59 protein-coding genes and 3 tRNA genes (1 of these 62 only partly in view) are annotated in these 57044 nt (G+C 53.7%); 31 read left to right on the top strand and 31 right to left on the bottom strand.

Going from position 1 to position 57044, the window contains the following annotated elements:
* Positions 1–392 carry the 3' end of an aminomethyl-transferring glycine dehydrogenase gene (gene gcvP / locus E8D52_06270; GenBank protein TKB68604.1) on the top strand. 2497 nt of this gene lie to the left of the window's left edge, so only the last 392 of its 2889 coding nucleotides appear in the window; its start codon lies off the left edge, out of view; the stop codon is at positions 390–392.
* A gap of 138 nt (positions 393–530) precedes the next feature.
* Positions 531–1841: an aminotransferase class V-fold PLP-dependent enzyme gene (locus E8D52_06265; GenBank protein ID TKB69424.1), complete on the top strand. Its 1311-nt coding sequence runs from the start codon at positions 531–533 to the stop codon at positions 1839–1841.
* A 62-nt stretch (positions 1842–1903) separates the two neighbouring features.
* On the opposite strand, the gene E8D52_06260 is transcribed toward E8D52_06265, so the two are convergent.
* The 3 genes from E8D52_06260 to E8D52_06250 form a co-directional block, all read right to left on the bottom strand.
* The gene (locus tag E8D52_06260; protein TKB68603.1) at positions 1904–2275 is read right to left on the bottom strand and encodes a PIN domain-containing protein; all 372 of its coding nucleotides are present in this window, start codon (positions 2273–2275) and stop codon (positions 1904–1906) included.
* A gap of 2 nt (positions 2276–2277) precedes the next feature.
* The gene (locus E8D52_06255; GenBank protein TKB68602.1) at positions 2278–2469 is read right to left on the bottom strand and encodes a type II toxin-antitoxin system VapB family antitoxin; all 192 of its coding nucleotides are present in this window, start codon (positions 2467–2469) and stop codon (positions 2278–2280) included.
* Positions 2470–2544: 75 nt separating this feature from the next.
* Positions 2545–3819, bottom strand: coding sequence for a TIR domain-containing protein (locus tag E8D52_06250; GenBank protein TKB68601.1), 1275 nt, complete (start codon positions 3817–3819; stop codon positions 2545–2547).
* 263 nt (positions 3820–4082) lie between these two features.
* On the opposite strand from E8D52_06250, the gene E8D52_06245 reads away from it, so the two are divergent.
* Positions 4083–4901 (top strand): GNAT family N-acetyltransferase, encoded by an 819-nt coding sequence (locus E8D52_06245; GenBank protein ID TKB68600.1) that lies wholly within the window; start codon positions 4083–4085, stop codon positions 4899–4901.
* Here E8D52_06245 and E8D52_06240 read toward each other — a convergent pair.
* On the bottom strand, positions 4793–5878 hold the full coding sequence (locus E8D52_06240; protein ID TKB68599.1) for an IS630 family transposase: 1086 nt from the start codon (positions 5876–5878) through the stop codon (positions 4793–4795). The two genes, E8D52_06245 and E8D52_06240, sit on opposite strands and share 109 nt — an antisense overlap.
* A 152-nt stretch (positions 5879–6030) precedes the next feature.
* Between E8D52_06240 and E8D52_06235 the strand changes: the two genes are divergently transcribed.
* A complete protein-coding gene (locus E8D52_06235; GenBank protein TKB68598.1) occupies positions 6031–6723 on the top strand; it encodes a GNAT family N-acetyltransferase in 693 nt (230 codons plus the stop codon).
* A gap of 210 nt (positions 6724–6933) precedes the next feature.
* Here the strand turns inward: E8D52_06235 and E8D52_06230 are convergent, their stop codons facing one another.
* Both E8D52_06230 and E8D52_06225 read right to left on the bottom strand, forming a co-directional pair.
* Complete coding sequence (locus E8D52_06230; GenBank protein TKB68597.1) at positions 6934–7611, bottom strand: sel1 repeat family protein; 678 nt, start codon at positions 7609–7611, stop codon at positions 6934–6936.
* Positions 7612–7816: 205 nt separating this feature from the next.
* Complete coding sequence (locus E8D52_06225; GenBank protein TKB68596.1) at positions 7817–8047, bottom strand: DUF1653 domain-containing protein; 231 nt, start codon at positions 8045–8047, stop codon at positions 7817–7819.
* 277 nt (positions 8048–8324) lie between these two features.
* Between E8D52_06225 and E8D52_06220 the strand changes: the two genes are divergently transcribed.
* Positions 8325–8492 carry a hypothetical protein gene (locus tag E8D52_06220; protein TKB68595.1) on the top strand — a complete coding sequence of 56 codons (168 nt, stop codon included), beginning with the start codon at positions 8325–8327 and terminating at the stop codon, positions 8490–8492.
* A 239-nt stretch (positions 8493–8731) separates the two neighbouring features.
* The gene (locus E8D52_06215; protein TKB68594.1) at positions 8732–10075 is read left to right on the top strand and encodes a Fic family protein; all 1344 of its coding nucleotides are present in this window, start codon (positions 8732–8734) and stop codon (positions 10073–10075) included.
* A gap of 122 nt (positions 10076–10197) precedes the next feature.
* Here the strand turns inward: E8D52_06215 and E8D52_06210 are convergent.
* Together E8D52_06210 and E8D52_06205 are read right to left on the bottom strand one after the other, a co-directional pair.
* Positions 10198–10284, bottom strand: a tRNA-Leu gene (locus E8D52_06210).
* A gap of 217 nt (positions 10285–10501) precedes the next feature.
* Positions 10502–11998 (bottom strand): hypothetical protein, encoded by a 1497-nt coding sequence (locus E8D52_06205; GenBank protein ID TKB68593.1) that lies wholly within the window; start codon positions 11996–11998, stop codon positions 10502–10504.
* Between the two features lie 242 nt (positions 11999–12240).
* Between E8D52_06205 and E8D52_06200 the strand changes: the two genes are divergently transcribed.
* Positions 12241–12510: a hypothetical protein gene (locus E8D52_06200; GenBank protein TKB68592.1), complete on the top strand. Its 270-nt coding sequence runs from the start codon at positions 12241–12243 to the stop codon at positions 12508–12510.
* 110 nt (positions 12511–12620) lie between these two features.
* On the opposite strand, the gene E8D52_06195 is transcribed toward E8D52_06200, so the two are convergent.
* The 3 genes from E8D52_06195 to E8D52_06185 form a co-directional block, all read right to left on the bottom strand.
* The gene (locus E8D52_06195) at positions 12621–13100 is read right to left on the bottom strand and encodes a hypothetical protein (protein ID TKB68591.1); all 480 of its coding nucleotides are present in this window, start codon (positions 13098–13100) and stop codon (positions 12621–12623) included.
* A gap of 221 nt (positions 13101–13321) precedes the next feature.
* Complete coding sequence (locus E8D52_06190; protein ID TKB68590.1) at positions 13322–14353, bottom strand: tetratricopeptide repeat protein; 1032 nt, start codon at positions 14351–14353, stop codon at positions 13322–13324.
* Between the two features lie 16 nt (positions 14354–14369).
* Positions 14370–15812, bottom strand: a complete 1443-nt coding sequence (locus E8D52_06185) for an alternative thymidylate synthase-like protein (protein TKB69423.1) — start codon at positions 15810–15812, stop codon at positions 14370–14372.
* A gap of 207 nt (positions 15813–16019) precedes the next feature.
* Here E8D52_06185 and E8D52_06180 point away from each other — a divergent pair, with 207 nt between their 5' ends.
* From E8D52_06180 to E8D52_06145, 8 genes are all read left to right on the top strand, one after another.
* Positions 16020–17282 carry a histidine--tRNA ligase gene (locus E8D52_06180; GenBank protein ID TKB68589.1) on the top strand — a complete coding sequence of 421 codons (1263 nt, stop codon included), beginning with the start codon at positions 16020–16022 and terminating at the stop codon, positions 17280–17282.
* A gap of 94 nt (positions 17283–17376) precedes the next feature.
* Complete coding sequence (locus E8D52_06175; protein ID TKB68588.1) at positions 17377–17697, top strand: hypothetical protein; 321 nt, start codon at positions 17377–17379, stop codon at positions 17695–17697.
* 11 nt (positions 17698–17708) lie between these two features.
* A complete protein-coding gene (locus tag E8D52_06170) occupies positions 17709–18050 on the top strand; it encodes a hypothetical protein (GenBank protein TKB68587.1) in 342 nt (113 codons plus the stop codon).
* A 568-nt stretch (positions 18051–18618) separates the two neighbouring features.
* A complete protein-coding gene (gene dnaA, locus E8D52_06165) occupies positions 18619–19962 on the top strand; it encodes a chromosomal replication initiator protein DnaA (protein ID TKB68586.1) in 1344 nt (447 codons plus the stop codon).
* A gap of 23 nt (positions 19963–19985) precedes the next feature.
* Positions 19986–21113, top strand: coding sequence for a DNA polymerase III subunit beta (gene dnaN / locus E8D52_06160; GenBank protein ID TKB68585.1), 1128 nt, complete (start codon positions 19986–19988; stop codon positions 21111–21113).
* 93 nt (positions 21114–21206) lie between these two features.
* Positions 21207–23675 (top strand): DNA topoisomerase (ATP-hydrolyzing) subunit B, encoded by a 2469-nt coding sequence (gene gyrB, locus E8D52_06155; GenBank protein TKB68584.1) that lies wholly within the window; start codon positions 21207–21209, stop codon positions 23673–23675.
* An 88-nt stretch (positions 23676–23763) separates the two neighbouring features.
* Positions 23764–26241, top strand: a complete 2478-nt coding sequence (gyrA, locus tag E8D52_06150; GenBank protein ID TKB68583.1) for a DNA gyrase subunit A — start codon at positions 23764–23766, stop codon at positions 26239–26241.
* Between the two features lie 49 nt (positions 26242–26290).
* Complete coding sequence (locus tag E8D52_06145) at positions 26291–26884, top strand: hypothetical protein (GenBank protein ID TKB68582.1); 594 nt, start codon at positions 26291–26293, stop codon at positions 26882–26884.
* Here the strand turns inward: E8D52_06145 and E8D52_06140 are convergent.
* Positions 26811–27314 carry a DUF721 domain-containing protein gene (locus E8D52_06140; GenBank protein TKB68581.1) on the bottom strand — a complete coding sequence of 168 codons (504 nt, stop codon included), beginning with the start codon at positions 27312–27314 and terminating at the stop codon, positions 26811–26813. The two genes, E8D52_06145 and E8D52_06140, sit on opposite strands and share 74 nt — an antisense overlap.
* A gap of 52 nt (positions 27315–27366) precedes the next feature.
* On the opposite strand from E8D52_06140, the gene smpB reads away from it, so the two are divergent.
* A complete protein-coding gene (gene smpB, locus E8D52_06135; protein TKB68580.1) occupies positions 27367–27840 on the top strand; it encodes an SsrA-binding protein SmpB in 474 nt (157 codons plus the stop codon).
* Between the two features lie 1107 nt (positions 27841–28947).
* Here smpB and E8D52_06130 read toward each other — a convergent pair.
* Positions 28948–30369 carry a HAMP domain-containing protein gene (locus E8D52_06130; GenBank protein ID TKB68579.1) on the bottom strand — a complete coding sequence of 474 codons (1422 nt, stop codon included), beginning with the start codon at positions 30367–30369 and terminating at the stop codon, positions 28948–28950.
* On the bottom strand, positions 30366–31049 hold the full coding sequence (locus E8D52_06125; GenBank protein TKB68578.1) for a response regulator transcription factor: 684 nt from the start codon (positions 31047–31049) through the stop codon (positions 30366–30368). The genes E8D52_06130 and E8D52_06125 overlap by 4 nt, the downstream gene beginning before the upstream one ends.
* A 562-nt stretch (positions 31050–31611) precedes the next feature.
* Here E8D52_06125 and E8D52_06120 point away from each other — a divergent pair.
* Positions 31612–32478: a site-specific DNA-methyltransferase gene (locus E8D52_06120; protein ID TKB68577.1), complete on the top strand. Its 867-nt coding sequence runs from the start codon at positions 31612–31614 to the stop codon at positions 32476–32478.
* Here E8D52_06120 and E8D52_06115 read toward each other — a convergent pair.
* From E8D52_06115 to E8D52_06105, 3 genes are all read right to left on the bottom strand, one after another.
* Positions 32460–33068: a hypothetical protein gene (locus tag E8D52_06115; GenBank protein TKB68576.1), complete on the bottom strand. Its 609-nt coding sequence runs from the start codon at positions 33066–33068 to the stop codon at positions 32460–32462. The genes E8D52_06120 and E8D52_06115 overlap by 19 nt on opposite strands.
* A 111-nt stretch (positions 33069–33179) precedes the next feature.
* Positions 33180–33731: a hypothetical protein gene (locus E8D52_06110; GenBank protein TKB68575.1), complete on the bottom strand. Its 552-nt coding sequence runs from the start codon at positions 33729–33731 to the stop codon at positions 33180–33182.
* A gap of 62 nt (positions 33732–33793) precedes the next feature.
* The gene (locus E8D52_06105; GenBank protein ID TKB68574.1) at positions 33794–34234 is read right to left on the bottom strand and encodes a ferredoxin:thioredoxin reductase; all 441 of its coding nucleotides are present in this window, start codon (positions 34232–34234) and stop codon (positions 33794–33796) included.
* On the opposite strand from E8D52_06105, the gene E8D52_06100 reads away from it, so the two are divergent.
* From E8D52_06100 to folE, 9 genes are all read left to right on the top strand, one after another.
* Positions 34151–37333: a VWA domain-containing protein gene (locus tag E8D52_06100; GenBank protein ID TKB68573.1), complete on the top strand. Its 3183-nt coding sequence runs from the start codon at positions 34151–34153 to the stop codon at positions 37331–37333. The two genes, E8D52_06105 and E8D52_06100, sit on opposite strands and share 84 nt — an antisense overlap.
* A 13-nt stretch (positions 37334–37346) precedes the next feature.
* Positions 37347–37751: a hypothetical protein gene (locus E8D52_06095; GenBank protein ID TKB68572.1), complete on the top strand. Its 405-nt coding sequence runs from the start codon at positions 37347–37349 to the stop codon at positions 37749–37751.
* Positions 37752–37846: 95 nt separating this feature from the next.
* The gene (mdh, locus tag E8D52_06090) at positions 37847–38785 is read left to right on the top strand and encodes a malate dehydrogenase (GenBank protein TKB69422.1); all 939 of its coding nucleotides are present in this window, start codon (positions 37847–37849) and stop codon (positions 38783–38785) included.
* A gap of 170 nt (positions 38786–38955) precedes the next feature.
* A complete protein-coding gene (locus E8D52_06085; protein TKB69421.1) occupies positions 38956–39513 on the top strand; it encodes a hypothetical protein in 558 nt (185 codons plus the stop codon).
* Between the two features lie 215 nt (positions 39514–39728).
* Complete coding sequence (gene nuoF, locus E8D52_06080) at positions 39729–41033, top strand: NADH-quinone oxidoreductase subunit NuoF (GenBank protein TKB68571.1); 1305 nt, start codon at positions 39729–39731, stop codon at positions 41031–41033.
* A gap of 8 nt (positions 41034–41041) precedes the next feature.
* Positions 41042–41377, top strand: coding sequence for a (2Fe-2S)-binding protein (locus E8D52_06075; GenBank protein ID TKB68570.1), 336 nt, complete (start codon positions 41042–41044; stop codon positions 41375–41377).
* A 76-nt stretch (positions 41378–41453) separates the two neighbouring features.
* The gene (gene erpA / locus E8D52_06070) at positions 41454–41774 is read left to right on the top strand and encodes an iron-sulfur cluster insertion protein ErpA (protein ID TKB68569.1); all 321 of its coding nucleotides are present in this window, start codon (positions 41454–41456) and stop codon (positions 41772–41774) included.
* A gap of 102 nt (positions 41775–41876) precedes the next feature.
* Positions 41877–42281: a 6-carboxytetrahydropterin synthase gene (locus E8D52_06065; GenBank protein TKB68568.1), complete on the top strand. Its 405-nt coding sequence runs from the start codon at positions 41877–41879 to the stop codon at positions 42279–42281.
* Positions 42282–42403: 122 nt separating this feature from the next.
* Positions 42404–42946, top strand: a complete 543-nt coding sequence (gene folE, locus E8D52_06060; protein TKB69420.1) for a GTP cyclohydrolase I FolE — start codon at positions 42404–42406, stop codon at positions 42944–42946.
* A gap of 36 nt (positions 42947–42982) precedes the next feature.
* On the opposite strand, the gene E8D52_06055 is transcribed toward folE, so the two are convergent.
* The gene (locus E8D52_06055) at positions 42983–43765 is read right to left on the bottom strand and encodes an alpha/beta fold hydrolase (GenBank protein TKB68567.1); all 783 of its coding nucleotides are present in this window, start codon (positions 43763–43765) and stop codon (positions 42983–42985) included.
* 80 nt (positions 43766–43845) lie between these two features.
* Here E8D52_06055 and E8D52_06050 point away from each other — a divergent pair, with 80 nt between their 5' ends.
* Entirely contained in the window at positions 43846–45141 is a 1296-nt protein-coding gene (locus tag E8D52_06050; GenBank protein ID TKB68566.1) for a replication-associated recombination protein A, read from the top strand.
* An 83-nt stretch (positions 45142–45224) separates the two neighbouring features.
* A complete protein-coding gene (locus E8D52_06045) occupies positions 45225–45584 on the top strand; it encodes a hypothetical protein (protein TKB68565.1) in 360 nt (119 codons plus the stop codon).
* 69 nt (positions 45585–45653) lie between these two features.
* Here E8D52_06045 and E8D52_06040 read toward each other — a convergent pair whose 3' ends face one another.
* Positions 45654–47495: an ATP-binding cassette domain-containing protein gene (locus E8D52_06040; protein TKB68564.1), complete on the bottom strand. Its 1842-nt coding sequence runs from the start codon at positions 47493–47495 to the stop codon at positions 45654–45656.
* A gap of 195 nt (positions 47496–47690) precedes the next feature.
* Positions 47691–47766 (bottom strand) — tRNA-Ala (locus E8D52_06035).
* 270 nt (positions 47767–48036) lie between these two features.
* On the opposite strand from E8D52_06035, the gene E8D52_06030 reads away from it, so the two are divergent.
* Together E8D52_06030 and E8D52_06025 are read left to right on the top strand one after the other, a co-directional pair.
* Positions 48037–49353: an adenylosuccinate synthase gene (locus E8D52_06030; GenBank protein ID TKB68563.1), complete on the top strand. Its 1317-nt coding sequence runs from the start codon at positions 48037–48039 to the stop codon at positions 49351–49353.
* Positions 49354–49470: 117 nt separating this feature from the next.
* Positions 49471–49546: transfer RNA gene (locus E8D52_06025), tRNA-Lys, on the top strand.
* A 70-nt stretch (positions 49547–49616) separates the two neighbouring features.
* Here E8D52_06025 and E8D52_06020 read toward each other — a convergent pair.
* The 9 genes from E8D52_06020 to E8D52_05980 all read right to left on the bottom strand — a co-directional run bounded on the left by E8D52_06020 (position 49617) and on the right by E8D52_05980 (position 54408).
* Positions 49617–50852: a site-specific integrase gene (locus tag E8D52_06020; GenBank protein TKB68562.1), complete on the bottom strand. Its 1236-nt coding sequence runs from the start codon at positions 50850–50852 to the stop codon at positions 49617–49619.
* 3 nt (positions 50853–50855) lie between these two features.
* The gene (locus tag E8D52_06015) at positions 50856–51038 is read right to left on the bottom strand and encodes a CopG family transcriptional regulator (GenBank protein TKB68561.1); all 183 of its coding nucleotides are present in this window, start codon (positions 51036–51038) and stop codon (positions 50856–50858) included.
* 42 nt (positions 51039–51080) lie between these two features.
* Positions 51081–51413, bottom strand: coding sequence for a hypothetical protein (locus tag E8D52_06010; GenBank protein ID TKB68560.1), 333 nt, complete (start codon positions 51411–51413; stop codon positions 51081–51083).
* Positions 51410–51595 carry a hypothetical protein gene (locus E8D52_06005; protein ID TKB68559.1) on the bottom strand — a complete coding sequence of 62 codons (186 nt, stop codon included), beginning with the start codon at positions 51593–51595 and terminating at the stop codon, positions 51410–51412. The genes E8D52_06010 and E8D52_06005 overlap by 4 nt, the downstream gene beginning before the upstream one ends.
* A complete protein-coding gene (locus E8D52_06000) occupies positions 51592–51984 on the bottom strand; it encodes a hypothetical protein (protein TKB68558.1) in 393 nt (130 codons plus the stop codon). The genes E8D52_06005 and E8D52_06000 overlap by 4 nt, the downstream gene beginning before the upstream one ends.
* Positions 51974–53200 carry a DUF3631 domain-containing protein gene (locus tag E8D52_05995; protein TKB69419.1) on the bottom strand — a complete coding sequence of 409 codons (1227 nt, stop codon included), beginning with the start codon at positions 53198–53200 and terminating at the stop codon, positions 51974–51976. Before E8D52_05995 ends, E8D52_06000 begins: the two co-directional genes overlap by 11 nt.
* Position 53201: 1 nt before the next feature.
* On the bottom strand, positions 53202–53726 hold the full coding sequence (locus E8D52_05990) for a hypothetical protein (GenBank protein ID TKB68557.1): 525 nt from the start codon (positions 53724–53726) through the stop codon (positions 53202–53204).
* The gene (locus E8D52_05985) at positions 53723–53905 is read right to left on the bottom strand and encodes a hypothetical protein (protein TKB68556.1); all 183 of its coding nucleotides are present in this window, start codon (positions 53903–53905) and stop codon (positions 53723–53725) included. The genes E8D52_05990 and E8D52_05985 overlap by 4 nt, the downstream gene beginning before the upstream one ends.
* A gap of 92 nt (positions 53906–53997) precedes the next feature.
* Entirely contained in the window at positions 53998–54408 is a 411-nt protein-coding gene (locus tag E8D52_05980) for a hypothetical protein (GenBank protein TKB68555.1), read from the bottom strand.
* Between the two features lie 349 nt (positions 54409–54757).
* On the opposite strand from E8D52_05980, the gene E8D52_05975 reads away from it, so the two are divergent.
* On the top strand, positions 54758–56086 hold the full coding sequence (locus E8D52_05975; GenBank protein TKB68554.1) for a pentapeptide repeat-containing protein: 1329 nt from the start codon (positions 54758–54760) through the stop codon (positions 56084–56086).
* 130 nt (positions 56087–56216) lie between these two features.
* Here E8D52_05975 and E8D52_05970 read toward each other — a convergent pair whose 3' ends face one another.
* Together E8D52_05970 and E8D52_05965 are read right to left on the bottom strand one after the other, a co-directional pair.
* Positions 56217–56435 (bottom strand): hypothetical protein, encoded by a 219-nt coding sequence (locus E8D52_05970; protein TKB69418.1) that lies wholly within the window; start codon positions 56433–56435, stop codon positions 56217–56219.
* A gap of 25 nt (positions 56436–56460) precedes the next feature.
* Positions 56461–57044 (bottom strand): plasmid pRiA4b ORF-3 family protein (locus E8D52_05965; protein TKB69417.1); only part of this gene is annotated, 584 nt, incomplete at its 5' end.

Below are 57044 nucleotides of genomic sequence, written 5' to 3'. Positions count from 1 at the left end.
ATGTCGCCAAGCGATTGATGGACTACGGCTTCCATGCCCCAACCGTGTCGTTCCCGGTGGCCGGTACCCTCATGATCGAACCGACAGAAAGCGAAGCCAAGAGCGAACTCGATCGGTTCTGCGAGGCGCTCATCCTGATCCGCGCCGAAATTCAGGAGATCGTCGACGGCCGCCAGCCGCGCACGAATAATGTGCTCAAGAACGCCCCTCATACCGCCGCGAGTGTGACGGCCACGGAATGGGATCGTCCCTATAGCCGGGAACAGGCGGCATTTCCCGCACCCTGGCTGAGAAGCAGCAAGTTCTGGCCGAGCGTGAGCCGTATCGACGAGGCCTATGGCGACCGCCATCTGGTGTGCAGCTGTCCGCCGATTGAGACGTATCAGAACTAGCAGGACCTCCTGTACCATGTCCGACTCCTGGCTGGCTCACCAGCCAGGGGCTTCGTTTCTACCTCTCCTTGCCTGATTTTCTCAATAAGCAGTACAGTACAGAGGATTCATCGCTGAGGAGGACATCCTATGAGCGACATCGGACGTCGAGGCTTTCTAGTCCGGACTGGCTTGACCTTGAGCGCAGCGGTACTGGCTGGTGCCCAACCTCGCGCTTCTGCTGAACAGGCAACGTCATCAAGTCGATTGAAGAGTTGGGAAGACCTGCGAGCACAGTTTCCCCTCTCTCCACAGCTTATCCACTTGGCTGCGTTCTTCCTCGCTTCTCATCCCACACCAGTACGCGAAGCCATCGAACGGCACCGAACCGGCTTGGACACAGACCCAATCGGCTATTGGTTTGAACATGAAGAGAAACAGGAGGCGCGAGTCCTCCAGGCGGCGGCTGAGTATCTGGGAGGCAATCCCACAGACATCGCCTTGACCGATAGCACAACGATGGGTCTCGGTCTGCTCTACGGGGGATTACAACTGCGTAGCGGGCAAGAAATCTTGACGACGACCCACGACCATTACTCCACAGAAACCGCCTTACGTCTCCGCGCCGAACGAACCGGCGCCACAGTCCGTCAAATACCCCTCTATCGCGCCCTGAAGACCGTCTCGCGCAACGAGATCGTCGAGTCCCTGCGCAAGGGCATCTCGCCTGCCACACGCATCGTGGCGGTCACCTGGGTCCATTCCAGCACGGGACTGAAACTGCCGATCCATGACATGGCACTCACGATCCAGGCCATCAATCGTTCACGTGATGAACAGGATCGGATCATCTTCTGCGTGGATGGGGTCCATGCCTTGGGAGTCGAGGATTTCCGCGTGACCGAGCTGGGCTGCGACTTCTTGGTTGCCGGGACCCATAAATGGATGTTTGGTCCCCGTGGAACCGGTTTGGTTTGGGGCCACCCACAGGCCTGGCCGATCACCAGGGCAACGATCCCGACCTTTAGTGGGCAGGCCTATGAGCTCTGGATGGAGAACAAATCGTCAAAAGACCTTTCCCCATCAGTGCACATGACCCCCGGAGGGTTCCATTCGTTTGAACACAGATGGGCGCTGGACGAAGCCTTTACGTTTCATCAGACCATCGGAAAATCCAAGGTGACGAAGCGGATCTATGAGCTCAACCAGCAGCTGAAGCAGGGCTTGGCAACCATGCCGCATGTCACGCTCCATACCCCGATGTCGCAAGATCTGTCGGCGGGGATCGTGTGTTTCGAGGTAGCCGGCATGGAGCCTCGCGCCGTGATGGAGAAGCTCCGACAACGCGGCATCGTCGGCAGCGTGACACCTTACGCAACGAAATACGTCCGGCTCGCCCCGAGCCTCATCAACTCACCGAAGGAAATTGAGACGACGCTCGAAGCGATCAGAACGCTACGATCATCATAGATCGAAAAGGATCGGTCTTTCGTGCCGGTTCATCCCGGTCGAAGCACCGATAGACGCGTCGATCAACGGGGCAATTCAAAGCTACAGCGCAACTTTCTGGCAGCGTGCCCTAAAGACTGATCGAGGGTCCAGAGTGTTACGTGCTGGAGCACGGCAGAGGCAAGGAGATGCACGTCGATCCACCCTAAGCCCTGCCCAAAGAGTTTGTGGCTGTCGATAAACGAGAGGATCTCCTGATAGTCGATCGTGGGTGTCGTAGGCAGGACCGCCATGGACTCGAGCACCATCGATCGATGTTTCATGTTGCCGCATGCGACTTCTCCGATGACGAGCGGGTGACAGAGGACCAGGTCTTCGTCCAGTAAGCGTCGGAGCACGGAGGAGTCGGATCGAAAATGATCGATCCACACGGACGTGTCCACTAGCGTGGGCATGCCTAGGCAGACCGGCGGCGGCGGATTTCTTTGAGCTGGGGGTCACTGCCCCCCAGTCGTGCGAGCCGCTTGGCGGCTTCGCGCGAAATGAGTGCCTCAAGTCCCAAGCGCACAAGCTGCGTTTTTTCGTGAACGCCGGTGAGTTGGCCTGCGCGCTTGAGGAGCTGATCGTCAATGTTGAGTGTCGTGCGCATATGCATCAATATGCATGATTGAAGCATCAGTCGTCAAGGTGCTTCTTGTGTGATGGAGCCCTCGGAGGCAAAGGGTCAAAGAGCAAAGTATAAAGGGTTGGAAACGTCCTGGACAAGGCGGAAGCCGATGGTGCCGTCCCGGAAGCTGGCAAGGAACCAGTCCCGATTTGAGACACGCAGGAGCATCGGCCTGTTGCCCCAGGAGCCGCCTCGGACCACGCGCCGGCTCAGGCTTTCGTCATACCAACTCGCACACCACTCCAAGACATTACCTGCCATGTCATAACAGCCATAGGGACTCACCCCATTTGAATACTGGGGCACTGGGGTCGTATGACCAATGCCTGATTCGCTACTGTTACATCTACTTTTATCGAACTCTTTGCCCCAGGGATACTTTCGAGCGTCTTCGCTTCGGGCGGCCTTTTCCCACTCCTGCTCGGCGGGGAGGCGTTTGCCGGCCCACTTCGCGTAGGCTTCCGCTTCGTAGTAGCTCACCCCCACAACAGGATAATCGGATTTGTTCCATTCCTCGTTATTCCAATATTCCCGGTAGGTAATGCTCTTGCTCGTTTTCCACTGCCACCCTTCAGGTGACCCGTACTTCTGCTGAGTGTAGCCACTATCCAGAACAAATTCTCCATACTTCTGGTTCGTTACAGGATACTGATCGATCCAATAGTCATGATCGATCGTTTCGCGGGTTTTCTCCTCGCCGTACCGGAAGGGCCCTTTGGGTACTTTCACCATGTCTGCTGGTGCAGCCTGTGAAACGAGTTGTTGCCCCGTGAGAACGGCCTTTGCTTGTGTCGTTGGTTCCGTCTGTGGCTCGCGGAGGCTCGGAACCGGTTGCTTGAGGTGTGCAATCAACCGATCCATGTCCTTATGAAAATCGGGATCAGGGCGGACGACAATGCCGTTCCGGTACGACACGTCTTGAATGCTGGTCGGTAGCCGCTGCGCCTCAGGAATCTTGGCACCGCCGACCAAGACAGGAATCACCGGAATCTGACGCTTCAACGCCGACTCGATTTCAATCCGCACGAAATCGCTAGGGTCTTCGAGTCTGGACTTTCCCTTGCGGCCTTTGGCCTTCATCCAATCCCGCCCGATCACCGCGAGGAACACATCGCACTTCGCCACCTGTTCATCCAGATAGGTGCGAAAGTCGACCCCCAAGGGAATTGAATCAACATCTCGAAAGACCGATTGTGGAAATACCTGGATGAGCCGGTCGTAGATCCGACCGGTGACATCGGCGCTATCTTCACGGCGATACGAAATCAGAATCTTGCTCATGGTCTCATAACATAATACGAAGCGAAGCCTTCCGGCTATCACACTAGGCATGGGCGCTAGATTCTACGCATTTCCCCGATGAACGCAAGGGAGGGAAACCCTCGAATTGAGATACGCAAATGGTTGACATCAGCCCAACGACCAGCGGAACTGCTGAGACATCATGAGAGCCGCGCGTTACTATTTGCCCGGAGCGCAGAAGAATGAAATGGTTCGACTAAGCCGAGTCGGAGGCCGGCTGCGGAAGAGGTGTGAATGCTTGACTTGATATAGATACTGCTATACAACGCCCATACCCACCTTGGTCATGAACTATGGATCTATTTGATCTCGCTGCTCCATCTGATCTTGCTTCCGAAAAAACCTCGTACCAACCTCGTCCACTTGATACAGAGCCATTTATCCAACCAGCAAGTGATACCCCAGCTCTAGAATTACTGGCCGGATATCAAGCGGCAGCGTGCGAGGAAACCGTTCGGCGCATATCACAGATCTTTAACGAAAGCTTCGGATATCGCCCAGACGGAAGACCGTACAGGTTGGGCCCCAAATCTGTCACTGAACGCTTATTGCAAACAGACTATGTATTTCTTGCCGGTGGATCTGGTGCGGGAATCGGCTATTTGTTCGGGAAGGAAATCCCGTCTTCCTTGGGCCGAATCGCCTGGATTGAATCGATGGCTGTATTGCCAATCTATCGACGACAAGGTGTAGCAACCTCACTGGTCCAGGCGTTTACTGAGATAACAAAGACTGCCCCACGAATGGGGTGTGCTACACCGAACCCCATTGCTGCGTTAGTGGTCAGTCGTGTTATCGAGGGCACGATGTTTGTCGGGGAATGCGGCGTGCCCCATCGATTGATTCAGTTACTGAAAGAGATTCGACAAGACTGTTTTGATCTGCGTGGCTGCTCCATCGGAGAATCAAACTTCACCATCAAGACTGGCTTCAGCCCACTATCCCGCTCGGATCAGCGTGAATGGTATGCTCGTAACTCACAGCCTGAACCTAGTGTAGTGCTTCATGCTGTTCTTGTCTTATCCAGGGCGACCTTAGCCCGATTCACTTTTGCGACGATTTCTTGGGCGGATTTAGTCCACACAAAGGGGGTGGGATGGGCATTGCGCTGAGTGATGTACGCGTCAATCGCCGCAATCAGTTCCGGGACACTGCGGAACACGCCGCGCCGAAGTTGTTTGGCCGTCAGGTCGCCAAAGACCCGCTCCACCAGATTGAGCCACGAGCTACTGGTCGGGGTAAAGTGCATGTGGACGCGTGGGTGCCGTATCAGCCACCGTTGGACTGTGGGGTGTTTGTGGGTGGCATAGTTGTCGGCGATCAGATGCAGGGCTTTGTCCTGAGGAATCTGCTGATCAATCAGCCGTAAGAACCGCAGCCATTCCTGGTGCCGATGGCGGGGCTGGCAGGTGGAGATGATCGCGCCTTCGGCCACATTCAGAGCGGCAAAGAGCGTGGTGGTGCCATGGCGCTTATAGTCGTGTGTCAGCGTGCCGCAGCGACCGGGCTTGAGAGGTAAGCCGGGTTGGGTGCGATCCAGAGCTTGGATCTGGCTCTTCTCATCCACGCACAGGACCACGGCATGTTCGGGCGGGTTCAGATAGAGGCCCACCACATCCTCCAGTTTGTCCTGGAAGTGCGGATCCCGGCTGAGCTTGAAGGTTCGAACTCGGTGGGGCTGCAAGCCATGGGCCTTCCAGACTCGCTGCACGAACGTGGGATTTGTGCGCAGGTGCCGCGCCAAGGTGCGGGTGGACCAGTGGGTCGCCGCAGGCGGCTTCGTCTGGGTCGTCGTCTTCAGAATGCGCGCGGTGAGGGTCTGACGGGCCTTGAGGGGACGTCCGCCGCGGGGAGCATCCTGGGCGAGGCCGGGCAGGCGCTGCGTCACGAAGCGGTGCCGCCAGAGGCCCACGGTTTGCCGACTTGTGGCCACGGCGGCAGCAATCTGGTGGTTGTCGTGGCCTGCAGCCGCCAACAACACAATTTTGGCGCGAAGCACCAATCGTGCGGGCGTCCGGCGACCACGCGCCCACTGCGCGAGTTGCTGGCGTTCATGGGCCATCAGCTCAATGGCGGGGGCGATGCGCATGGGGTGATCCTCCTGGGGAACAGAGGATACTCACGCCAGATAATAAATCAAGCTACTTATGATTCACTACACTAGCTGGTGGAGCACGATTGAGCATTTACCAAATGAGTATGAAGCCTTAATCGTCATTGAGCGTCACTCCAAGACCTAGGGTGTCAGGTTTTACCTACAGACTCGAGCGTCATTCAGCTCCTCACGCTGCCAAGGACTCAACTCTCGTCGCAGCGGTGGCGCATATTTTCTCCCATAGTTTTGGGACGAATCCAAAGACCGGCCAACCTTATCGACTGGGCCCAAAAACAACTCGCGAACGGCTCCAAGGGACAACAGATCTCATCATTGGATTCGAAGATTCTACCAGTTCAGCAATGGGATACATCTATGGCAGAACCATTGAGTCTCCTCAGGGACTCATGGTTTGGATTGATCCTCTTGCCGTAGAACCGGAACATCGTCGCAAGGGACTCGGTACCAAGCTGGTGAGTACCTTGATACTCGCTCACGCTTCATGCAGGTGGGTGGGCTGCGCGACGCCAAATCCAGTCGCCGCTCTGGTCATTACGAGAGCAACTGGTGGTCATCCATACGCTGGAGAATGTTCGCCTCCGCCTGAACTCATCCAGATGATCGAGAGTGTCCGAGGGCGAATACCCGATCTTCGTGGTGCTGAATTCAATGCCACACGTCTGTTGGTTCGAACAAGCTTCAACCCGACCTCGACCGGTGATAGCAAAGACTGGAGCCCTCCACATCCCAGCGAGCCACCGCCTTGGTGGAGTTCACTTGCCCATCTACCCTCTGAACATGAGGCCCTGCTCGTCATCGACCGCCACGAAACGGTTTAACTTGCTCGCTGGTTGTTCATTAGGGTCGTCTCTTACCATAGTACCTTGCGAAGAAGGCCCTGGGAGAGGTCAGAAATTCGCGTTATGTTTTGGCCACAGGACGAAGACCAGGTCGGATAGATCTCGGCTCAACGGCTCGCACTGGGATGAAATACTAGTGGGGTAGGGTGCGGTCGCTGAAAGCGTGACTTCAAATTCTGGCTCGTAGCCTTATTTCTCGCCGCATTTCTTAAACTTCGACTCCTCGCACTGCTGCGCCATCTGCTGCGCTTTTGTGATCTGCTCCGGCGTCATGCGTGAGGCCGTACGATCTCGATCCTTCGTGATTTCAGTTTTCGACCCGCTACTCGACGACGCAATTGCCGTGCTGAACCACACATAGGCCAGAACCTGATTTGGTTGAACGCCCTGTCCCTTCGCATACATCTGTGCAAGTTCGTTTTGGCCTCCTGCATGGCCTTGGACCGCCGCCATGCGATGCCATTTCAGTGCCGCCTGGTAGTCTTGATCCACACCCAGACCGCTGCCATACAGCAGCCCGAGATTATACTGAGCTCGTGCATCCCCACGTTGGGCCAAGGGGTAAAAGAGTCCCGCAGCGACCCTGAAATCTCCACGCTTCAACGCCTCATATGGCTCCTCCCCAGCCAGAGGAATCGATTTCTGAGGGGCCACTGGCTTGGGATTTCCGGTCAGGGGTTCCGCCGCCACCGCAATCGCGGCACTGCTCAGGATCAAGACTCCCACGAGCACGAATCCTCTCATCATGTTCCTACCTGTCATCCTAGTCATTTCTCCTGATGCCGACCGATTCACCAGAGGTAACCTGATAACGGCTTCTTGAGCCTTCACATTCTCTGCAAGTGGATCCCTCAGGACAGAGCTCATTGTTGTTGAACCGGACCAAACTGTCACCAAAATATCATTTTGGGGCTGATGATGATACGTGGAACGTTAGTAGGAACAGTACGTGGCGGTTGATGAGTCCACAAAGGCATCAAGCAGGACAGGCTCCATCATGACGAGGGAAGGAAAGACTTGAAATGGTGTCGCTGGGTCAGTGAATAGGCGCCTTCGACTACCCAAACCGTCTTCAAGTCTTGTCTTCTCCCGTTTTCTCATCTATTCGTGAAAAGCGCGGAACGGATACGCCTCCTTTATCGACGCTCTCAGTAAACATGGCAAGGGGTCTTACCCAGAGGCCTCGATCGCCATACAACGCCCGATACACGACAAACTCTTCTTCCGTTTCTGAATGTTTGGCGACCCCCAAGACTTCATAGTCCTGACCTTTATGATGACGGTAAACCCCTGGTGAGACCATGATAGACGGCTCCTCATTAGGATGGATAACTGCGAGCTCGCTCGACAGATACGTGACAATTCAGCCAAACCAGACGTCTGAGGGAGTGTTAACCGGTGTTAAAGTGTAACGAAAAAACGATGCCCCCTTAATATTGAGAAATAGGAACGTACCACAATTCTGCTGCGCATCGATGGGACGATGTGAGACATGGTTTTGACCGGGCCTGTGAGGCTTCAGGACTGACGGATTTCCACTTCCATGACCTCCGCGCCATACCTTTGCGTCCTGGCTCATAATGCGCGGCGTACCGTTAGTGACGGTGAGTAACCTTCTCGGGCATACATCGCCGACTATGACGCTCAGATACGCTCACTTGAGCCCTAAACACCTCTCTTCTGCCGTGAGGGTCCTAGATACTGATCAAAACTCCTTTGCCTCTCCAAGATTAGAAGTCTCACCATAAGGATATCTATATCCTGCAAAATAACACTGCATATCATATCCTATTTGACCGGTTACCATTTTCATCTACTAATGCTTCTTTCTCCTCCCCTCTCGGAATCGTCATGTAACACATTGTTTTACATTGTGATTATTTTGTAAATATTGATTTGTACTATTCTTTAATAAATTAGTACATGTTGACATCTATCAACTACTAAATTATAAAAAAGTAGTACTTTTTAGTATCTAGAGTCCCATATGTCTATTATCGTAAAGCCCCCAGAGTTTTTAAAACTGCTCCGGAAGAATCCCGAGACCTTCTCAAAATTTCTCGATGCGTACAGAAAACCAGAGATTCAAGAATTCATTCGAAAGTCCAACGACTCCTATGTCTCTTGGCAAGATTTTAGATATTGGAAGGTACCAGAAGGGTTCTCATACGAAGAGGCCTGGGCTCTAATAAAATTTGGTCGAACCGCCAATTTTAAGAAAGCTCCCTTTAACGACAAGAAAGAAACCCCATTCGTTTACTCTATTCCGGACAGCCTTCAGCGAGACCTTCACAATGTAGATGTATGGGGTGGGGGAAACCTTTTAACAGATACTTCAAACCCTTTACCCGACAAAGAGCAATTCATAATCAGATCGCTCATGGATGAAGCAATCGCTTCTAGTCAACTTGAAGGAGCCGCAACCACGACCCAAAAAGCAAAAGAATTGCTCAGGACAGGAAGGAAGCCCAAAGATAGAAACGAACAAATGATTCTCAACAATTGGGAGACAATGCAATTTATAAGAGAAAAGGAAAAGACAACATTAACGCAGGCTCTCGTAAGAGAAATACATCAGAGAATCACGGAAGGCACCCTGGATCACCCAGAAGATTCCGGACAGCTAAGAGAAAACAATGATGTCGTAATCGAATACAGGGGAGAAATTGTCCACGTACCTCCTGACTTTAAGGCCTTGCCTGACCGCCTGAAAGCGTTTTGCGATTTTGCAAATGAGAATTCTATGAGTACGTGGATTCATCCAGTTGTAAAGGCAGTTTTACTTCATTTTTGGCTAGCATATGACCATCCTTTCAATGACGGCAACGGAAGAACGGCCAGAGCTTTGATGTATTGGTTCCTCCTATCCCGGGATTATCTCTTATTTGAGTATCTGGCAATATCTCGATACATGCAAAAAGCCCCTGCTCAGTATGTCCGAGCTTATCTCTATACCGAGACGGATGATAACGACTTGACCTATTTCCTCTTTTACAATCTCAAGGCCATTAAACAGGCTTGCGAGGATGTGCAGGACTATATTAGGAGGAAGCAGAAAGAAATGGCTGGACTGAGCGCGGCTCTTAAAAAACATCCTGGTTTAAATGTTCGTCAAAGGAGTCTCCTTTCTCATGCAATCCAGCATCCTCATGAGATCTACACATTTGATACCCACCGAAATACTCACGGTATTGTTTACCAAACATCAAGAAATGATCTGCTTGATCTTACACACAAAGGATTTTTAAAAAAGGAGAAACAAGGCAAGGAATTTGTTTTTCTTCAAGCAGACAAAATGATGAAAAAGCTACGCAATGCAGCTAGCACCTAACCGCTCACTTGACAATTACTTCACAATTCGGCCCCAAACGACCCCTGAAGGGCCATTACCGGGCGCCACACATGAAGGGCTCTAAATGATGAACCCTATTGATAGGAGCGGGAAAGAAGATGTGGTGCCGAAGGCGGGATTTGAACCCGCACACCCTTGCGGGCGCTAGACCCTGAATCTAGTGCGTCTGCCAGTTTCGCCACTTCGGCATACAGGTTGCTAAACAATGTCTCCCCGCGGCGTTCTCAGTCGCCCATCCCCCTCAACGCATCAACAGCGTAGCCTTTGAGGTCGAAGCTCTTTGCGGCCTTGCTCCGATCCATTTCTGAGCAACCCGACATCAAGAACCAGACTGATGAACTACCAGGGAGACGGATTATCCTGAATTCTCCTCATCGGCGTCAAGCAAACGTTGGTGCCACCATTTCACGGTGCGGCACGGATGGCCGGCCCAGGCATGGCCCATTGCCCGATGGTAGCGATCTCACGAGGATCGCCACTGACGATAATGCGTTCACGTACGAGTCCGGCTGCAGCCAAGAGTGAAGGGGCGGCAATCCTCGGGGCCTCATCGATCATCAGGACATCGAAGCGCACCCGGCTGAATAGGGGATCGCTCGCAACCCGCATGGGTGTGGCCGCGACGAGGCGTCGATTCTGAATGAAGGCCTGGCGGTTTGGATGTTCTTCGGCCGCCAGTAACTCGCGGACCTTCTTGGTTCCCCCCAGTTTGGCGATCTGTTCTTGGAGTTCCTCGAACTCAGCCCGCCTCCCGCTGGGTACGGCCGCCTCCGGAGCAAGCTGCTGAATGCGGCCTTTGGCGACATCGAGTTCGTTGTTCAGTTGATCCATCTGACCCTGATACAGCACGCAGTATTGTTTGAGGGATTCTGCATTCTTCCCGACCGCTTGCATTGTCAAACGTTGAAACAGAGGTAGGTGCTCGAAGTCCTTGAGCGTCTTCTGGACATCGGCCATCTTCACTTGAAGGTCTCGCAATTGTGTGACGAGGCGCCATTCCAGTAAGCGGACTTCGTCCAGATCTTTTTGTTTCGCTTCCTTCTGAGACAAAAACGGGGCGAGCTCTCTGAAGCGGTCATACTTGTGTTTCAAGGAGGCCTTGTTGCCTTGCGATTTGGCATAAAATTGATGCATTTGGGCTTCGAACCCCAGTTCATGAAGATCGATGCCGCCGGCCTTCGAGGCAATCGGAAGTTCATACCGAGTGATCCACGTTGTGTGATTCAGTCCACCGGCCTTCATGGTACGCCCCACCATCCCCACCATCTCATCGCACGCAAGGTGGTCTGGGCTGATGAGGAGGATGCGCTTGTTGGCGCGAATCAGCTCCATCGCTAGATTCCCCAGCTTTTGACGCCGGACTGGTCGGTCATCCGACCACACGGTTGTGAAGACGGATGCGGCGGAGGGGAAGACCTCAGCCTCAACGTCCTGCATCTGCAGCAGCGACGCCAACCGCTCGGTTGGCCCAAGGTGATACAGGTCTGGCTTCGCCAACATATCTTTCAGGCGGGAGGCTGACGTGCCGACAAGGCCGGCCTGATCTGGAACAAGGGTCACAGAATGGATTTCGCGTCCGAGGGCATCGACCAGTTGGACGGATAAGCTGTTCCCGGCCTGCCGCAGGACAATTCCTTCTGTCGTGTCCGCCTCATCGGCAGGGACGACGGATACCGGAAGGTCAACGGAGAGTTGGACGTCAGCAGGCACGATAAATTCGTACAGATGGAGCCCGCCGGTTGTGTGCACCAGGCGGCCTTGCGACGCCACGACAGGAGCATCCTGCCCTGTCTCGGCCAAACGGATTCGCTCCGCTTCAAGGCAGGTGATCCACAATTCAATGAGTTCTGTGCCTGTCATACCGACTGACAACCTCCGCACGTCATGGCAACGGAATGTCATGATAAAGGCCCATTGCAATGACTGTCCACCGCTGGCGCTCGATGGTTGCCCTTGTCTTCACGACCTGAACTTGTCTAGAATAAGTGGCTTGTATTAGCATTTGCAGGACGTTCAAAACGACCGTCCAGCGAGGCCTCAGCGAGCGAGATGCTGAGACATACTTCTTCGTATGTTGAAGCGTTGATCGATGCGAGAACGAAGCTGGCAGGGGATTTTTTCAATATCCTGCCGAGGAGGAATCTGTGAAGGGCTTGAGATTTGAACGAATTGCTACAGATCGGCACTATAACGTGGTTTTCCACATCGGCAGCTCATACGTGCCGGTGAGTGACGAGACCATCGATGAACTCAAGGAACAAAGCCTATTACCGGTCGAGCGATTTCTCGACCTCCTAATCGACCGTGTCGGCTATTCATCCTACCTGAAGGATCAGATCCGCAACGAACTGAAAGCGACAGGCGATCCGACCACCCAGATTACAGTCCTACAGGGTGCGATCAGAGAGCTGTAACACCTCCCAAGTTTCCGCGCGCTGTATTGTTGGCCCCTCTCTAACTCAACGTACAAATTACCTTACTCACCGTGTCTACGATCACTGCGAACTTCCGACTAGCACCCAGACTATGCCGCTGTTAACCGGCGGTCGATCTCAAGTACGATGTGATATAGGTTGGTCATGTTGTAGTCTTCGCCAAGAAACTTGAACGTCTCTCCATCTAGAGCCCGGAGAAACGCCTTCTCTGGGAATCCCTTAGCACCCGTCATAATGTTCATGTCGAAGAAAGCATGACCATCGAATTCGCGCACCCACCGATCCAGGCGTTCGTCGAAATGCTCAAGGTGATTTCGCAGCCTTTTGAATGGCCTGAGGTCAATACCTGAGAGCTCCACATGACCAGCGAGTATTGTGTGACGATCTGTCCCGGGCTTTGCGTCAAGAATCCGATCAATATTGATCGCGTGTACCAGAAAATGATGAAGATGGAAGAAAACATCTGTCACAGCAGAGACTCTTTCAGCTTCTTGGAACGCCTCGTAGCAACGACGGGCGAACTCGGCCTGTGTCTTGGCTTCCCGAATATAAATCTGCCACTTCTTCACTTGATCGACGCACCTCATCCCTTCCACTACCTGCATTCTCCTTGATGATTTCTTCCTTTCGCACCTGAAGGACCTACGATTTTTTCGTTCAACCGTGCAAGTTCTTTTCTCCTCCGACCCCATGGGACTAATCGAGTGGGGCCTGACTGCGCGCGTCGAGCGACCACCGCTTCATCGTGGGGGCTCCGCGAGCAAAGGACCTACTCGATTGGTCCCAACCCTCAATCTCCCACCTGCCCTTCCTGAAACAGCTGATTCATGATCTGATTTCTCTTTTCAGGGTCTTGATAGTACTTCATCGCCTTGGTGTAGTTTTCCATCGCGCTCTGGCGCTTCCCTCGGATCGCATAGATTTCAGCGATGCCGTGATAGGCCCGCGCGTCTTCCTCATTGCACTTGAGCGCCCGGCTGAAGATATCCGATGCTTCTTGAAGCTGATGCTTGCCTAAGGCGAGCCAACCGAGCGCGGAATGGGCAGCACCAAAGTCTGGATTGGCATTGAGCGCGTCTTGATAACTCTTTTGGGCCAGGTCCAGGCGTCCGCGCGTTTCGTAGAGTCCGCCCAGCGCGAAGTGGACTTCAGCGTCCTGTGGGTTCAGTTTCAGCGCCGTCTTGTAGGATTGCACCGCCGGTTCCATCTTCCCCTGTTCTGCCAGAGCACAGGCGAGATTGGAGTGTGCGGCCGAATCGTTGGGGGTGAGTCTGACCACCTCCCGGTATTCTTTGATCGCCATCTCGAGTCGACCTTGGTCTTGATAGGTGACACCGAGATTCATCCGTGCCGGGGCAAAGTCGGGAGCCAGCCGAACCGCCTCGCGATATTCCTTGATTGCCATTTCCGGATGGCCGGCCCGTTCGTGAATCTGGGCCAGAAAGTAGTGCGGATGGGCAGATTGCGGAAGCAATCGAGCGGCCTCCGTGTACGATCGCATGGATTGTTCCGATTGACCTGACTGCGCAAGAAACAAACCCTTGATCAAATGCACGTAGCCGGACTCCATCTGCCGGCTGAGCAGATCGTTCACCCACTCCCCCACCACCGTGATGTCCTGCGCGGCTTCGAGACACAGCGCATGGGTTTTCCAGGCATCGGCAAACCGTCCCTGCATGAGATACACGACGTTGCGGGCAAACAGCGGACACGGATCCTTCGCTCCATCCGGGTCTCGACTCCAGGCCATCGCCTCGGCAAACACGGTGTCCCATGCTCCGGCCACGATGGCCGTTTCGCATTGTTGCTGATGGGTGTTCATACGCGATGTGAAAGTCTTATCGGGTCAGTGCGTCTTCGACATCAGGCGGTGTCGCCTGAATGCCTTCGCCGAGGAAGGGAAATTTCTTGGCCAGCTGCTGCTTCATCTGCCAGGCGACGGTTCGATACGACCAATGGCCTTTCACACCGGACCGGAGCTTGGCAATATATTCCGCCTCGGCATAGTCCATCTTAAACAAACAGCGCACCTTGAAGCCGAACGGAATGGCATAGAGCGAGGCTTCTTGGTCCTTTTTCTTGAGCAGTTCGATGTCGTTTCGCACGGCATCCATCGCCTGCCGATATTCCTGATCCAAGCCAGCGTCGATCAACGGTGGCGGGATCTCATAGCCGTGAACGGTCGTGAAGTTCTGCTGCACCTGCTGGCACCGTCGATGGCGATGCATATCCCGCCAGGCACCGATGTCCATGAGAATATCAAAGTTGAATGCGTAGCCACTCCGGAATTCCTTGATGAGTTCATCATATGGCCCGCGCTGTCTCGTGGCTACTTCGATGGTCGCGTGTTTCTCCCTCTCAGACCACTCTTTCACGACCTCGAGGATCTTCCGGTACGGGGCCTGCGACACGCGATAGAGGAGCGTCGCAACAATTTCGTCCAGCGGATGGTGCGGATCAAGCAACTCGACGGACTCGACCGTACCCCAGGTACCAGGCTGATCGAGCCCTGCTCCGCGCAAGACTTCTTTCGCATGGCGGGCCAAGTCGGAGTAGACCGATTCCTGATAGGTATTTGCCGTGGCATGCCGCGCGAGTGTCGGAGCCAATGGATCACTCAGGCCAGCGGTCTGACCGCAGAGCTCGCCCCATAGATTCACTGGCGGACGTTGGCAGGCTTCTTTCAAATCCTCGCCGATCGCCCGCAGTTCTGGCAATTGCGACGATAACAGGCGCGTCATCTGTTTTTCCAACGTCCGGATGCTGACGACTTGCCCAACATTCGTCTTGGCCGCAAGAGGAAGCAGGTACCGGGTGACATCGAAGGCACGTGCCGCGATCGTCCGCTGATAATCGGCCGGCTTCATGGACTCCGGACGCGGGTCCCGTTCGGAGAGGTACGCGATCAAGGGATCGTGCAGCAATCGATAAATTTCGGACAGACTGCGGAGAATGCCTTCATAGACTGCCTCGGTTTCGCTCCCTCGAATCTGGCCCGGCACAAACCACCGGCTCGCGGCAAAGTTCTGATAGCGGCTCGATTTAGCCTGACCGTCCCAGAGCGGCTCGTCCTCCAGACGAATGGCGGCGAGCTCCGAGATCTCTTCAAAACAGATGACGACGTGGCCGAGGTCGGCGATCGACGCATGACCGTAATCGAAATAAAACTGCTCCCAGAACTTTTCCGAGGAATGGCCATGCACCCACCGAATACTCTGTTCGATGGAGTCCGGCGATCGACTGTAACGTGCCAACGCGTAAGCGGATTTTTCCGGCGGCATAGGCGCGATGGCCATGACCCGGCGACCTGATTGATCCTGACTCATAGAAGGTCTTTCACATCGGATTAAACCGTAGGCCGCGCACTATACCTCTCGATTCAGGATGGCGCAAGCTCAAGTCCGTTGACTTGCCTCAGAAGGCGCCGCTATAGTCCGCGCAAATCATGCTGTGTGACGTACCATGGGAGCAGGAGGCGGCCGTTTTTCATGATTAAAGGCATTAAAGGTGTGAAAGATCTGTTACCGGAAGAGACCCCCCGTTGGCGCCTCATCGAAGAAACTGCCAGGCGATGGGCAGGCCGGTATGGATTTCATGAAATTCGTATTCCGATCTTTGAAGTGACGACCTTGTTTGCGCGGAGCATCGGCGCCTCGACGGACATTGTTGAGAAAGAGATGTACACCTTCCCAGATCGCGATGGCACATCTCTCACTCTTCGGCCGGAAGGGACTGCTGGGACTGTCCGAGCCTATATCGAACACAATCGGGCCGCGATCCCCGTTCCTCAGAAGTATTTCTATTTCGGGCCCATGTTTCGTCACGAGCGTCCCCAAGCTGGCCGGCTCAGACAATTTCATCAATTTGGCGTCGAGTCGATTGGTATGGCGGATCCCCGAGCCGATGTCGAGGTCATTGCCCTCCTCTGGAGGATCCTGTCCGACCTTAATCTCCCCAGTCTCACCTTGGAGATTAACAACCTAGGCTATACCGCTGATCGAGACAACTATCGACCTCACCTCGTGACTTACCTTAGACAACAGGAGTCCGGCCTGTGTGCAAATTGCCGGCACCGCATCGACGCCAACCCGCTGCGAGTTCTGGACTGCAAAGTCCCCGAGTGTCGGGCAATTACAGAAACCGCACCCCGCCTAGGCGACTCACTTTCTGAGGCAGCTCGTTCATACTTCACACAAGTCCTCACTGGTCTCGATGCCATTAAGATACCGTACTCGTTGAATCATCGGCTGGTGCGAGGCCTTGATTACTATAACCTCACCACCTTTGAGGTTACTGCGACCAATTTAGGTGCTCAAAATGCCGTAGGCGCAGGTGGACGCTATGATCAGTTGGTTGAAACTCTCGGAGGGCCGCCCACTCCTGCTGTTGGTTTTGCTATCGGCCTTGAAAGAATGTCTATGTTGTTGCCTGAGTCCACAACAGCAAGAGCACCGGAAGATCTAGCTATCTATGTTGCCGGCTTCGGTAGCCATGGTGCTATGGCAGGTCTTACAGCACTGGAAGAACTTCGTCTTGCTGGACTCCGCGCAGTCTCCGATTTTCGATCCACAACCCTGAAGGCTCACTTACGACAAGCTGACCGTCTTGCGTCTCGCTTCACTCTTATCATCGGGGATGATGAAGTCGTGAAGGGATCGGCTGTTCTTCGCGATATGGAGACGAAGGTACAATATGACGTGAATCTCTCCTCGTTAGGTCCTCAGATTCAGTCTCTCCTTCTAAGCTCCTGAAGCCCGCTTTTTCGGATTGACTTTCCCCTAAAAACCACTTAATCTCAACTGGTGGATATAGTACATAACTATATATAATTCATCATAAATTCCTGTGGATTCAAAGAAGATTGGTTTTCTCCTAGCTCTTCCCCCATCACACACTAGTGCTGAGACTGTGCACGGTCTCGCGCACGCAGCTCTTGATGCTGGCCACGAGGTTTACTTATATCTTATTGATGAAGGTGTGAAGAATATTCACACCGACCGCTACCGAGGTCTCGCTCAAGAAGGGGCCCGCGTTTTTGCCTGCGCCTACGGGTGTCAACAACACCACGTTCCAACTGAAACTATAGACTCTAAAATGTCACTTTGTGGCCTCGTTGTATTGTCCGGAATTATTGAGGCCTGTGATCCGTTTTTATCGTTTTCCTGATTATTTTCTCCATGCCAAAAAACATTGCCGTTGTTATTCAGGAAGATCCTCGAAAAACCCATAGGCCTGTCGAGGCTCTCCGTATTGCACTTGGCCTTTCGGCTGGATCTCACATGACCACTGTTGTTCTCCTTGGTGAGGCTACCCGTCTCTTAGGAGATGAGACCGACGATATTCTCGATATTGAGATCCTTGAAAATTATCTTCCTGCTATTAAACAGCTCGAAATTCAATTTATTATCCAAGACATACACAATCCTATCGAAGTCCAGGATGACTTTTCCGTGAAACGTGAAAACGACGAAACTATCCGCTCCTTTATACAATCCATGGACTGCACACTCGTGTTTTGAGTCAGGAGCTCCCTTTATGCTGTCAGCTGTCTATATTGTTCGTTCTCCACTCCATACTCTGTCCCAGGCACTCTTATCCGAGACAAGTTCAGCTGTGGTACTTTCGTTGGAAGATCCTCTTCTTCCAGGAAAAGTATTACGTGTAACGAATACTACCCAATTCATAGAGGGAGAGAAGGTATCGTATCAACAAATACTCGACATACTGCTTAGGAGCACGAAGGTCATAGCACTATGACTCCGAAGTTTGTTACTTAAGAAAGTTAGGAGTAGTAGAAGTAGTAGTAGTGAAGTGAATAGAGAGTATAACTGCGAAGTGGTTGATTTTATAAAGTAAGTATTACTAGATAGAGAAGGATAACATTGGGGATTGTTTCTTTATAAAGTCATTGGAATCTGTGAAAAGCTTGTGAAGAGGGATTAGACAGTGATCGTATTTTCTTTATATAACTCGACATGTCCTGGTGTGACGTGGTATTCAGCGTCGCTTTTTATCCGTTATAAAGAGAAGTAGATGGTAGTTATCCACAAGTGTGAATAATCCTGTGTATAGCGGTTTTGACGAGTTATGAGTATTGACACTGTTTGGCAAGAAGCATTGCAGTATATCCAGGCGAAAGTTCCTAAGCAGGTGTATGACACATGGTTTATACCGGTTCATCTCGACCGGATAGAAGACTCGACGGCGCATATTGGGGTTCCGAATAAGTTTTTTGGAGAATGGCTGAATGCTCATTATGGACCGCTATTAGCGGAAGCCATGGCCACGGCTCGTGGTGGAGGGCTGATGGGTGTTGCATTCACCGTCCGCCAAAAGAGCACTGTGCAGGAGGTTGAACCACAGAGTGTTGTGACTGCGCCGCGAGGTGTCACCCAGCCAAAGCCGCGACGGGGAATCCAGCTCAACCCAAAATATATATTTAAGAACTTCGTAGTCGGTGCCGGCAACCAATTTGCTCATGCAGCCTGTATGGCCGTAGCGGAACAGCCAGGACAGACCTATAACCCGCTCTTTATTTATGGAGGGGTGGGACTCGGGAAGACCCACCTCTTAAACGCCATTGGAAATCATGTCGCTGAAAAGAGTGATCTAAGAATCGCCTATCTGACGACAGAGCAATTTACTAATGAGGTCATCAACTCCATTCGATATGACAAAATGATGGATTTACGGAAACGATATCGACATATCGATATGTTGATGATCGACGATATCCAGTTTCTGGTCGGGAAGGAACGCACACAGGAAGAATTCTTCCATACCTTCAATGCCTTATATGAGGGACATAAGCAGATTGTTCTCTCAAGTGACCGCTTTCCTAAGGATATGCCGGATATCGAAGAGCGTCTACGATCTCGGTTCGAATGGGGATTGATTGCAGACTTGCAGCCGCCGGATGTGGAGACCCGCATTGCCATCCTGAGGAAAAAATCAGAAGATGATGGCCTTAAACTGCCGGAAGACGTCATCCAGTTCCTATCGATCACGATGAAGAGTAATATCCGTGAATTGGAAGGCAGCCTGATTCGACTAGGCGCCTATGCCTCGCTGACCGGGCAGGTGATAAGCCTTGATCTTGCTAAGACCGTCTTGCGCGATGTTATTGGGGATAAGAAAAAGATCGTTGCGATGGATGATATTCAAGAAGCGGTCTGTACCCAATTTCATGTGAAGATGACGGAGCTGAAATCTCGCCGCAGGAGTAAGACGCTCGTACATCCTCGACAGATTGCCATGTATCTGTGTCGAGAGCTGACTGATTCATCGTACCCCGAAATCGGGCGCCAATTTGGCGGTAAAGATCATACGACCATCATTCACGCCTGTCGCCAGGTCACAAAGGCCAAGGAGACCAACACGGTGTTGCAGGCGACGCTTGAAACATTGAAAGAGCAAATTCTTCGTAGTTAAGAGCTTCGCAGGGAGAATTCTCTATGAAAATACGTATTGGGCGAGATGAGTTATTGACGGGACTTCAGCGGGTCCAAGGTGTCGTGGAGAAACGAAATACGATGCCGATTCTGTCCAATATCTTGTTGGAAGCCAAGCAGGATGGGGTGGAAATTGTCGCGACCGACCTCGAAATTGGATTGCGAGGTCTCTACAAGGGAACCGTTCTCTCGACTGGTGGTGTCACCATCTCAGCCAGAAAATTATACGAGATCGTCAAAGAGTTACCCCCTGGCGACATCGAACTGACGTCGACGGATAACAACTGGACGACCATCCAAGCCGGGAAGAGCCAATTCAAAGTCGTCGGCCTTCCCAGCAGCGAATATCCTGCACTGCCGACCATCGAGCGCGAGGGATTGACACCGCTCTCAGGAGAGGGCCTTCTGGAATTGATCCGGAAGACACTATTTGCCGCCGGGGATAACGATGCTCGATATATCTTGAACGGCCTCTTGGTCACTCTCGTTGCGACCGACAAAAAAACCTCGTTGCGATTAGTCGGCACAGATGGCCATCGTTTGGCAGTGGCGGAGCAAGAAGTCGGAAAAGCCGGTAATAAAGGTGTGCCACAGGAAATGAAAGCCATCATACCGAAGAAGGCGGCGCATGAAATCCGCCGTCTTTTGGAGGAGGGCGTAGATACCGAACCGCTCATCGGTTTTTCGAAAAACCTCATGATTTTCCGAAAGAGCGGGTTGCTGCTGACCTCTCGGTTGATGGAAGGCAACTACCCGAACTACCAACAAGTCATCCCAAAAGAAAGCGGCAAGAAGATCAGCGTCAGTCGAAGTGAATTGGAGAGCGCGCTACGTCGGGTGTCGGTACTGGCCAAGGATAAAGCTAGCGCGGTAAAGGTTTCTTTCGCATCCGATAAGATGACCTTGTTTTCCAGCAGTCCGGATTACGGGGAAGCCACGGAAGAATTGCCAGCCCACTATGAAGGAGAGGCCATCCAGACGGGATTCAATGCCCGTTACCTGTTGGATGTCTTCAGCGTGATGGATGGGGAAACCCTCTCGCTTCAGATGGACACTCCGCTCAGTCCCTGTCTGATTCAGGAACCGGAAAGCCCGGGGTTCAAATGTGTGGTCATGCCCATTAAGATTTAGCGGGATGATCGTGAAAAAGTCCGCCGGCATCGTACTCGTATCCCAGGAACAAACAAAGCGAACCCCATTTCGCAACAGACGGTTAGGAAACGGATGACCACAGACGACTCTTCCCAGCCCAAATCAGACAGCTACAGCGCCGATCAGATCAAAGTCCTTGAGGGCCTCGATGCCGTCCGAAAGCGGCCGGCGATGTACATTGGGAGTACGGGCGTCGATGGACTCCACCACCTCGTCTATGAAGTCGTGGACAACAGTGTCGACGAACATATGGCGGGGTTTGGCGAGGCCATTGAGGTCATGATCCATATCGACGGAAGTGTGACGGTCATCGACAACGGGCGAGGCATTCCAACCGGCATGCACTCCACGCAAAAAAAGTCCGCCGCCGAAGTGGCATTGACGGTCCTTCATGCAGGCGGCAAGTTTGAGCAGGGAGCCTATACGGTCTCCGGCGGCTTACACGGAGTCGGTATCTCCGTTGTGAATGCCTTGTCGGAGTGGCTCGAACTGGAGATCTGGCAGGATGGGCAAGTGTTCGAACAGCGCTATGCACGTGGGAAGCCAGATGCTCCACTCAGCGCAACCGGGAAAACAAAACGCCGAGGGACTCAAGTTCGGTTCAAACCGGACAGCCAAATATTTGAGACGCTGGAGTTTAGTTTTGACGTGTTGGCCCAGCGGCTCCGCGAGCTCGCTTTTTTAAATAAGGGCCTGGCCATTACCCTGAGGGATGAGCGGAAAGAACCAGCAAAAGAGCAAGTGTTCTTGTACAAGGGCGGCATCATGTCTTTCGTTGAGCACCTCAACGAAGCCAAAACACCGCTGCATAAGCCGATCTACGTCAAGGTCGAGAAGCCAGAAATGGTTCTGGAAGTGGCGCTCCAGTACAATGACAGCTACGCGGAAAACCTGTTCTCGTTCGCCAATAATATCAATACAAAGGAAGGCGGTACGCATTTAGTCGGATTCAAGGCGGCCCTCACCAGGACGATCAACACCTACGCCAATGCCAACGATCTCTTCAAGAAAGAAACCGAATCTCTAACAGGAGACGATGTGAGGGAGGGGCTGACGGCAGTGGTCAGCGTCAAGGTGCGCAATCCGCAATTTGAGGGTCAGACGAAGGCGAAGCTTGGGAACAGCGAGGTGAAAGGCGTGGTCGAGGCCGCTGTCAACGAGGCCTTGGGAAATTATTTCGAGGAAAATCCTCCCGTCGCTCGCAAGATCATCGGCAAGGCCATCGACGCGGCCCGCGCTCGCGAAGCGGCGCGGAAAGCCAAGGATCTGATCCGGCGAAAGAGTGCGCTCGACGGCGGCTCATTGCCCGGGAAGTTGGCTGATTGTTCGGAAAAAGATCCGGCCTTGAGCGAACTCTACATCGTGGAGGGTGATTCAGCCGGCGGATCCGCGAAACAAGGGCGTGATCGCAAGTTCCAAGCGATCCTGCCCTTGAAAGGGAAGATCTTGAACGTCGAAAAGGCGCGTTTCGACAAGATGCTCTCCAGCGATGAGATCCGGACCCTCATCATGGCACTGGGGACCGGCATCGGTCGCAGGCGCGAAGAGAGCGACAAGCCGGAGAAAGATGCATTCGACATCGCCAAGGCCCGCTATCATAAGATTATTCTCATGACCGATGCCGATGTGGACGGCAGCCACATCCGAACCTTGCTCTTGACGTTCTTTTTCCGGCAGATGCCCGAGCTGATCGAAAGGGGGTATATCTATATCGCGCAGCCGCCGCTGTTCAAAGTGAAGAAAGGCAAGACGGAACGGTATCTCAAAGATGAAGGGTTATTGAACGAATACCTAGCCGATCTGGCGGTTGAAGATGTCGAACTGTATCTGGAAGGGGCGCAAGGGTATGTGACCGGACGTCGGCTGTTGCCGATTCTGAAGAAAATGATTGCCTTTGAAACCTTGCTCGGTCGGCTCAATAAGAAGTCCCACGAAGCCGCGATGCTCCGTGCATTTGTCGACGAACCAGGGCTCGATCGCGAGCGTCTTAAGGATCGAACAGCACTGCAACGATCGGTCGAGAACGTCAAGGCATCGCTGGCTGTGGTATTCCCAAAAGTAATGCCGGAGTTCGAGGTGCTGCATGATGAAGAACATCAATCAAATAAGGTGGTCTGCCGGCTGCATGCAAACGGCGTCACTCATGAACTGTGTGTGACACATGAACTCGTCGGTTCCGCGGACTTTCGTGAACTACAGAAACTGACTCCGTCGGTTGTTGGGTTAGGACGCCCTCCGTACAAGCTCAAGGCCAAAGGGCAAGAACATCACCATCGGGCGACCGATGAGTTAGTGAAGGCGATCTTGGATATGGGGAAGCAGGGGCTCAACATCCAGCGCTACAAAGGGCTCGGCGAGATGAACCCGGGGCAGCTCTGGGAAACAACCATGAATCCTGAAATGCGTACGCTTTTGCGCGTGACGCTTGAAGACCTCACCGGCGTCGATGAAATCTTTACGATCTTGATGGGCGATGAAGTCGAACCGCGCCGGAATTTCATTCAAACGCATGCCCTCGAAGTGAGAAACTTGGACGTATGACGTGATTCACTCATCGTGAATCACAAGAGAACACACCGAATACATCCTTACGTTTCACATTATCAGGAGTAACGATTAATGAGGAAATATGCCCCCTGATGAGCGCTTAGGCCACATCGCGATAGAAGACGAGATGAAGTCGTCATACCTCGATTATGCGATGAGCGTCATCGTAGGACGCGCATTGCCCGATGTCCGCGATGGGCTCAAGCCGGTCCATCGCCGCATCCTGTTCGGTATGAACGAAATGGGCCTTGCCTCCAATCGGACCTACCGCAAGTCAGCCAAGATCGTGGGTGAGATCATGGGCAACTATCATCCCCACGGTGATACGGCCATTTACGATACCCTCGTGCGGATGGCGCAGAACTTCAACATGCGTTATCCCCTCGTCGACGGCCAAGGCAACTATGGATCGATGGATGGCGATTCAGCGGCCGCGATGCGCTACACCGAAGCGCGCATGACCAAACTCGCCGAAGAGATGCTGGCCGACATCGACAAGGAAACCGTCGACTTCGGTCCGAACTACGACGAATCGAGACAGGAGCCACTGGTATTGCCGAGCAGGGTGCCGAATCTCCTCATTAACGGAGCGGGCGGCATCGCGGTCGGCTATGCCACGAATATCCCGACGCACAACATTGCTGAGATCATCGATGGATTGCTTCTGCTGTTGGAGAATCAAGACGTCACGATCGCCCAGTTGATGAAAAAGATCCCGGGGCCTGATTTTCCAACGGCTGGGTTCATCTACGGCATGAGCGGGATCAAGGCAGCGTACGAGACCGGTCGGGGTCTCTTGAAGTTGCGGGCAAAAGTCGTGGTAGAGATCGATGAACGCACCGAGCGTGAACGGCTCCTTGTGACGGAGATTCCGTATCAAGTCAACAAGGTGTCGTTGATCAAAAAAATTGCCGAGCTGGTTCAGGAGGACCGGATCAAAGGCATCTCCGATTTGCGAGATGAGTCATCGGACCGTGAGGGGGTCCGGGTGGTCATCGAGCTCAAGCGAGGTGAAATCCCGCTGGTCGTGTTGAATAATCTGTACAAACACACCCCTCTTGAAACAACCTTCGGCGTTATTATGTTGGCGCTGGTCAACAATCGTCCGGAAGTCCTGAATCTCAAACAAATTCTGCATCATTTCCTCGATCACCGACGGGAAGTCGTCGTCCGCCGCACCGCCTACGAGTTGCGCAAGGCGGAAGAGCGGGCGCATATCCTCGAAGGGCTCAAGATCGCACTCGACAATCTCGATGCCGTGATCGCTCTCATACGTCGGTCGCAATCGCCGGACGAAGCACGGGCTGGGTTGATGCGCGAGTTTGGCCTTACCGAAATCCAGGCTAGTGCGATCCTTGACATGCGGCTCCAGCGCTTAACGCAGCTTGAGCGGACGAAACTCGTCGAAGAGTACCAAGACGTGCTGAGGCAGATCGAGTATTTGAAGTCCATCCTCGCCAACCGGGAACTGGTCCAGACGATCATTAAGGACGAGCTGACCGAAATTCGGGAAGCGTATAAGGACGAGCGACGGACACAGATCGTCAAGGAAGAGGCGGAAATCACTCTGGAAGATCTGATTGCAGCAGAAGAAGTGATCGTCACGATCTCTCATGCCGGATATATCAAACGAAATGCCGTGTCGCTCTATCGTGCCCAGCGACGAGGAGGAAAAGGCAAGATCGGCATGGGGATCAAGGAGGAAGATTTCGTCGTGAATCTCTTCACGGCCTCCACGCATGATTCACTGCTCTTTTTCACGGATGCCGGCAAGGTGTATTGGTTAAAGGTCCATGAAATTCCTGAGGCCAGCCGTGCTGCAAAGGGCAAAGCGCTCGTCAATCTGCTCGCGCTGTCGAGTAATGAAAAGGTCACGGCCACATTGCCGGTGAAAGAGTTCAGGGACGACCGGTATATTGTGATGGGCACCAAGAAGGGCATCATCAAAAAGACGGAACTGTCCGCGTTCAGCAATCCACGGCAAGGCGGGATCATCGCCTTGGGACTTGAGAGCGGCGATAAGCTGATCAGTGTTCAACTGACCGATGGACAGCGGGAAATTCTTCTCGGGACACGGCAGGGCCTCACCATTCGATTCAAAGAAGAAGAGGTGAGATCCATGGGCCGGACGGCGTATGGGGTGAAAGGGATCACCCTCGAAGAGGGAAATGAAGTTATCGGCATGGAAACCATCACCCCGGATTCCACGACATCCATTTTGACCGTCACGGAAGGTGGCTACGGCAAACGAACACCTGTGGGTGAATACCGTATCCAGGGTCGTGGCGGCAAAGGCATCATCAGCGTCAAGACGACGGAGCGAAACGGTCTGGCGGTGGGATTTCTTCAAGTACGAGATGACGACCAAATCATGTTGATGGCGGCGCAAGGGAAGGTACTCCGTTGCAAAGTTGATGATATCCGTGAGATTGGCCGGAATACTCAAGGTGTCCGCATTCTCGATCTCGACGGTGAAGGAGATCGAGTGGTGGGCGTCGCCAGATTGGCGGAAGTGATCGAACGAGAGGACGCGGGTTCGGAAGACACCCCCGAAGCCTAATTCCACCGAGCCGTGTAGTTGTTCCATGCACGAGGAAGCGACTTCTCCTATGTCTCCGTCTTCCTCCGGTCCCACAACCAAGAAGCCGATGGATATCGTCGTCAAGATCGCACTGAGCGTCTTTGTGGGATCTTTCGCCTTGATCTGGGGGGGTATGTACCTCAGCCGCCCCGATCGATCGATTCCTCCCTATACGGTCGGTGCACAATCAAGCCAGATCGTCACCACGGACGTTCCCCGCGGAACCTCCAATGAGGAGATCGAATCGCTGGTGAAGCGTTTTCGAAAGGTCGGCCACCAAACGCACGATTTCGCTCCCATGAAGATCCACCCCACCACTCCAGGCGATCCCAGTGGTTGGTATAGACAGATCACGATTTACGTGTTCGACGACCACGGTTGGACCGATCCAGAGGTGCTGGCGAAGTATCTGGCTGGGGATGCGACAGTCATCAACGACTATGAACGGCACATGCGCGGGTATTATCGATTGCAGGATCAGGAAGAAGAGGGAGGCGTAGGACCTATCCCTATGAATGGCCACATCTCCAACAACACACGGATCCTCTTCAAGGGACGCGTGACGGACTCTTTGCCGGTGGAGGAGGAGCCTGCACAAGGTAAGCCGATATCACCTTTCTAAAGTGCTCACGGAGCGCAGGATCTTGAATGACAGTGGTATGTGAGCACACCTCAGCTGAAGATTCTCCTGGCTGAGGTGACCCAAGATCGGTGGTGAGAGGTGCGGAAGACGCCTCCGACGAGGCGGGAAGCTCTCCGACCCGACCCGCAATGTCGGCCACACACTCGGTCCCGAACTCTGCCTGCAGCTTCGTTAAGAGCGCCGGCTTGAGGAACGTCAACTGTTGGAGCCAGACGGAATTTCTGACGACGAGGTAGAGCTTCTTGAAGCGAATCTGAGCCGGCCAGGTATGAGACGCCATGGGTTCGCCCACGAGCTCATGCCAACGACGCTGCAAGCGAAGTTCCAGCAGTCGTGATTCAAGGCCAAGCCGCTTGGAAAGACCGGACAGGATGCTCCCAAAGGAATCGAGTGTGCGAGGGCCAGCCATGTGGCATCATAGGCGGTAGCGGAGAAATAGATCAAGGCGTCGGTGTCGAGTTATGGCTAAAGAAACAGAAGATCAGGGGAAGGTCGTGGCTACCAATCGGAAGGCCTACCACGATTATTTTATCGAAGAAAAGTTCGAGGCCGGAATTGTGCTCAAGGGCACCGAGGTGAAATCACTTCGGGACAAGCGAGTGAACTTACAAGACAGTTATGCGGACGTCAAAGAGGGCGAGGTTTTTCTCCATCATTGCCATATTAGTCCCTATAGTCACGGCAACATGATGAACCACGACCCGATCAGGACCCGCAAATTGCTCCTGCATCGAAAGGAGATCAACAAGCTCCTGGGGAAAACCCAGCAGAAGGGCCTTACGCTGATCCCGCTCCGCATTTATTTTTCTGAGCGGGGCCAGGTCAAGGTCGAACTGGGGTTAGCCAAAGGGAAGAAACAGCATGATCGTCGAGAATCGATCAAAGCTCGGGAAGCTGGCAGAGAAGTGGAACGAGCGATCAAAGAACGAAAGTAGGGTGGAAATTCCATCTTTGGTCAACGCGCGTTGACGATCAAGAATCCCCTCCGCTTTCACCCTAACGAACTCGGCCGACACAACCTGGAAATCGTACCACGCCCAGCCCATGGGTGGCGGATGCCATAGACGGTGTGGGCAGCTGTGTCGGTATGAGCGGCTGCTCGGTGTCTTACCTCGAAGGAGCAACGGCCTCCTCTTCTCTAGTCGAGAGAGGAGACGGTTCTCCTTAACTATTCACGGTCAAGATATACGGCCTTATACATCACTCCAAGAACAGCAGTCAGGGCGAGCAACGCAAAGAATATCGTCATCATGGATCTTCACCTCCTTTCACCTGATGAAAAGTATAGCTCTCGACTATGAAGGGTCTGTGATGAAATTATGAAGAAGTCTTCATGATTCGGCGACCGAAACACGTGCCAGCTGATCGGCGAGTGACACCAGTAAGTGATGAATATCGTGAAACTATTGGAAGACGAACTGCCCGAACAATGAGGCCGTGTCTAGAAAGCCGTAGATCTCACGCAGGGACTAACTTGTAGGATGATGAGGGCGTTACCAGACTGCATGACCAGTCTGATCGGGATCTGCGAACTAACAAGGGCTCAGGGTGAGACCGAACCAGACGCCTGTGATGTTGCAGGTCTGACTAACCGAGATCACAGCATGACTCACAGACCATGTGGAAACCACTTCCTCTGTCGGGGGCGAGCATGAGTCACAAGTGCGTACGTGACTGGCAAGCATGACCCTCTCTGCCCAGCCCCCGTCTCCAGCAGGTCACTCCACAGCATCATCCGAGTGGGATCACCGGCTCGAAAGTTGCAGCATCGCGTATAACACTCCGAATATGGCGGCCAATAAGAACACTTCGATAAAGGAAATCATGATTGTTGTTCACCCCCTTTCGCTTTCCTACCTATATATGCCACCAAGATGAAGCTTCCATGAGGGGATCGTGAAGAGTTCTTCATGATGTGTGCCCCCTTCTACGCTGGTGACAAGGGTCAGATCACCACAATACGACCCACGGCAAACAACCCTAGAGCTTGTGGGATCTATTGACTCAGATTGTGTGGCGAGAGGGCCAAGATTTTAAAAGGCTTAGGCGAGCGCCTTTTGCTGGGCGAGGGCCGGGAGACGCAGTGTGAAGACGGAACCTTTGTTCACTTCGCTCGTGACGGATATGCTCCCGCCGTGGGCTTCCATGATTTCCTTCACGATAGGAAGTCCAAGCCCGGTACCAGCGGAATCTTTCGCCCTGGCCCAATCGGTGCGGTAGAATCGCTCGAACAGATGGGGAATATTCTCGGGTTCGATTCCGTGGCCTGTGTCTTCGACCGCCACTGTCACATCGTGACCAACGGCCTGTAGGCGGATGGTCACGGCTCCACCGGATGGAGTGTACCGCAGCGCATTGTCGAGTAAATTGATCAATGCTTGTTTGAGCCACTGAGCATCGCCGAGTACGACGGGAATCGGTTGGGATTCAAACCGCAAGGTGATCTGACGGTCATCCGCCAATAGCATCAACTCATCCACGAGGTCTTGAATCAGAGGTTCCACGGCGAGCGGGAGGAGATTGACCGGAGGTTTACTACTAGTGAATTTCGCGAGCGTCAAGAGTGGACGAGTCAAGGCGATGAGCCGATCCACTTGCTGGAGATTGTTGAGTAACACTTCATGATATTCTTCCGGGGTCCTCGCTTTCATAAGCGCCACTTCCAGGTTTCCCTGCAGGATGGTCAGAGGGGTCTTCATCTCATGGGCGGCGATCTCGCAGAAGTTCCGTTGGACCTCGCTACTGCGTTGGAACTGATCCAAGACGGAGTTGACCGCCTGGGTGAGTCGCCGAAATTCTCGATAGGGTGAATCCATCGCCAGGCGCTTCCCCAGATCGGTTTCCGACATCGTTTCGGCGCCCGTGCACAACGCGTCGATTGGGGCCAACACCTTCTTTGCCAACCAGAGGCTGCCGACCCAGGCGACAAGCAGCGTCGCTCCGGACCCGAGGGCGAGCAGAAACACAAGGCCATTCAGAGTTTCCCGGTAATGAAGCAGCGAGGTTTGTGCCTGCAGAACATACCGCAGTTGGCCGTCTTGTACGGTAGACAGATATACGTGTCGAGCCGGGACACTGGTCGAGTCAACCGTTTCAAACACCGTGTGGTCACGCTCGACTCGTTGAAGCACGTCAGCTGGAATTGAAGGTGGCGCTGCTGTGTTGGAACTTGTCCAGATGAGCCGACCGTCTGGAGAAAACACTTGAAGAGAATGCGGCACTTCCGGAAGCTCATAGGAATGCCGCACGTCGGCGGTCAGTGCGCCGCCCTGAGCCCTTCGCGTGAGTATTTCGGGGTGCTGCTCCACGATCTGGGCAAGCGTCTCTGCCAACGCGAAGAGTTGTCCATCCACAAAACGATGCAGCAGAACCTCGCTCACCGCGTACACGAGCGCGGAAAACAAGATGAGTCCTGCCATCAAGACGAAGGCGGACCAACTGATCAAACTGCGTAGAGATTTCATGCCGATGAGTCCGGCTCCTCAAGCATGTACCCTGCGCCGCGGACTGTTGCGATCAAAGGCGGAGAAAAATCCCGGTCGATCTTCGCACGCAAGGCTCGAATATGAGCGTCGACGATGTTCGTCATGGGGTCATAGCTGATATCCCACACATGTTCAATGATCGCGGTTCGCGTAAGCACACGGTTCTTGTTTCGCAAGAGAAACTCAAGCAGGGCGTACTCTTTATTTGTCAGAGCGATTTCTTGTCCTGCCCGCCAGACACGATGAGAAGCCGGATCCAGCTTTAGATCTGCTGCTTGGAGATGGACCAGTGGTTGCTGACTTCCTCGGCGCAAGAGGGCCCGGATTTGAGCCAGCAGTTCCACGAACGCGAACGGTTTCGGCAGAAATTGGTCTGCGCCGGTATCAAACCCCGACACCTTGTCCTCCACCGTGTTGCGCGCGGTCAGAAGCAACACCGGAGTCATGAATCCCTTGTCTCGAACACGGCGGCAGAGGGTGAGGCCGTCAAGCTTGGGGAGCATAATGTCCAAGATCAGCAGATCGTACGCGTTACCCAACGCCAATGCCAAGCCTTCTTCACCGTCGGCGGCCACGTCCACCACATAGTGCTCCTCTTTCAATCCTCTTCTGATGAATTGAGCCAGATCGGCGTCGTCTTCAACGAGCAGAATTCTCATGGTATTCGACGTCCCTTGGTATCAGCAGTCTTAAGAGAGACAGCGTGAGGATCCGTGGCCGCAATCTGTGTCACTTTGCTATTATGACATTACTCAACCGATGGGTCACTCTACCGTGATAGGTGGGACATTGTCGGATTACCGGAGCTGGTCCGTACAGTGCTCGGGTGAGACGTCCTGTTACTGAGGACGTGCGACCTTTGTTCAATATGAACCCGAGCGCAGTTGACAAAGACGTCTAGACGTCTTATTGTCTAACGTCGTGTACAAATTGACCATAAAGCAGAAGCGACGTCCTGGAGAAGTACGAGACGCAATTCTTTCAGTTCTCACAGCCAGACCGAGCGGTGCCTCGCTCCAAACAATTGAACAGCACGTTGCGGATCTCATTGGCAATTCAGCTCGATCAAGCGTTCGATCTTACTTAAGGCTGAATACGCCATCGATCTTCGTCCGTACAGCCAGAGGGTATTATGGATTGACAACACCAACGAACGTGTGGGCGAATAAGGTCTCCGAATCACGTCCCGACTACTGGAGGAGTTTCACGTTCGGAAGAGCCATGGCTCTTGAGACGGACTGCTTCAATTGGTTGCGGGACCAACAGCCAAACACCGTACACGCCGTTTTAACCGATCCCCCCTACGGCCTGTTTGAATATACCTCTGAACAGCAGGAGAAATTACGGAAAGGAAAGGGAGGAGTCTGGCGCATCCCTCCTTCGTTTGACGGAGTTCAGCGATCTCCCCTTCCCCGGTTCACGGTTCTCTCTCAACAAGACCTTCGGTCTCTTGAGTTGTTTTTCCATGAATGGGCACGGTTGCTTATCCCTGTTTTGGTGCCGGGAGCCAATGTTGTTGTTGCGACGAACCCCCTCCTCTCATACGTGGTCGCAGGCGCACTGGCGAAGGCTGGGCTAGAAAGGAGGGGAGAGATCGTTCGTTTGGTGATGACCATGCGAGGAGGCGATAGACCGAAAGCTGCTCACGAGGAATTTCCTGATATCAGTGTGATGCCGCGTTCTATGTGGGAGCCGTGGCTGGTTTTCCGTAAGCCTCTGGAAGGTAGAGTGCAGGACAATCTAAGGAAGTGGAGAACAGGTGGATTCCGAAGACCTTCTTTGAATAAACCGTTCGGAGATGTCATTCCATCCTCGCCGACTCATAAATCCGAACGGCTGATGGCTCCCCACCCCAGCCTCAAGCCTCAGCAATTCCTGCGCACGTTAGTTCGTGGCGTGCTTCCGCTTGGAGAAGGGGTTATTCTCGATCCATTCTGTGGAGCAGGATCGACACTTGCCGCAGCTGAAGCGGTGGGATATGCCAGTATCGGGATTGAAAAGGACCCGCACTATTTTGAGATGGCAAGGAAAGCATTGCCAAGATTGGCAGCGTTCAAAAACGGGGACAATCACTTGCTGCGCTTGTAAATCCAATTCCTCCTTAACTTTTCGATCCCGCTCTTGTGCAAGGTCGCTGTTCGAGTACCTAATTCGCCTCGTTGATTCTTGCGGAAGTCATCCCTGGTGACTTGCCCAATGTATATCTCAGTAATCGTCATCGGTTGCCTATCTCTGGCGGGCTCAGTGGTGTTATCAACCTCATAGACGAATACGCACATCCATTGATCCCTGGCTCCATGGGTATCAACCGCCCCACCCGCCTTGCGGGTTGTCTTAATTTCAACGCCTTCTGATCCGGCCTTGACTTTGTTATCGGGATACACGCCGTTTACGACTAAGTCTGGATGGCCGTTGTGATAAAGATTGACCGTAAGGCTTCGGGAGTGTTTGGCAAGGCTCGAAGTGAGCATGTCCGACAATACTCCGGACATGATTGCGGCTCTAAGCATATCATCCAGGCGGTGAAGGCCGCGGTCAATAAGGCCAAGATTTACGTCGTAGAAAAAGTCGTAGATATCTTGCATTGCCATCTCGAAGTCCTTCAGGCGGAGACTATAGGGTAGCTTGGCAGTCCGGTTGAAGTAGCGAGATTCGACCTTATTACGTGATAAGGGCATATGTTCTCTCCGCAATATTCTCAAAGAGAGCGGGCAACTCAGGATCCACGACGTGGTGTTTTTTCGTGCTGGATACTTCGCACATTTGGAGACAAATGATGCTGGTGTAGATCAACAGAGAACGCTTTTGCAGTCCGTGACCACCAGGTTGGTTGCTTTTTCGTCAACATCGAGGTCGATGGTCAGCCAGGCGATTCCGACCGCTCGTTCATCCTGGTGGGCGCCACCGCTTCCCTCAAGAAGGCTGACGACATAATAGCGGCCGGCAGGAACTTTCGTGAACCAAAAATGACCGGTTGGATTGGCTCTCGTCGTGCGAAGATAGGGAATCAGTTTCTTATCGGTCAGCAGTTGGGCCATCACCTCACGAAGGCATTCCACAGGCGACCCATGAGGTACAGGACTTTCTGGGGACGATGCTCCGCTCTTTGATGGGCACGAGTTCTCTCGCACATGTTTGTCGAACCAATAGCGAGTAGAGGAAGCCATTGGAATCAGGTAGATCGAGGCCCCCGCCTGAGTCACGGCTTTTCCAGAGGATGCCCGCAAGAATATCTGTCCGGCGGCACTTCCCCGGCCTTTTGCCCTGTAGGCGAAAAGCTCTTTCTCGTTGAAGGTTGGTGGGTTCGATGAGCCCGACACCACTGCCTGTGCTGGCGCCACGTGGACGCTGCAGATCAGCAATAGACAGATGAACCAGCACGTGAGTCGTCTGTCACGCCAGGTCATGTCGAGAGAGCTGAGGCTGTGGCGGATTCGTCTGGTTCGGTTGGAGCCTGGACGGCTTTGTGCTTGAGGGCGCGACCCTTGTCAGGAGTTGGATCGATGACCAGACCATACACTTCTCGGCCTTCATGGCCTTCCGGTAGATATTCTGTAATGGGCATCCCGTCTTCGCGAACGAACAGGAGGCAGTGACAGTACTTATAGATTTGCATCTCATCGCACGCGCAGATCCACCGTCTGAGCTTGGCTTCAGCTTCTTTGTCCTTATAAAAGTTACAGGGGCAGAGCGGTTTCCCGAGTTCGTCGATATGAGACGCTAATCCCTTCACCACCGCCTCCGTCACGGCAGGGTTGGGATGCATCATGGTTCCGCTTTTCTCGGCAAACCCTTGTATGAACTTTCGTATCTTCTCGAGACTTTCCTGTGTCGGCTCAGCCATGGACCTTCTCCTCTCGAGCGACGATGGGAAGAACCGCTAGTTTACAAGGGTAATTCACTGCTTTACAATCCGTCCCTTCAGCTGATTTCATACCAAGTCATGACAGATATGTCGAGTCAACAGATCTTGCTGCAGCGGTTGGTCGGCGAGTTGAGTCTGGCGGTTGCAGAGCCGCTGGTGACCCGTTTGCCACAGGCCACTGGTAAACCGGATGCCGCGGCACAGGCGCTCACCTTGCTCGATGAACTCCAAGAGTTGTCTGAGAAATCTGCCACTGCGGCACTAGCCGCATTGCCTGAGCTTGACCAGCGGGCTGGTCTCGCGCACACGCTACTCTGGCTTGATCTGGGTGTTGTCCTGACACAATCCTCAGGCGCATCTGCCCTCAAATATTTCAAGGATAGTCCCATGGTTCTCGGGCTGATTGAACCAGTCGATGCACGCACCGAGGTTCTGACAATCGGTCTGGAAATCGCTGAGCAGGATGCCAATGTCGCGCTTGAATACATTCGATGTGCCCCGCAGATTCTAAGCACCGTCGCCCCGAACCAATTGCGCTCATGGCTCGATATCGGTATTGAACTGACCGAGATCAATGTCGTCGTCGGCCTTGAGTTCATCCGACAGATCTCCAAGCTGGCCCCTGTGCTGCCTTTGGAAAGTGTGAGGGATTGGGCCACCTTGGGCATGAAATTGATTATACCGAATAGCCTCGGGAAGCCAGACTACGTGGCGACCATGGAGTATCTCAGAACCAGCCCGGCCATTCTTCGAAACATCGAACACCCGGCCATTCGAGAAAAGGTCGTGTCCCTGTGCCTTGTGTTAGCTGAACATTCTCCCGAGTCGAGCATGACGTGGCTCGCAGAATCACCCGACCTCTTGGGAATGTTGCCGTCACTGGAATGGCGCATCCGGCTCTTGCGGTACGGCGCGTTGCTTGCTGAAAGGCATGCTGACGTGACACTCGAGTACCTGCGTCGTGCCCCCGAACTTGTCCAACTCATCGGACATGGACCCGACGCGTTCACGAGATTTGAGAATTGGTTTAAGGCTGGGATGGAAGTCGCGGCCTACAGCCCAGACGGCGCACGTGCCTATTTTTCGATGGAGTCCAGAAAGGCACTGGTTTCGGTCGAACTCGCCTTGAGTGGGGTGCCGTTTCGGCAGGTCGCGCGACGAGTGAAACTGTTCGTCCAGGGACTCTGTGGAACCGATGTCGCCGTGACGGCGATTCCTGATTCTGTGACGTCCCCAGCCCGTGCGACGGTCAGCGGAGACGGGAGTACCATTTCGTTGCCGGCGCTACTCCGTCGGTATCCGACGGCTGCGGAAAACGAGCGTCTCTATCTCGTGATGGCGGCTCATGAAGCTGGGCACTTGGAATTCGGCACGTATCGACTCAGGCTCGAATCCCTGGCTGATTTGGTTGAAACCGTGCCACAGCGTTATGGTCGAACCAATGCAGTGCGACCCGATACGCTGGCTGCTCTGTTTCAGCTCTATCCGAACCCCGCCCTGGTGCGAGATCTCTGGATCGTGCTGGAAGATATGCGGATCGAATTCTTGCTGCAAACCGAGTACCCAGGACTTCGGTGTGATCTCGCTCGATTGGCAGAGGAATCCATTGCCCCACGTGATCCGGCTCAGGGGTTGACGGTACAGGAGTTGGTTGTTGACGGTCTCTTGAGACTCTCCACCGGTGAATCGGCGGATTCTGCGATTCCCAAGTCCGTCAAAGAAGAAGTGACGCTCCTTTGGAGCATGTGCGACTCCATTCTCAAAACCACATCGACAGCTGAGGAAGTAGTTCGTGTCGTCGATGCGGTCTACCTTCGTATGGAAGAGCTGCTGGCGGCTCGCGGTGAGATGATACTGGCAGAGAAACGCGAGGAGGAGCCGAAGGATGCGGAAGCGGGACAGGCAAAACCGGAGCAGCCAGGCGACCAATACCGCGCAGTGACTGATGTGGTCTATCGCGGTGAGATGAATCCGGAGTTCATCACGTGGAGTCAGGAACAGTTGGACCAGCAACACAAGCCTCCAACAGAATCGGACCGTTCGCTGGAAGAAAAGGTGCGGAACGGGGACCACGAATCCGGAAGCCAAGACATGTTACGCGAAGGGCGATCATTGCCGTCGGTTGTTGAAGAATGCCTGACCCTTGAGGTCGATGCCCAAGAGATACAGGAAAAAATGGCTCATGGCGAACGAGCCATTCTCTACCCTGAATGGGACTATCGGATTGAGGATTACCGGATGAATTGGTGTCGTGTGGTGGAACGGCCAGCGGACTCCGGGTCCGACGACTTCGTCACGGAGACGTTGGTTTCCCAGCAGAGTACCGTCAAGTCGCTGCGCCGATTTTTTGAAGGCTTGCGTCCTCCAGCCTTCCGCCGCATGGCGGGGCAACCTGATGGGGAAGAGGTGGATCTCGATGCCGTGGTCCGACGAGCAGGGGAACAGCGGGCAGGCATGGAAGGCGACGATCGGCTCTACATCCGACGGGAAAAGCGAGAGCGCGACGTAGCAGTAGTGTTCCTCATTGATATCAGTGGATCAACCAGCCGAGACCTCGGAACCGGTCGGCGGGTGATCGACATTGAGAAGGAAGGTCTGGTACTCCTGTGTGAAGCGCTGGATGCCGTTGGTGATCAGTATGGACTTTATGCCTACTCGGGCCAAGGACGAGGGAGGGTCGAGTTTCTCACGATCAAAGACTTCGACGACCGACTCGGGGCGGCAACGGCTCATCGGCTTGGTGGATTGGCTCCTCGTCATCAGAATCGAGACGGGGCGGCGATCCGGCATGCCACGGCGAAGCTGGTGGCGCGGGAAGCGAAGAACCGCGTCCTCGTGCTGTTGAGCGACGGAAGACCATTGGATGATCAGTACAAGGATGAATACTCGTTGGAAGATACGAAAGCGGCACTCCGGGAGGCACGACAACGGGGAGTCGAGACCTTTTGCGTCACGATCGACCGGGAAGCGGAGACCTATCTGCATCGCATGTATGCAGAGGCGCGGTACTGCGTCATTCATAGTGTCGAAGCCCTTCCAACCAAGCTACCGCTCATTTACAGGCAATTGACAGCCTAACTCCATCAAGCGTATGACCAACTCGACAGAAAAGCCGACGGTTCCCCCCTGGGTGTATAAGCTCTTCACGGGGCATCAGTATCCCTATGTCCGTCGCTTAGCCAAGTTTGGACAGGTGGTGAAGCCCGGCGAAGATCGTGCGGAGCCGACGAAGGAGATGATCGAAGCCAAGTTCTGGGACGTCTATCCTCGTTGCCGAGTGAAGGTGCTGCAGGAAGTCAAGGAAGGGATGATCGTGGTCTTTCATGACTTGGCTGAGTATCCTCCGGGTGGCTTTCAGGCACTGGTCGACAATCCGGAAGAGTTTCTGGCAACAACATTCGGCAAGAAGAAGATCAAGGTCAATTTCTATGACGAAGATAATTTCATCTGCACGATCAACTTTAAAGTTGCGGGCTGGACGGAGCATGGACATTAAGCTAGGACTGAGGACGAAGTGCTGAGGGCTGAGACGCCAAACTCAAACGGCTTAGTCCTCGGCTCTCAGTCCTCGATACTTGATATGAGGTGATGATGGAACGGACGAAAGTGACGGTAGTTGGTGCGGGGAACGTCGGGGGAACGACGGCGCAGCGGTTGGCTGAGAAGAATCTCTACGACGTGGTCTTGGTCGATATTGCCCAAGGGGTTCCACAGGGCAAGGCGCTCGATATTTCACAGGCGGGGCCAGTCTGTGGGTACAGCACGCAGGTGGTCGGCACCAATGCCTATACGGAAACCGCGGGATCATCGATCGCCGTGATCACGTCTGGCATGCCGAGAAAGCCGGGCATGAGTCGCGACGAGTTGTTGGCGACGAATGCGAAAATCGTCAAATCTGTTGTCTCGGAATTAGTCTCTCGCTCTCCGGATATTATCCTGATCCTTGTGACCAACCCCTTGGACGCCATGGTCCATGTGGCGCGTTCCGTCAGTGGTTTGCCGAAATCGAGAATCATCGGCATGGCGGGTGTGTTGGACTCGGCGAGAATGCGGACCTTCATTGCTGCTGAACTCAACGTACCGGCTACGGAGGTCCAGGCCATGGTGTTGGGCGGACACGGCGATACAATGGTGCCGCTGCCGCGCTATACCACTGTGAGGGGCAGGCCGGTGTCGGAACTGATGTCGAAAGAGAAACTCGACGCCATCGTCAAACGAACACGGGATGGTGGAGCTGAAATCGTCGGTCTCTTGAAAACGGGCAGTGCTTTCTATGCTCCATCCGCTTCGGCGGTGGCGATGGTTGAATCGATACAGAAAGACGAGAAGCAGGTCATGCCTTGCGCGGTCTTGTGTGATGGGGAGTACGGACTGAAGGACGTCGTCGTCGGCGTGCCAGTGAAGATCGGCCGAGGCGGGGCCGAGCAGATTCTGGAGTATGAACTGACGAGTGATGAGCGGGCGGCGTTGGACACGTCGGCCAACGCGGTGCGGGAACTCTGTCGTACCGTGGATCGGCTGATGGCCTAAGGAACCTCCTTTACGATCATCTCACGTGCCTCTGGGCGGCCGGCGTCGTGCCGACGAAGGTCATTCGTGCGCTTGACATTCGAAGAAACACTGCAGTACAGACAATAGGTTAGACAGTTAACCGTTCAGAGGAGAGAGCAATGAAATTTCTTGAAAGTCCGATGCAGACGATGGGAGTGGGATTTGTTCTCACCATCGTATTGGTAGGGATATATTTGGGTTTAACCGGCATTAGTGCGGGTGAAGGCGACTGGGGCCAGATGATCCTTCGCTGGGTGCACTTCCTGGCTGGGATCACTTGGATCGGGCTCTTGTATTTCTTCAACTTGATCAATGCCTCGTTCTTGAAAAGCCTAGATGGGCCGACTAAGAATGTCGTGATCCCGAAGTTGATGCCGGCTGCCCTCAATTGGTTCCGGCATGGAGCCACTGTCACCGTGGTGGCAGGGGTGTTGCTGTATGGTCACATGTACCACAAGGGCGGGACCGGTGCCGTGGCCCTGGCAATCGGTGGGTTGCTCGGTATCATCATGATGGGCAACGTCCACGGCATTATCTGGCCAAACCAGAAAAAGATCATTGCCGCCGTCACTGCGGCCGCGCAGGGGACTCCCGCGCCACCTGAGATGGCGCAATGGGGACGGACCGCCTTGCTAGCTTCTCGCGTGAATTTTATGCTCTCGATTCCCATGCTGTTTTTCATGGGAGCTGGAAGCCATTTCAGATAGCACTCGTACCTTTCTTTGGCCGGTGGGGATTGCCCTACCGGCCATGTTTTGCATCACGGCCTTATTTCTTCTGCCCCTCTATACCCAGCCTCTGAGTAGGTCTCCTAGTCCTAACTGATTGAGATTCAGGCCCATTTCGGTTCGTTGCCTTGACGGATGAAGAGGTAGAGCCGTATAGTACAGCCTCAACCTTTAAGAGTCACTGACGTATCGCTATGCCTACGTTCGTAGAACCACGCCTTGTTCAACAGATGGAAGGGGCCCCTTGGGAAATTGAGGGGTATCTCAAAGTTGGTGGCTATGAGGCCTGGAAGCGCTGTGTCAAAGAATTGAAGGCCACTCAAGTCATTGACGAGCTCAAAAAAGCCGGTCTGCGGGGGCGAGGTGGTGCAGGATTTCCAACGGGAATCAAATGGGACAAGGTGCTGAACCATCGAGTCCCTGAACGGTATTTCGTGTGTAATGCTGGGGAGCACGAGCCGGGTACGTTCAAAGATCGCCACTTACTGAAAACGCTGCCGCATCAGTTGATCGAAGGCTGTCTGATCGCGTCCCACACGGTCAATGCGAAGGCGTCCTTCATCTATATCAATCATGAATATCACGAAGAACAGCAGAATCTGAAGAAGGCCATCACCCAAGCACGAGAGCGTGGGTTTATCGGGAAGAATGTGCTTGGCAGCGGGATCGACATTGAGCTGGAGATTTTTGACGGCCATGGAAGCTACGTCGCCGGCGAAGAGACAGCTATGCTCGAGTCGATGCAGGGTCGTCCGGCAATGCCGCGACAGAAGCCCCCATTCTATCCGACCGATTTCGGCCTCTATGGCAAGCCGACTCTGGTCAATAACGTGGAGACGCTCTGCAACATCCCTCGTATTCTCCATAAGGGTGCCTCGTGGTTTACGCAGGTCGGGACGGAGAAATGTCCAGGGACCATGATGTTCTCGCTGAGTGGATCGATCAATCGACCAGGTGTGTACGAGATGCCAATGGGCGTGACGATTCGAGATCTGATTGAACAATGCGGCGGTGGAGTGCCAAACGGCCGCAAGATCAAAGCCGTGTTTCCGGGTGGCCCAGCGTTTTCCATGGTAACAGCGGATCAGCTCGATATGCCTATGGATTTCGATTCGTTGAAAAAGGCTGGTACGGGGTTAGGATCGGCGGGTGTCATTGTTGTCGATGATGCGACCTGCATGGTGGCTAAGACGCTGCACTTTTCAAACTTTTTCAAGAACGAGAGTTGTGGCCAATGTCCTCCCTGTCGGATGGGAACCATAAACTTAGCCGCGCTGATGACGAAAATTGAAGCGGGACAGGGTACGCAAAAGGATCTCGATAGTATGTTGCAGCTCTGTGGCTTTGTGAAAGGGACTGGGTACTGCACGCTCGTGACCGGAGCCTCCGTCTTGGTGCAAAGTAGTTTGAAGCTGTTCCGTCACGAGTATGAAGAGCATATTCGGTTGCAACGGTGTCCTTATCAAGAAGTACCAGCCGGGATTGCTGTGCATTCCTAGGAGGGGTCATGCCGCGGGTGACGTTTCTTCATTCAGACGGACGAAGCGGAGATGTAGAAGAGAACATTTCACTTCTCCAGGCCGCGAAAGAAGTGGGGTTTCGATTGAGCTACGACTGTGGAGGAAATGCCTCCTGCACAACCTGCCGAGTGGAGGTCCAGATGGGGCAGGAGCATCTCTCGGAGATCGATTTCGACGAGCAGGACCTACTGGATCGGGAAGCGTTGACGCAGCCATGGCATCGCCTGGCCTGCCAAGCACGTGTCTTGGGGGATGTTGTGGTGCGTGTGCCGGAAGCCAAATGGGAGAATCCAAAAATAGCCGCGTCCGAAGCATGGGGTTGATATTCGAGCAAGAGGTGTTAGACTATCACACTAGCTCACGGTGGTGAGCTAGATCGATCTATAGAGGAGGAAGCCAATGGTTACGATTACAAAGGTTGCGGAACAGAAGATACGGGAGCTGATGACCGAAGAGAAGGACGTCGTTGGACTGCGGGTGTATGTCCGTGGTGGTGGGTGCAATGGCTACCAGTACGGCATGGCCTTCGAGTCCAAGATGGCCGAGGATGACACCGTCATCGAGATGGGTGACGTGAAGGTCATTATGGATTCTCAGAGCGCGCCGATGCTTCAAGGTGCCGAAGTGGACTATGTGGACAGCGTGCAGGGTTCTGGCTTTTCGATCAAGAATCCTCAGGCCAAAACGACGTGCGGCTGCGGCAGCTCGTTTAGCGCATAAGCGTCCTCGTGAGAATGCCGAGCATTGGACCTTTCAGCAAGGACCGCTCGTACCCCGAGCGGTCCTTGCTATTTATGCCGTTCACCAGAGACACATGCTGGAATGTCGCAGGTACAGGTAACGAGGCGCTATCGATTTTGCGCCGCCCACAGGCTTCACACTGATCAGCTCTCGCATGAGGAGAATTGGGCTGCGTTCGGAAAGTGTAATAATCCGAATGGTCATGGGCACAATTACGTCGTGCTGGTTACGATCAAAACCGGAGGAGCACAAGAGACGTGGGACCTAAACGACCTTGACCAGCTGGTGAACGAGAGGATTGTTGATCGGTTCGATCATCGTGACCTCAATAGCGACCCGGCGCTGGCAGGACTCACGACCACCGGGGAGAACATCGTCAAATTGATCTGGGACATTTTGGCGCCCCAATTGCCTGCGGGGTGTCTGCATAAAGTAGGTGTTATCGAGACGAGAGACAACTACTTCGAGTATGCGGGCGTCGCCTGAAACGACGAGGGAACGGAGTGAGGAAACAACGGAAGAAAGACAAAGGACGAGAACCAGTTGAGGATACCAGCGGGAGCGGGAAGCCGGCGGACTTACCGGTACTCCAGTCGCTGGTCACCGAAATGCTGCTCGCCCTGGGGGAAAGACCGGGACGCAACGGTTTGCTGAAAACGCCCGAACGTGTGGCCAAAGCATTGGCGTTTATGACGCAGGGCTATCAGCGTGACATCGACCATCTGTTGAACGGTGCGCTCTTTCCGATCGAATACGACGAGATGGTCATCGTCAAGGATATCGATTTCTTCAGCATGTGCGAGCATCACTTACTGCCATTTTTTGGACGGGTCCATGTCGGGTACCTACCCAATAAGAAAGTCGTGGGTTTGAGCAAGATTCCGCGGATTGTCGATACCTTCGCGAGGCGTCTGCAAGTTCAAGAACGGTTGACTGTGCAGATCGCCGAAACCATCAGCACCAAGCTAAACGCTCATGGGGTCGGAGTCGTTGTCGAAGCACGCCACCTCTGCATGATGATGCGCGGGGTGGAAAAACAGAACACGCTCGCCGTCACCAGCTCCATGTTAGGAGTATTTCGCAGTCAAGCACAGACTCGCGTGGAATTTCTGAAATTGATTCGCCGCGGCAGTGTCGGCGATCCGGACTGATCCCAGGATATACGCCTTCCTCATTGCCGACCGCAGTTATCTCGTCTCATTTCCAATAAACTCGCGTACAGCATCGTTGAAGATGTCCGGCTTTTCCAGGTTCGAAAGATGGGCGGCGGCCGGAATGATGGTCAAGCGGGCATTGGGAATCTGATCCGCCATGAGTTTGGCGTCGGACGGTGGAGTGGGAAGGTCCAGTTCACCGACGATGATCTGGGTGGGACACGTGATGTGTTTCAAGAGCGTGACGGAATCAGGTCGTTCAGCCATTGCCATCAAGTCTCCCGCGATGCCGCTGATCTGATTGCCTTCGATCATTGCACGTACGTGTCGGACGAGCTCCGGCTTCGTCTGGATCGTCGCGGGGCTCAGCAATTTTGGGATCATAATGTCGGCCATGGCCGGTGGTCCCTTTTGATAGGCAGCCTGCGCTCTTGTATCAGCAAGTACCAAGCCTTTTACGCGATCTGCATACTTTCGGTAGAGAGCAAATAGGATATAGCCGCCCATGGACAGTCCGACGAAAACCGCCTCCCGGATCGAGAGGTGATCAAGCACCCCGATCACATCATCGGCGGCTTGGTCTAGTGTATACCGCCAGAGTGGCGCGTCGGATTCTCCATGCCCGCGCAAGTCAATCGTCACGACTCGAAACTGTGACGAAAACGCTTTCTCCTGCTCAGCCCACATCGTTCGGTTAAGCGGAAAAGCATGGCAAAAGACGATGGAAAGGCCAGAGCCCCGATCGTTATAAGCAAGGGTAATACCGTTGACCTGGGTGTGCACGGTGCGCTCCGTAAGTTGCGGTGTTCGTACCATCGGCTGCCTGCAGGGTCAAGAGGCCATTTGCGATCATCCAGCACGGCGTATACAATTCCTGCTCTTTACTGAGGAGGAACATGACTCGTTCTCGTGATCCGGCTCCTGATTTATTCACGCCTCCAGATCGTGAAGACACCGTCGAGGCTCCGCTTGCCGAGCGCATGCGGCCACGTGTGTTTGCGGATTTCGTGGGACAAGACGACATCACGGCATCAGATCGGCCGCTTCGGCGGGCCATCGAGGCCGACCAGCTCTCGTCCGTAATTTTTTGGGGGCCGCCCGGTTCTGGGAAGACAACGCTGGCCCATCTGATTGCCCGCCATACGAAGGCGCAGTTTATTCCATTTTCGGCCGTGACCAGCGGCGTGCCTGAGTTGCGCACGATCATCAAGGCAGCTGACCAACGCCGAGGGATCAATGGGCAGCGGACCATCTTATTCGTCGATGAAATTCATCGCTTCAACAAGGCACAGCAAGACGCATTTCTTCCGCATGTCGAGCGAGGCACTATCATTCTCGTCGGCGCGACCACGGAGAATCCTTCCTTCGAAGTGATCAGCCCACTCTTGTCCCGTTCGCTGGTCGTCGTGCTCAAACCGCTTACCGAGGACGCGTTAGGTCAGATTCTTGATCGCGCGCTTGCCGATGTTGAATTCGGGCTGGGGAAATGGGAAGCGCGCTTCTTACCGGAGGCACGCCAACGAATGATTTCGTTCGGCAATGGCGATGCGAGGGCGCTGCTCACATCGTTGGAATTTGTGGTGACGCAAGCGCCGGCAGGACCAGATGACGCGCGCGTGATTGATGACGCGATATTGGAAGCGGCACTGGGCACCAAGACCCTGCGCTACGATAAGTCAGGCGAAGAACACTACAACGTCATTTCGGCTTACATTAAATGCCTGCGAGATTCTGATCCAAATGGGGCGCTGTACTGGTTGGCCAGGATGCTGGATGCCGGCGAAGATCCAAAATTCATCGCTCGACGTATGGTGATCTTTGCCTCGGAGGATATCGGCAATGCTGATCCCCTCGCCCTTCTCATTGCCACATCGGTGGCACAAGCTGTCCAGTTCGTTGGGCTTCCCGAGGCGCAGATCAACCTGGCACAAGGGACCACCTACTTGGCTTCGCGGCCCAAAGACAATGCGTCTTACGTCGGTCTATTGGAAGCGCTCAAGGATGCCAAAACCTACGGCAATCTGGGGGTCCCGCTCCATCTCCGGAACGCGGTAACTTCTCTGATGAGAGATCTAGGCTATGGAGCCGACTACCGCTATGTCCACGACGACCCGTCAGCGAAAACGGAACAAACCCACCTCCCACTACCACTCAAAGATCGACGGTACTACCGCCCAAAGCCTCTAAAGTAGGGCCGATTGTCCTGGTTTACATTCTTGTCTAATCGGTTATACTTAGAGCAATGAAGCGAGGGGAAGGAAGACCATCGGCCAGCGTGGTTGCACTGAGTGAGCGGAGGAAGCTTGTCCGAGCCACTTTGGTCGGTTCTGCCTTGGTATCGCCGAAGAAAGGTGGGCGTGCCTGTACTGCAGTCCTGGATAATGTCAACAAGATCGGGGCCGGACTTCACATCAAAGATCGATTCCCATCAAACGAGAAAGTGACGGTCTCGCTTGCCTTCCTCGATTCTGATCGAGTTGAACAACAGGAAAGACTCGATGGGACTGTCGCCTGGGTCAGGCCCTGGGAAAAGAAAGGATTCTTGATTGGCGTCGTCTGGGATGAATTGGTGACGAAAGAGAAGAACCGTTGGCTGTATTACTATCTGGAAGAAACGCTGAAATCCTCCGTCTGAGATTCTTGTCCTCAACGTCGTGAGCCATCGACAGTCAGCACACCAAATCTACGGTGTGGATGAGCTGTACTAACCCATCGACACGAGCTGTTGCTTCACATTCTCAAGTTCAGCCGACAGGGATTCCCATCGGGTAGTCAGTCGCGCAAGCTCGCCCTTCCACTCCGCCTGTTCGTGGTGCAGCAGGTTCCACCGGTCGAACTGTTCATAGAGCTTCGGATCAGCCAATTCAGCCTCGCGGGCCTTGATCTTTTCTTCCGCCTCGCTAATCTCTGTTTCGGCGCGTGATACTTGTTTCTCCAATCGCGTCTGCGTCTTGGTGAGATCACGGCGCTCTCCACCGCGCCCTTTGGTCTGTACTTGCTGTTCCATTGCCCGAGTAGGGCCTGAAGAGGAGCGAGGCGATGCTCGTTCGAGCTCTTCGCTCGTTCCTTTAATGGACTCAAACTCTTGGGCCTTCTTCCATAAATAATACTCGTAGTCACCGATGAAGTTCCGCGCCTGTCCCTCTTCAATCTCAACGACCCGGGTGGCGATGCGTGCCAAAAATGTTGGGTCATGGGAAATGAAGATGATGGTCCCGGGGAATTGAGCCAATGCGTCTGTGAGCATATCCACAGAGGCTGGGTCCAGATGGTTCGTCGGCTCATCGAGCAGCAAGGTATTGGCGGGCTCGACCAGCATGCGGGCTAAGGCCACGCGGTTTCGCTCACCACCGCTCAATGCCTTGATCAGTTTTTTCTGATCGTCGCCGGAAAACAAGAAGGCGCCGGCGATGCCGCGCAGAAAATTCATTTCAGCATGGCTGGTGACTTCTTCCAGCGACTCAAGAATCGAGTGCTCAGGGTTCAAGGTTTCCGCCTGATGCTGGGCGAAGTAGTGCACTGTCACGCCGTGTCCGACGGTTCTGGTACCGGTATCGGAAGGGAGAACGCCGGCGAGCATCTTCAAGAGGGTACTCTTTCCGGCTCCGTTCTCACCGACCAGGGCGATACGTTGGCCACGCTCAACGGAAAAGTCGAGGGTTTTGTAGACGACCTTTTCACCGTAGCGCTTACTGGCTCCAGCGAGGTCCAATACCTGGCGTCCGCTGCTTGACGGAAGCGGAAACCGGAACTTCACGCGCTTCGGATCTCGCTGTATTTCGATCCGTTTGACCTTATCGAGCTGCTTGATGCGTGATTGGACTTGGCTGGCCTTGTTGGCCTGATACCGGAAGCGATCAACAAATTGTTGAACCCGAGCGACCTCTTTGGATTGGCGAGCCGCAGAGGCCTGGAGTTGAGCATCCTTTTCGGCTTTCAGTTTGCAGAAGAGCGAATAGTTGCCACGGTACTCCTCAATCTTATGGTGCCGGAGTTCCCAGACGTGCGTGACGACGCGATCTAAAAACGCCGTGTCGTGGCTAATGATCAGCAGCGTCATACCGGATTGCAACAAAAACTGCTCGAACCAGCGCTGAGTCGGCTTGTCCAAATGGTTGGTTGGTTCGTCCAGCATGAGCACGTCGGGATTGGACAAGAGCAGATGTCCCAACGCGACCCGCATTCGATAGCCTCCAGACAGTTTCTCGACGGGGCGATTAAAATCAACCTCCGTAAACCCCAAGCCCATTAGGATGCGCTCTGCCTCGTGCTCAGGGTACTCATCGCGATGTGTAGCATCGAGGACCGTCTTACCCGTAATCGTTTCCAGTTCCTGTGGGAGGTAGCCGATCCGAAGGCGAGGCCGCTTGCGGACCGAGCCTTCGTCCGGTGACTCTTCACCAAGGACCATGCGAAAGAGCGTCGTTTTCCCAGCGCCGTTCGGTCCGACCAAGCCAACTCGTGAACTTGGGCGAAGATGTGCGGAGGCTTCAGCGAGCAGCACTTTGGTAGAGTATTGTTTGCTGACGGATTCAATTTGAAGCATGGGCACAAACCTTCCGTGTGAACATAAATGGATGGATCAGGTAGACCGACCGTGTTGACGTGAGCAGCTAGGAGGTTGGAAGACGAGAGAGCTTGAAGTTGATGAACTGCAGCGACGGTCTCAGCAAGCTCGATAGTCGAGTGGTAGTAAGCATAGTGTGGAGATCACGACCACCGGCGCATGGGCAGTGATGTTTGGTGGAGCTGGCCGGGATTGAACCGGCGACCTCGTGAATGCCATTCACGCGCGCTCCCAACTGCGCTACAGCCCCACTCTGGGAGATTTAGAGATCGAAATTACTATGGAAATTGAGGCGTTGAAACAATTCTTCGTATGCTAACACGCAGCTTAGAGCCAGTCAACCGACCTGTGGTTGCATCACCGTGTCATGATCTTGTAAAAAGGTTTGAATGCAAAGTATCGCAACGACCATCTTGACAAAAGAATAGGCTGCACCTACCATGAGGCCCCTTGGCTCTGATCTCCCAATCTGGTCAGAGCCATTTTTTCGTGTCAACTCCGGCTGCGGATATCTTTAACTATGGGCAATCTCGTCATTATTGGTGCTCAGTGGGGCGATGAGGGCAAGGGCAAGATCGTCGATATCTTAGCCCAAAACGCCGATATCGTCGTGCGTTACCAAGGCGGTTCCAACGCTGGACACACGGTCATCAACGATCGTGGAACATTTGTTTTCCATCTCATCCCTTCAGGGATTCTGTATCGTGGCACGTTGTGTGCGATCGGCAACGGCGTGGTCGTTGATCCTAGTTCTCTGATCGAGGAGATGGATCACCTACAAGGTCAGGGTGTGAAGTTCGGGAAGAATTTCGTCATTAGTCAGCGGGCTCACGTCATCTTGCCCTACCATAAAGCAATCGATCGCGCGTCAGAACAGTCCAAAGGGTCACGGAAAATCGGCACGACCGGACGTGGGATTGGACCCTCGTACGCTGACAAGATGGCGCGGATCGGAATTCTTATGGGGGATCTGCTGAACCCACCATTGTTCAAGAAAAAACTCGAAGAGAATCTTGTCGAGATGAACTGGTTTTTAGAGCGACTCTACAAAGTCGAGACATTTCAAGTCGACAAAGTCTTCAACCAATATATGGCGTATGCCGATCGACTCAGGAGTTATATTGTCGATACAACCACGTTGCTCAATCGCGCGATCGGGAAGAACAAGACCGTCTTGTTTGAAGGGGCGCAAGGTACCCATCTGGATGTGGATTTCGGCACCTATCCTTACGTCACTTCGTCCAGTTCAGCGGCAGGTGGCGCTTGCACGGGAACTGGCGTGGGTCCGACAATGATTGACGCGGTCATGGGCATTGCGAAGGTCTACACCACGAGGGTGGGCAGTGGCCCCTTTCCAACTGAGCTGACCGACGAGGTTGGACAGGGGTTACAAGAACGTGGAAAGGAGTTCGGTTCGACTACGGGGCGTGCCAGAAGATGTGGCTGGTTCGATGCGGTCGTTGTCCGCCATGCGACACAAGTCAACGGATTATCCTCCCTGGCCGTGACCAAGCTCGATGTGCTCGATGGCTGCAAGGAGTTGAAACTCTGTACCGGCTACAGGCATGGGAACACCATCCATAAAGATATGCCAGCCGATCTGGACGTGTTGACCGGTTGCGAGCCGATCTATCAACGGATGAAAGGGTGGACTGCTGCGACGACGGGGGCGACCAGCTATAAGCGACTCCCGGTCGAAGCGAAACGATACCTTGCCCGCATCGAAGAGTTGGCACAGTGCCGAATCGACATGATCTCGACCGGATCCAAGCGTGCCGAAACGATCATGCTGCGGAATCCCTTGGATTGCTCTCGCCGCCGCTCCAAACGCTCCTGAAAATTAGTCAATGGTCATCAGTCAGCCAGGAATGTTAGGATGGGCCAGTGTTGGTCCGTCGCAGTGTTGGAACGAATGTACAAACGACGGTAGTGCCAGTATCCATATCACTCTTGTGAGCCGGTAGCTCAGTCGGTAGAGCATCGCCCTTTTAAGGCGAGGGCCCTGGGTTCGAGTCCCAGCCGGCTCACCATTAAATTCAGTAGGTTCGTCATGGCATCACTTCGCCAATCATCAAAATTGTCCGTGTTTTGTCCGTGTTCTCAACCAACCTGATCCAAGGGCGTGATCTTCGATTTCGAGGGGAGAGCTGAGACGTAGGCCTCTGTCTTGAGAGCCGCGTCTTTCAGGTCCTCCTCGCTCGTGATGTCATATCTGGAGAAAATTGCCTCGGTCTTATGACCGGAAATAGTCCGTGCCACGGTTCGTTCAACACCAGCTCTTACCATATTTCTGATCGCCGATCGTCGCAGATCGTGAAACAGAAGGCTGGCGACACCGGCCTTCTTACAGGCATTCGCCCATGCCTTCCGAAAAGAACCGAGCGGCTTCCCGTTGCGATGAAAGATGAGATCACAGCCGATCACACGGGCGTTGAGTCGGCGCTTAATAATCTCGCGATAGGTCCCAACGAGCGCGAGCTTGCGGGGCGTTCCGTTCTTCGTAATTCTACCGGGCAAGGTAATCGTCCACGTTTCCTTATCGAATGACGACCAGGGCAGCTTAGTGATTTCGCCCTTTCTCATTCCTGACCAGAACCCCCAGTTCACCACATCCCGAACATCGGGATCTTTGAGATTGGAGAGAATCGCCTCAAAGGCTCCCTTCTCCACGAACCCTTCACGGATATTGTGTTCAGGCAGTAACTCAAACGTCGGAACTGAAGATCGATTGAGGCGTTTCTCACCTACTCCCACATGGTAGGCTCGTCTGAGAATTCTGAGTTCTCGGTTAATGGTTCCTGGAGAGGCATGTTCTCTCTGTCGGAAGCGAATGTAGTCTGAGATCCGCCCTCCTTCCGCCACAGACATCGCCCGCTCAACACCGAAAAAGTCTCTCAGGTGTGTCATGTGCGAGTGCGTTCGTCGGCGCTCTTTCCCCAGCTCTTCATACTTTCTCTCTAAACGGTCGAGCAGGTCTTCAATCGTGATCTTCTCGGATTGGGGGCCTTTGAGCACTTCGTAGCCGAGATCGTGTGCCCCGACTTGTTTCAATCGAAATGTGAGTTTCTTGCGTGCCTCTTTCTCGGTCTGACCGCCAGGCTCTCGAATCTCCACACTGCGACCTGCTCGCTTCGCGTAATACGCAATCCAGTATTTCGTTCCACGACGAAACACGCGCCCTTGTCCGCGCCGTTTCGCCGTGGTGGGGTTGCCACTGGGGGAAGTCGGTTGAGGCCCAGGCAAGCCCACTGCGGCTTCCGGGAAGACTTTGGCAAGTTTCTCTAGTGCCTGTTGGTACTCACGTTTGGCTTGCTCTCTCGAATCATGGTCAGACATGTGTTACTCCTCCCGTCTCGCGCCCTTCTTAGCAAGATATTGTTGCAGCGCAAGAACAATAATGCCTCGGAGGTCTGTCCCTTCGTCCATTGCCCGGACCTTCACGGTCCGCCAGAGGTCATGTGGTAGCTCAACCGTCGTCTTGACGATCTCTTTTTCGGTTCTTTTTTTTCCTCTAGGGCTCATGGGAATACATAATACCGTATGCATGTATTATTGTGCAAGGTCCTATCCCTGGCGCAATCGAGAGCGAATCCAAGATTGAATGCGATTGTTAGAAAACCGAAGTAAGCCGCCGTCTCGGATCGTGAAGGGGTAATCCGTTCGGTACAGTCGATCTCTGGTCATGCCCAAAACCAAGGCGGCTTCCTCGATGGTAAGGAGTCGGTCCTCCTGGCTCTTTTCAGCGGCACTTTGAGACTTAGCCACCAACAGCGGGAGTAATGCAGTCACTTGGATCAGGAGATGCTGAACCACGGTAACGGGAAGATCTTGGACCTTGGACGGGTCGGCAAATAGCTGTTCCACAGTGGGAACTTCTACCGGCTTGCCGTTCATCATTGCGTCCGCTCCGGGGTGGGGCAATACGTCCGGCCAGTTAGTAAGAAGTGTTCTAGGATCTGTTTCGGCGTCCGTGGTCGCTGAGGACAGGTGAACAAGCTGTGCAGGTACATCGCATCATGAAGCAGCTTTTCCCCACAGCCGGTACAGACGAACAGGCGTCGTTGCTTCCACAGATTCATGGCTTTCCCCTCTCCCGTTCGCCGTCAAACCCGTGCCGACTGGTCAACCAGGCGGCAATGACCTTGCCCGCTGCATCGGTCTTGCTCACGCTCGTCACCCACATAAAGGGAATGGCCGTACCGCTCGTGAGATGGATTGTCCAGCCCGTCCCGATCCAGTCACAGCGGCTCACCGTGCCGTCATGCAGTCGGTTGCGCTGATTCCGGTATGCGACGAACCATCCAGACCGAAGGGGCGGCTCAGGCATCACGCAATGGACCTTCCCAGGCGCACGGGCGAGTAACTTCCGCCCGTCGGCATCGTGAAACCGGACGGGGTGCCCTGGTCGCAAGCGGACTTCGCCAGACCGTAGCCGGACACGGAGCGGAATGGAGGCTTCAATCAACAAGGTCGATCACCTCCTCGGTTTCGGCCTTTGCCTGGCCGTGGGTGCTGCCTACCGGGACGCCACCCTCTGGCTCCTGAGGGGTTTCTTGTGTTTCGCGTGTTTCGCCTTCGGGGGGTGACAGAGAGGGCTTCGAGCAAAGATAGCGAATCCACGCGTCCGCCAGATCGTCGAGGCTATAGCCTTTTTGACTCTTCTCTCCAATCCTGACTTGCTTAGATTTCACCCCATAGGGTTTGAGTAGAGTTGAGAGCCGATGGGGGTCTAAGGGCCGCCCTTTCAGATCACCCCATGGACTTTCCTCTAGGGAGTGAAGAGCGGTCAGAAGATCCACCGTGAAGAGCGTCTTTTTATCGCCGAACACTGTACGGAGATCCGTCAGGAGTCGTAGTCCAAGGCTCCCCCTGTCATCTGCGGAAGCCGAAACAAGGGAAACAGCCGATGCGCGGGCACGTTCAGGCCAGGCACCGCCCACCGCATCAGCAACCGCAATCAGGGCCTCCCACACATCAGCATTACGATCAACAATGCCTTCCGGTAGTTGGGGGCTCGTCTCGATGGTCTTTTTGATGTCATTGGCCCAAGCCTCAAGTTTGTTTCGGATGATGCTTCCTTGTTTCCCATGGACCTTCCGCCGATACGGTGACACCTGTTCGTTGGGTGCCCGCCGTCGCATACGGATAATGACCGATCGACTGAGAATCGAATCAGGCAGGTTGCCAAGGCCTGCCATCGCCACGGCGCAATAGGCAGGCAGCTCTTCTGTTTCCACCTGTTTCCCTTTAACCACGCATCTCCCCGCCTGAGCCCCAGGTCGATGCCCCGCGTTAATCACGCCCCGCAGTTCTTCGTTCTCCTTCGCTCGCGGACCAAAGAGGGTATCAATTTCGTCGTACAGCACCGTAGGGAGACCTGCGGGGTCGGAAATTTTCCTGAACATGTAGGCGGGTGTTGCATTGATCGCCTCGATAGGGCGAGGGACGAGCGTTTCAGTGGTTTCCAAGGCCCGTGTTTTTCCTGAGCCGGGCTCAGGGGAGAGGAAGGCGATTCGTGGTGTTGAATCCCACTTATCCATCAGATGGGTATGCACGACCCAGAGCGTATGAGCTACGTGAGCGGCGTCAGATGGATAGGCGACAAATTGACCGAGAAAGGCGTACACCTCATCGAGGATGCTCGGCTCTTCAGGTCCTAACGGACTCTTGGCCGCCTGTTCCATCTCAAGCAATGCGTCTTGATTGCTCACGGTCCATCCCTTCGGCATAGTCGCGTTCACGCAAGGTATCGGCCACATGCTCCAACATTTCCGCTCGCTCAATGTCGGCGTAGGCCTGGGCCACGTACCCAAGAGCGCGATCCAGTTGCGCATGGGACATCGTGGCCGCATCAAGCTTCTGAGCGGCTTCCAAAATCCGATCCGCTCGTAGGCGTCTATCCAGGGCCCCTAGTTCAAAAAGAAAGGCGCTGGCGACACGATCAGGACGTTTCAGTTTCAGGATCGGGCGGGAGCTACGAGGGAATGAGGCATCAAGGAACAGGTCCCGTTGATGGATGCCCAGTGCCGAACAAATTTCAGGAAGAGAGCAACCCGCAAAGTCGTAGAGCAAGATCCGATCATCTGTTCTGCGAATGGACAGGTCTCGATGCTTCCGGGAACCGTGCGACAAGCAATGCCCCATCCAACGATCAGGACCATAGAGGCATGCCTTCGTTGCTTCAAGAATGTGAGATAGCACCTGAGTCATACGGCCCCCTTCGGCGGCTCTTGGTTCAGGTGTCGAGCGGCCTCGGTGATTAGTTTTCTGACCATCGAACACCGCGTGCGCTGATCGAGTGCGGCAAGAGCGGCCAGTTCCTTGTATTGATCTTTGGAGAGCCGGACCGGCAAGACAACCGGGAGTGGACGATCCGTGGGTGTTGGCATGGCCCTACTTGTATAAGGTGTCTATACAAGTTCCCACTCAATGAATTATTGAGTTTTGTGTGTGGACAAGAGTTACGAGACGTTAGTGGGCGTCAGGATTTCCTGAGGGCGAGGCAATACTTTTCGACCAGACTGGTGCTGATTCCATAGCGATCAGCAACGACTTCTCTCGCGCGGGTCACTGTCATGCTCGGTTTGATCTTACGGAGCCAGGCCACAGTTCTGACGATCTCGTCTCTTTGAGTATCGGAATGGTAGCGCGTGGATACTTTCGGGCGGCCTGGCTTTCTTTTGGCCATGGGCTGCGTGGGCATTGAGGCATGTTCCACAATGGCATACAGAATGTCATAGAGCTGAGGCGGAATCTGATTCTCGTGTAAATCCAGGATTTGACGCAGCGGGTTTCGGTCTCCTCGTGTCCACGCTACCCAGGCATGCTGAAATATGGAGGGCTGCCCGGCCCTCTTGGCGTCATTGACTGGTTTCTTCTTGCGTTTCGGCACATGCCCGCCTGCTGGCCGCCTGAGAAGAAAGATGGGAGCACGAACATCAGGCTATGTTCGCCGATTGAGGGATCAACTCAACCATTTGCTCCCGCTGGATCGTAGCTAAGTTCACAGGAATATGACAACGGGAAAAGCTGGCGAAGGATGGCGAGTCAGTGGGAGAGAATGCGCGTCACGGTAACTGTTCAGTAACCTTCTCGATTTTAGAATTAATTCTGGGTATCCTTGGGCGCCACGCTCCTCATCCATTCCAGAATCTTCCTATCGAGGGGCAGTCATCGGATGGTTAGCCGTTATGACACTTCGTACAGTTTAAGGGTAATCATCGAAGAAATGCAAAGTGTAGATGATCACACGTAACCACAAGATAGTTTTTGGAGTCCTTATCAGCCTAGTTTTAATTCAGGCTATCGCATTGATTACCGACTTGTGGCCAAGATCAAGAACTGAGCTATTGAGGGGGCACCCCTTTCGTCTAGTATGCGATGGTCAATATAGGGGTGGTGCTAAACTTTCCGAGAGAGAAATCAAGCAGGTCCTTGAAAAGCACTCACAGTGGCTTCAAACCTACTCGACCAAAGCATTAAGAATGACTAAAGAGGCCTACCAAGACAACAGAAAGGCAAATTTGTGTGGTGCTGACCTATCGACCTCGCCAGCAGGAATATTCAAAGGCGCTGTTCTCACAGGTGCCGATTTGACCTGGTCGGATTTTTCCAGAGTCAATCTGACTGGCGCCAACTTAGAGGAAGCTGACCTTCACGAATCCATTTTCGACGACGCGAAGCTACAGGGGGCGAAGATTAATGGTAATTTATTTGGCACTAATTTTCACAAGGCCAACCTGGAATTTGCGGATTTGAGACATACGAGCCTGCTAGGTGGAGACTTAAGTGACGCAAAGTTACAAGCATCCAAGACCTCGGATACCGTCTTTATTGACGTGAACTTTACAACAGCAGATCTAAGAGGTATCGACCTCGAAAGATCAATATTGACAAGAGTCAAATTCTTTCGCGCCGAATTCGAGCCCAGGAATGTTAGTGAATCTCTGATAATGGGTTCAGAAGGTCTATCCACTATAGTTTTCTTAAACCCTAAAAACCTGGTGAAACTACGAAACCTAGCGAAGGAGTCTGGACTGCGCAACGAACAGAAAGCATTAACGGCAGCGTTGAGAAAGTTCGCAATGGCGAATGACACACCCTATGAGCAATTTCTTCAAACATATATTTTGGGAGGCTGGATAACAGATTATGGGGCAAATCCCATGGGTAGCATCGTTCTATTGTTAATGCTAGTTCCAATTTGGAGCGTCTTCTATTACCTGTGTCTCCTGCAGAGTTTTCTTCCAAGCGACTTATGGAAAGTATGGCCTACTGAATGCCTTGATGACATTGCCAATAGGCGATCAAGTATAACAGAAGGCTTGGGAGAGGATGGCGGACAATACTTTTGGGTTTTTTGTTGGAGCTTTTATTTTAGTTTGTTGTCTGCATTCCGTATCGGGTGGCGAGACTTTAATTTCGGCTCATGGATTTCCAGATTGCAATTTGACAACTACGAGTTACGGGCAAAGGGGCTGATCCGCACTTTTTCAGGAATACAATCCATTCTTAGCGTTTATCTGTTTGCACTCTGGCTCCTGACGTATTTTGGAACTCCGTTTGAGTGAGTGTTTCATAACCTACCTCTCAGTATCCCTCGCTCTCTCTTGAATAGTAACCATCTCCCACATGTTGGAAATGGCCAACTCTTCGAAAGACATGCGTTCGCGTTTGGGACAACTGTCATCCACTGCTCACCTAGCTATCTGAGGGTTGGCCGAAGGCTGCTTGGTTGTAAAACTTCCGATGAGAGGGATCTAGAAGATGGTTGTCTTCCACCGTCTTTAATAAGGCAAACTCCTCCACGAGAGGTTTGAATCCCTTTCCTGGGGAGCTGAGGCAGTTATAAAAGAGAAGCGACAACGAGATAATGTCAAATGTTGGGTATGCAGCCTTTAGGGAATAGCGCTTTCTGATGGTCCCTGTTGTCTGAGCGAACCGCTCACACCTTCTTCCTCCGTCCCTTCCTGGAGGGAGGAGCGATGGTCCACTGTCTCACCGACAACCCGCTGTTGACCTCCGCGAGATCAAACCGTTCGGGGTCGAAGTCCTCGGGGAGCCAGGTCCTCCATTCCTCATACTCCTTGTGTGTCGGGTCCTTGAGGATCTCCAGAAGGTTCTCGTATCCCCAGGCCCCTCCACAATCTTCGGGAGGGCAGGATCGGGCGCCGTTCAGGCAGACCGGCGTCTGGTGCTTCCCGTCCGCCAGAACCTGTTCCACCATCAGTACATGGTCCCACCCATCCCCGAAGTCATACATGTATTCCAGCCTGTCCTTAACGGACAGACCCAGCTCCTTGAGCGTCACCGTGCGCTCATCGACCACCCGCTCCTCGTCAAACTCGGGATCTGGCACACCAAACCGGTCTTCACGCCAATGAAAATCGTGTAAATGCGAGTTCGTCCACCCCATCACCTCCTGGATGATGTCGTGCAACCCGGACAAAGCCAATCCCTCCGACACCAGCACGCGCCTCCAGATCGGCGGACGGATCCCGGTTAACGTGATCTTGAACTGGAGGAGAG

This window comes from Nitrospira sp. (assembly GCA_005116745.1).
GTDB lineage: Bacteria > Nitrospirota > Nitrospiria > Nitrospirales > Nitrospiraceae > Nitrospira_D.
Note: the sequence above shows the minus strand (reverse complement) of the source record. Positions and strands in the feature narration are given on the sequence as shown.

Bases quoted from the DNA above. Each gene is read 5' to 3' on its own strand.
- E8D52_05985 (TKB68556.1), bottom strand. From the start codon at position 53,905: ATGCCAACACCCACGGATCGTCCACTCCCGGTTGTCTTGCCGGTCCGG.
- E8D52_06245 (TKB68600.1), top strand. From the start codon at position 4,083: ATGGATCTATTTGATCTCGCTGCTCCATCTGATCTTGCTTCCGAAAAA.
- erpA (TKB68569.1), top strand. From the start codon at position 41,454: ATGGTTACGATTACAAAGGTTGCGGAACAGAAGATACGGGAGCTGATG.
- E8D52_06020 (TKB68562.1), bottom strand. From the start codon at position 50,852: ATGTCTGACCATGATTCGAGAGAGCAAGCCAAACGTGAGTACCAACAG.
- E8D52_06125 (TKB68578.1), bottom strand. From the start codon at position 31,049: ATGAGAATTCTGCTCGTTGAAGACGACGCCGATCTGGCTCAATTCATC.
- E8D52_06190 (TKB68590.1), bottom strand. From the start codon at position 14,353: ATGAACACCCATCAGCAACAATGCGAAACGGCCATCGTGGCCGGAGCA.
- E8D52_06145 (TKB68582.1), top strand. From the start codon at position 26,291: ATGTCTCCGTCTTCCTCCGGTCCCACAACCAAGAAGCCGATGGATATC.
- E8D52_06075 (TKB68570.1), top strand. From the start codon at position 41,042: ATGCCGCGGGTGACGTTTCTTCATTCAGACGGACGAAGCGGAGATGTA.
- E8D52_06250 (TKB68601.1), bottom strand. From the start codon at position 3,819: ATGCCTAGTGTGATAGCCGGAAGGCTTCGCTTCGTATTATGTTATGAG.
- gyrA (TKB68583.1), top strand. From the start codon at position 23,764: ATGCCCCCTGATGAGCGCTTAGGCCACATCGCGATAGAAGACGAGATG.
- E8D52_06100 (TKB68573.1), top strand. From the start codon at position 34,151: ATGCATCATGGTTCCGCTTTTCTCGGCAAACCCTTGTATGAACTTTCG.
- E8D52_06225 (TKB68596.1), bottom strand. From the start codon at position 8,047: ATGGTCTCACCAGGGGTTTACCGTCATCATAAAGGTCAGGACTATGAA.
- dnaA (TKB68586.1), top strand. From the start codon at position 18,619: ATGAGTATTGACACTGTTTGGCAAGAAGCATTGCAGTATATCCAGGCG.
- E8D52_06055 (TKB68567.1), bottom strand. From the start codon at position 43,765: ATGGTACGAACACCGCAACTTACGGAGCGCACCGTGCACACCCAGGTC.
- E8D52_06215 (TKB68594.1), top strand. From the start codon at position 8,732: ATGTCTATTATCGTAAAGCCCCCAGAGTTTTTAAAACTGCTCCGGAAG.
- E8D52_06230 (TKB68597.1), bottom strand. From the start codon at position 7,611: ATGAGCTCTGTCCTGAGGGATCCACTTGCAGAGAATGTGAAGGCTCAA.
- E8D52_06005 (TKB68559.1), bottom strand. From the start codon at position 51,595: ATGAATCTGTGGAAGCAACGACGCCTGTTCGTCTGTACCGGCTGTGGG.
- E8D52_06040 (TKB68564.1), bottom strand. From the start codon at position 47,495: ATGCTTCAAATTGAATCCGTCAGCAAACAATACTCTACCAAAGTGCTG.
- E8D52_06260 (TKB68603.1), bottom strand. From the start codon at position 2,275: ATGCCCACGCTAGTGGACACGTCCGTGTGGATCGATCATTTTCGATCC.
- E8D52_05975 (TKB68554.1), top strand. From the start codon at position 54,758: ATGATCACACGTAACCACAAGATAGTTTTTGGAGTCCTTATCAGCCTA.
- E8D52_06065 (TKB68568.1), top strand. From the start codon at position 41,877: ATGTCGCAGGTACAGGTAACGAGGCGCTATCGATTTTGCGCCGCCCAC.
- E8D52_06115 (TKB68576.1), bottom strand. From the start codon at position 33,068: ATGCCCTTATCACGTAATAAGGTCGAATCTCGCTACTTCAACCGGACT.
- E8D52_05990 (TKB68557.1), bottom strand. From the start codon at position 53,726: ATGACTCAGGTGCTATCTCACATTCTTGAAGCAACGAAGGCATGCCTC.
- E8D52_06030 (TKB68563.1), top strand. From the start codon at position 48,037: ATGGGCAATCTCGTCATTATTGGTGCTCAGTGGGGCGATGAGGGCAAG.
- smpB (TKB68580.1), top strand. From the start codon at position 27,367: ATGGCTAAAGAAACAGAAGATCAGGGGAAGGTCGTGGCTACCAATCGG.
- E8D52_06085 (TKB69421.1), top strand. From the start codon at position 38,956: ATGGGAGTGGGATTTGTTCTCACCATCGTATTGGTAGGGATATATTTG.
- E8D52_05995 (TKB69419.1), bottom strand. From the start codon at position 53,200: ATGGAACAGGCGGCCAAGAGTCCGTTAGGACCTGAAGAGCCGAGCATC.
- E8D52_06170 (TKB68587.1), top strand. From the start codon at position 17,709: ATGCCAAAAAACATTGCCGTTGTTATTCAGGAAGATCCTCGAAAAACC.
- E8D52_06130 (TKB68579.1), bottom strand. From the start codon at position 30,369: ATGAAATCTCTACGCAGTTTGATCAGTTGGTCCGCCTTCGTCTTGATG.
- E8D52_06015 (TKB68561.1), bottom strand. From the start codon at position 51,038: ATGAGCCCTAGAGGAAAAAAAAGAACCGAAAAAGAGATCGTCAAGACG.
- E8D52_06240 (TKB68599.1), bottom strand. From the start codon at position 5,878: ATGCGCATCGCCCCCGCCATTGAGCTGATGGCCCATGAACGCCAGCAA.
- E8D52_06185 (TKB69423.1), bottom strand. From the start codon at position 15,812: ATGCCGCCGGAAAAATCCGCTTACGCGTTGGCACGTTACAGTCGATCG.
- E8D52_06050 (TKB68566.1), top strand. From the start codon at position 43,846: ATGACTCGTTCTCGTGATCCGGCTCCTGATTTATTCACGCCTCCAGAT.
- E8D52_06205 (TKB68593.1), bottom strand. From the start codon at position 11,998: ATGACATTCCGTTGCCATGACGTGCGGAGGTTGTCAGTCGGTATGACA.
- E8D52_06105 (TKB68574.1), bottom strand. From the start codon at position 34,234: ATGGCTGAGCCGACACAGGAAAGTCTCGAGAAGATACGAAAGTTCATA.
- E8D52_06095 (TKB68572.1), top strand. From the start codon at position 37,347: ATGACCAACTCGACAGAAAAGCCGACGGTTCCCCCCTGGGTGTATAAG.
- E8D52_06220 (TKB68595.1), top strand. From the start codon at position 8,325: ATGCGCGGCGTACCGTTAGTGACGGTGAGTAACCTTCTCGGGCATACA.
- E8D52_06180 (TKB68589.1), top strand. From the start codon at position 16,020: ATGATTAAAGGCATTAAAGGTGTGAAAGATCTGTTACCGGAAGAGACC.
- E8D52_06120 (TKB68577.1), top strand. From the start codon at position 31,612: ATGGCTCTTGAGACGGACTGCTTCAATTGGTTGCGGGACCAACAGCCA.
- E8D52_06010 (TKB68560.1), bottom strand. From the start codon at position 51,413: ATGATGAACGGCAAGCCGGTAGAAGTTCCCACTGTGGAACAGCTATTT.
- folE (TKB69420.1), top strand. From the start codon at position 42,404: ATGCTGCTCGCCCTGGGGGAAAGACCGGGACGCAACGGTTTGCTGAAA.
- nuoF (TKB68571.1), top strand. From the start codon at position 39,729: ATGCCTACGTTCGTAGAACCACGCCTTGTTCAACAGATGGAAGGGGCC.
- E8D52_06140 (TKB68581.1), bottom strand. From the start codon at position 27,314: ATGGCTGGCCCTCGCACACTCGATTCCTTTGGGAGCATCCTGTCCGGT.
- mdh (TKB69422.1), top strand. From the start codon at position 37,847: ATGGAACGGACGAAAGTGACGGTAGTTGGTGCGGGGAACGTCGGGGGA.
- dnaN (TKB68585.1), top strand. From the start codon at position 19,986: ATGAAAATACGTATTGGGCGAGATGAGTTATTGACGGGACTTCAGCGG.
- gyrB (TKB68584.1), top strand. From the start codon at position 21,207: ATGACCACAGACGACTCTTCCCAGCCCAAATCAGACAGCTACAGCGCC.
- E8D52_06255 (TKB68602.1), bottom strand. From the start codon at position 2,469: ATGCGCACGACACTCAACATTGACGATCAGCTCCTCAAGCGCGCAGGC.